The organism is Ekhidna sp., assembly GCF_965212185.1.
Lineage (GTDB): Bacteria > Bacteroidota > Bacteroidia > Cytophagales > Cyclobacteriaceae > Ekhidna.
This window is the reverse complement of record NZ_OZ243102.1, coordinates 3594905-3652575: the sequence shown is the minus strand read 5'-3', so window position 1 is coordinate 3652575 and position 57671 is coordinate 3594905. Positions and strand designations below refer to the sequence as shown.

Sequence of the window (57671 nt, the reverse complement as noted above, 5' to 3'; positions counted from 1 at the left end):
GTCTTCAATAAATCGAGCTTTTGCGCTATTGTATCGCTCTTGCTGAAATGTTTCAGAAGCTGTAAGCAATGACTTAGCGTAGCTATTTAGTTCGCTTTCAGGATAGTTTTTTATGAATTCCCCTAATTCAAACTGATATTTATGATCCTCTTCTGTTGAGCCAATTGCGAGCACTCTGAGCAAAGCAATGTTATCACCAAATTCATTTTCAGTGTGGATGGATAATATGCTATCTGCTGTTATTTTTACATTTTCATATTTTCCAGACTTATATTTTCCATACATGGATTTATATGATTTTTTCAATTGCTCACTTATTGCAAAACTCTCCTCTCTGTAGTTAGGGTTATCTACAAGTTTTGCAAAGATCGTTTCCGGGTATTTTTCTTTAAGAAGATCACCTCTCTTTGCCGATAATTCTAGATTTATCTCTTTATAAAGCAAATAAAGCTGATATAAAACTTCTGCTTCGTAAATAGTTTCAGGAAATCTATTAAGCAAACTTTCAAAGGATTCGGCTGCATTTTCATCCTCTTCTAAGCGCAAATTATAGATGTTACCCAAATTGTAAAGCGCGACTTCAATTTGGGATAGTAATTCCTCTTTTGATTCTTCAGAATAAGGAATATTAGCCATCATCATCCTCGCCTCATCCTCAATGCTTATCTCCTCTTCTTCTTCCCCGGTAGATTCAGAAATTTCATTCGAAATGATTTCTTCTTTAAGCTCATTAACCGGGGCTTTATTTTTTCTTCGCCAGTTGTCTTCAAGTGCCCTATCGCCCCATTTACGGATAAAGTCATTTCTTCCACGACTCAATGCATTAGAATTGTTGAAATACCACACTGAGCCAGCACTTGCTGTCGTGATGAGGTTGTCTCCTGCATTTTGTGAAATATTTCTTGCCCTGTTAACCGCTGCTTCTTTTTCCTTTTTCTTCCTCTCTTTTTCGGAGGCTCTTTTCATCTCAATTTGAGCACTAAACCTTGCTAAAATTGTATCTTCTGGTAAAGAAGCAAGATGCAATAAACTATCATTGGTTTGAATGGTAACTATTTGTTCAACAAAATCAACCAATATTTCTTGCCTCTGCTTTATCGATTCATAATTATCCTCATCTTTTGGCATTGAATTTACAGTACTGTCATAATAGCTCTTTGCCAGCACAAAATTTTTAATTGAGTCGTAATAGATTTTGCCTAAACTGAGATAAGAGTATGCTTTCTGGCGGTTATTATTTGTACTACTCCTGATGGAAGATTTATAGTTAGCAATGGCTTCATTGATGTTTCCATTTTTTAATTCAAAGCCAGCCAACTCATAGTAGATCTTGTCCTTATATTCCTTGTTCTTAGGATCTTTGATTAGATTTCTGAAATACTTTTGAATCTTTTTTAAGTCTCCCTGATCGGCAAGCTCAGTCACTTGAGCCATATAAAGTTTTGCATAGAATTCAAGTTCATAATTGGGATTGTTCTTAAGGACATTTTTATAGTATCTAAACGCCTCACTTTCAAAATCAAGATTGTGAAAAGTCTGACCGATAATAAAATTGATTCTTGCTTTGTCGGATGAGTTAAGTAATTCTTCAGCTTTGACTAAACTCCCAACCATTTTGTTTTCGTCTCCTTTCTTTTGATAGAGATAGGCAGTATTAAGATGTAATCTTCTTAGGTTTTCTCTGTTTAAATCCTCTTTTGCTAAATAATCCGTTACTGCTATTGCATTTTTATATTCTTCAAATTCAGTAAAACTTCGGATTAATTCAGTGAGTGCATAATGCCTTTCGTTATCATTTTCACTATGAGTGTTTACATATTTGAAGGTTTCAATTGCATCGGGAAATTCTGAAGCATAATGGCGTGCCTTTCCAACAAGAATGTAGCTATCATCTTCCCATTTACTATTCGGATGTCTTTGAATTGCAATGGATGCTTTTTGTATACAATCCTCAACTTGTGTTTTAAGAGATGCCGATTTTGTCGAATCAAACTGTGGATGAATTGGGAGAACTTTGTTATAATTCCATTCCTGGTCATCAAAAATTGATTTCTCAATCTCCTTGATTCTCTCATTTGCAATGAAATAAGCATTATAGTGAGCCGTTAGGTCATGAAATGAGTTACTTAGCGGATTATTTTTATATGGGGAACACCCTACGACTATAACAAGTAAACAAATGCAGACTATTTTTTTCAAAATTAATTTAGACTGGTTCGATAAATAACGATCTCAATTTCAATTTGGTGTAAAGATAAACAAGGGGTGTTTGCATACCTTTGTCGCCTTAAAATTGTAACCCATGGCTGCAAGAAAGACATTTAGTAATTGGCTTACGAATAAATACCTGCTCATTATCCGCAATGAAGAGAATTTTGCGGAAAAGACAACATTTAGTTTCAATTACGCAAGACTTTTTTTACTCCTTGCAGGAGTGGGTCTGGTGATTTTGGCTATTTCAGTATACCTGGTCACAGTGGCATTAGAGCAATGGCTTGATCCGCGTCATGCTCAAATGGTAGCAAATAGACAAGTTTTAGAATTATCAATGACCATAGATTCTCTTGAACAGGAAGTAAGTAATAAGGACATTTATATTGATAATATTAGAAGAATAATTGCAGGTGAAGAAATTGATCAAAATGTAGAAATTAGCCCTGAATCAAGCCTTCAACCAGCAGAATTGACAGAAACACTACAGCCTGTTGACTCTCAATTCAGAGCTGAATTCGAAGGGTCAGAACTGGCTGATCTCACCGCTCTACCAATTGCAGTTTCTGCAAATATTTATGAATTAAGGGATATTTATCTGTTTAGTCCCCTTGATGGAATTATCACAGATGGCTTTAATCCAAAGGATGATCACTATGGAATAGATATAGTAGCACAAGAAAACGAGCCAGTGCGCTCTGTTGCTGACGGTGTAGTCATTATGTCCTCCTGGACATTGGATGGAGGTTATATTTTAGCAATTCAACATCCAGGCAATTTAATTTCAGTATATAAGCACAATTCGGAATTATTTAAAAACGTTGGTAATTTTGTGGCTGCTGGGGAAGTAGTGGCCACTATCGGGAATACAGGCGAATTAACTTCGGGTCCTCATTTGCATTTAGAATTATGGCACAATGGGAATCCTGTGAACCCACAAGAGTATATTGCACTTTAAAGTCACGCTATGTTAAATAAGAATCAAAAAGAAGTAGAAGAGTTAAGCAACTCAAGCAACATTATTGGGAAAGGAACGATTGTGAATGGAAGTATTGAGACTTTTGGAAACATTCGCGTAGAGGGTAAGGTGGTTGGAGACATAAAAACCAAGAGCAAAGCCGCTTTTGGACATTCCTCTCAAGTAGATGGAAGTGTTTTGGCACAAAATGCTGAAGTAGCCGGTCACATTACTGGAACAATTGAAGTTACTGAACAACTTGTTTTGAAAGCTACGGCAACAATTGACGGTGATATCATTACCAATAAACTCCTTGTTGAATCAGGGGCGACATTCAATGGAAAATGTAAAATGGGCGTAAAGAGCAAAGAGATAAAAATTGGAAAGCCCGAAGAAAAAGAGCAACAAGCAATTAACGCCTGATTCAGAAAAAACATCTGAAGGTAAATCTTTTATGAGGTTCTATGCCCTGGCTTTTGAGCTGGTGGTTATGAACCTCGTTTTAATTTTGGCTGGTTTTTATCTTGATGATTATCTCAGCACAAGTCCCATATTTATACTGTTTGGAGTATTCCTTTCATTAGCGGGAACAATCTGGCTATTACTAAAATTCTCTAAATGAAAAAGTGGATATTACTTGGAATAATCACGGTTGCATTGCTAGCCTTAAACTTTTTACAAGAGAATTTAAACCTACATCCAGCATGGAATCTAATGGTGGTTTTTTTTTCAATTCAAGCCTTTGTACTTTTTAGAATAGATCAGTGGGTGCCTCAGGAATGGGCTGTTCAGATTTCTTTAGTAAAGGTTGTAATACGATTACTCTCTTCTATGGTCTTCATCCTAGTGCTGATGTTGACTAAGGAGGATCTTTTTTCTTTAGTTATTCAGTTCATTTGCATCTATTTGGTATACATGATCTTTGAAATAGTTGAGGCTTTGACTAACTTGCGCCGAAATTGAGGAACGAACGAAAATCTGATGAAAAAAGGCTCCATTTTGAAGCAATCTAACTTTCTGAAAATCAATAAGTTTTTAGCGATTTTATTACTTGTTTTACCAGGAATAGTATTCGCCGGTGGTGGTTCTAAAGATGGAGAAGAGGAGCAATTTGATCCAAGTGAATTAATCAACCATCACATTTCAGATTCTCATGTATGGGAGATCACCCATGGAGTGACCGTTCATCTTCCAGTAATTGTATATTCAGAGGAAAAAGGACTGGATGTTTTTTCATCAAAGAATTTCTTCAACGAGAAACATGAAACAGTACCCTATAGTGGATACGTGATGGATCATGATCACATTACGCTTGAAGGCGGTGGTCATGTGTTTGATATATCAATTACGAAAAATGTTTTATTCCTTTTCATAGACGCAGCGATTTTGATTTTGGTCTTTTCTGCTGTAGCGCGAGGATATAAAAAGAATGCGGGGAGGGCACCAAAGGGAATTCAATCCTTTTTCGAACCGATAATCATCTTTGTAAGAGACGATATTGCTAAGGATAACATCGGGCCTAAGTTTGAACGATTTATGCCATTCTTACTTACTGTTTTCTTTTTTATTTGGTTTGGTAACCTTTTAGGGCTTTTGCCAGGGGCTGCAAACATGACAGGTAATATCTCTGTGACTTTAACACTAGCGGTAATCACTCTGATCATCACCTTATTCTCCGGAAGAAAAACTTACTGGCTACACATTGTTGATCCTCTTGGGAAATCAATGCCATGGGCAGGAAAATTATTATTATATATAATTCTTTGGCCAGTAGAAATTATTGGAATTTTTACAAAGCCATTCTCGCTGATGATTCGTCTTTTTGCGAATATCACTGCGGGTCACATTTTGATCTTAAGTATCATCAGTTTGGCATTCATTTTTGAAAGCTTAACTATTGGAGTTGTTGGGGCATTATTTGCCACTGTGATGAATATGCTGGAGCTGTTTGTTGCAGTACTTCAGGCATATGTATTTACGCTTCTTTCAGCACTGTATTTTGGACAGGCAGTGGAAGAGCATCATTAATATTTTGGAACCAATTTTATAACTAATAAATAAATAATTATGGGAGCAATTGGAGCAGGTTTAGCAGTACTAGGAGCAGGACTTGGTATCGGTTTGATCGGTAAAGGAGCGACAGAAAGTATTGCAAGACAACCAGAAGCAGCTGGGAAAATCCAAACAGCGATGATTATTGCAGCAGCCCTTATTGAGGGTGCAGCTTTATTCGGTGTTGTAGTAGGACTATTGGCTGGATCAGGAAATTAATTTCCAAAACAAGTTTGGCTATGACCACATTAGGTGGCATGGCCAGACTTATTTAAAAGACATTCATTATTAAATAATATATATCGTGGCACTAGTTACACCAGACATAGGATTGATCATTTGGCAGTTGATCATTTTTTTGATCGTACTATTCATACTCCGTGCATTTGTTTGGAGGCCAATTCTTAGCGCGCTGAAAACTCGTGAGTTCCAAATTGAGGATTCTCTCAGAGCAGCAGAGCATGCTCAGGAAGAGATGAAACAAATTCAGGCGGATAACGAGTATTTGCTTCAGGAGGCTCGAATTGAAAGAGATGCCATTCTTAAGGAAGCTCGAGAGGAAGCTGGCCATATCATAGAAAAGGCAAAGTCTGAAACATCTGATATCACTTCGAAAATGATTGAAGATGCAAGAGATGCTATTCAGGTTGAGAAGAAGGCTGCACTTACCGAAGTGAAGAATTTGGTCTCTTCATTGTCATTGGAGATTGCAGAAAAAGTGCTTAGAGAAAAACTTTCTGATGATAAGTCTCAAAAAGCTCTAGTAGAGAAATTCATCAAAGAAGTTAAAGTTAATTAAGCTATGTCAGAAGGCAGAATAGCAATCAGATATGCAACGCCAATTCTTGAATTGGCTGAAGAGAAGAAAGTCTTGGATGCTGTTAAGGCTGACATGGAAGCTTTTATCACTGTTTGTGAAGAAAACCGTGATTTTGCATTGATGCTTAAGAGCCCCATCATTCCTCATCTCACCAAGGCTGAGATTCTAAAGAAAATCTTCACTGGAAAAGTGAATGATCTTACACTTCAAGCCTTTGATATTATAACTAGAAAGAGTAGAGAGAGGCTTCTGGAGAAAATAGCTGAGGAGTTTTTGCATTTATACAACATTAAAAAGGGATTGGCAGAAGTTTCTGTTACCACAAGTTTTGAGCTAGATGCTGAAATGAAAAAAGCATTTGAGAAACTTGCTAAAGAAGTAACTGGTAAAGAGCCTATTCTTAAAGGAAAAATTGATCCGGAAATTGTAGGAGGATATATATTGAAAGTGGGAGATCGTCAAATAGACGAGAGTGTAAGCGGACAATTAAAAGATTTAAAACTGAAGTTTTCAAAAAAATAAATTACATCCAATCCTGCATCTGCGGGATAAACAGATAAAATTATGGCACAAGTAAGACCTGATGAGGTTTCAGCAATTTTAAGAGAACAGCTCTCCGGACACAAGACGGAAGCTGAACTTGAAGAAGTAGGTACTGTTTTGCAGGTAGGTGATGGTGTAGCCAGAATCTACGGCTTAAGCAATGCTCAGGCAGGTGAGCTCCTGGAATTTGAAAATGGATTGAATGCACTTGTATTGAACCTTGAGGAGGACAATATTGGAGCAGTACTTCTTGGAGACTCTGCAGATGTAAATGAAGGCGATACAGTTAAAAGAACTGGAAGAATTGCTTCAATCCAGGTTGGTGACGGAATGTGCGGACGTGTGGTTGATACACTAGGTAACCCAATTGATGGTAAAGGAGCAATCGAAGGCGAAACTTTCGAGATGCCACTCGAAAGAAAAGCTCCAGGAGTTATTTACAGAGAGCCTGTAAGTGAGCCTCTTCAAACGGGTATTGTGTCTATTGACTCAATGATTCCAGTTGGAAGAGGCCAAAGAGAATTAGTGATTGGAGATAGACAGACTGGTAAGACTGCTGTTGTTATCGATACTATCATTAATCAAAAAGAATTCTACGATAAAGGAGAACCTGTATTCTGTATTTATGTGGCGATCGGTCAGAAAGCCTCTACCGTAGCAGGTATCGTGGCTCAGCTTGAAAAAGCAGGAGCAATGGCTTATACGGTTATTGTGAATGCTTCTGCATCTGATCCTGCTCCAATGCAGTTTTATGCTCCAATGACTGGTGCGGCTATTGGTGAGTACTTCAGAGATACTGGTCGTCCGGCACTTGTGGTATATGATGATCTTTCCAAGCAAGCAGTTTCTTATCGTGAGGTGTCTCTTCTACTTAGAAGACCTCCGGGGCGTGAAGCTTATCCAGGTGATGTATTCTACCTTCACTCAAGATTATTAGAGCGAGCTGCAAAAATAATTGGTGATGATTCAGTAGCTAAGCAAATGAACGACCTTCCCCCATCTTTAAAAGATAAAGTAAAAGGAGGCGGATCATTAACTGCACTCCCAATTATTGAAACACAAGCTGGTGACGTTTCAGCGTATATCCCTACGAACGTAATTTCGATTACTGATGGTCAGATATTCCTTGAAACAAACCTTTTCAACTCAGGTATCAGACCAGCGATTAACGTTGGAATTTCGGTATCACGAGTGGGTGGTAATGCTCAGATCAAGTCAATGAAAAAAGTAGCTGGTACACTTAAACTTGATCAGGCTCAGTTCCGTGAACTTGAAGCGTTCGCTAAATTTGGGTCTGACCTTGATGCAGCAACTCAGCGAACCATTGATAGAGGTAGAAAGAATCAGGAAATATTGAAGCAGCCGCAGTTCTCTCCAATTCCTGTTGAAGAGCAAGTTGCCATAATATATGCTTCTACAAAAGGATTCTTAGACCCTGTTCCTGTGAACAAGGCAAAAGAATTCCAAACTGAATTCATGAATGCAATGAGATCAACCGGTAAGGATGCGTTGGCAGACTTCAAGGCTGGTAAATTGAGCGAAGAGGCTGTTGCAAAAACAGAAGAAATCGCTAAAGACATTGCTTCCAGATATAAAAAATAAGAAAATAGATGGCCAATCTTAAAGAGGTAAAAGGTAGGATTCAATCAGTTGTTTCAACACAGCAGATCACAAAAGCCATGAAAATGGTTGCTGCTGCTAAGTTGAGAAGGGCACAGGATCGTATCATTCAAATGAGGCCATATTCGCAGAAGCTATCTGAAATTATTCAGAATGTGTCTGCTGGTCAATCTGATTCGACTGACAATCCATACTCCGAAGAACGATCAATAGAGAGAGTTCTGCTTGTAGTGGTTACATCGGATAGAGGATTGTGTGGTGCTTTTAACAGTAGTATTTTCAAAGGTACGAAAGCGCTCATTGCTGAAAAATATAGTCATGCAGAGGCTTCAGGTAATTTGGATATTCTTCCAATTGGAAAGAAGGCATTGGAGCATTTTACCAAGAGAAAGTACAGCGTAATCAACACTTATTCTCACTTAATTGAGAAGCTTAATTTTGCAGATGCAAAAGAGGCGGCTGAAATGGTGATGGCAGATTTCCTCGATGGTAAATATGATCGAGTGGATATTGTCTACAATGAGTTCAAAAACGTTGCTACTCAGATCGTAAAAAAAGAGCAATTCTTACCAATTCAGGAAATTGAAACGGAAGAATCAAATGGCGAGATAGATTATATCTATGAGCCATCTAAAGACTTTATTTTTGATGAGCTCGTTCCTAAGTCGCTTAAGATTCAATTCTATAAAACTTTATTAGAATCGAATGCTTCTGAGCATGGAGCACGGATGACAGCAATGGATAAGGCAACAGAAAATGCTGATGACCTATTGAAGGAGCTTCGATTGACTTACAACCGAACACGTCAGGCAGCCATCACCAAGGAGATTTTGGAAATCGTGGGTGGTGCCGAGGCATTAGCTCAGGGATAATGATCGGACGAGCATATCGTACCGCTCAAATTTTGTCCATAGATATTGTAATCGGAGTAGTTATACTGCTCCGATTTTTTTGTGCCCAATTCGGTGTAGCTCCCGGATGGGAAGCTTATGCGCTTCTGGGTGGAGTTGTCTGGCTTATCTATACCACTGATCATCTTAGAGATGCAGAGAATAAGATCAGATCATCCAGGGAACGATATCTATTTCATAAAAATCATCGAAAATCTTTACTGGTAGTTGCTGTTCTTGTTTTGATTGCATTGTGCATTCTGGTCTTATTCATTCCATTAGTGATCTTCCTTGGAGGATTGGCGCTGGCGATCTTCTCATTTGTTTACTTGATGATGCAGCACCGATTATCGCGATTTCTTTCAAAGGAGATTTATGTTGCGCTGGTCTATTCTGCCGGGATTTTGATGGTGCCTTTTTTACTTAGTCAGACCTATCGATGGGATGTTTTTTTATTATTGGTGCTACTAACCTTTGTGAACCTTAGTCTATTTAGCTTGTATGAAAAGGAGGACGATATAAGAGACAAGTTTCAATCGATTGCAACAGAACTTAATGGTAAGCAACTGGAAAAAATCATATTACTATTGATCTCAATAGGTCTTGCAATTGCCGTTCTTTCCATCAACGTAATCACAATTTATTTTATAGCAGGTTTTGTCATTTATGCATTGATGATCATTTTTTCCGATTGGTTTCGACTCAATCATCGCTACAGAGCAATAGGCGATGGAGTATTTTTATTGCCAATTCTTTTTGAATGGCTGTAAACGATTTTGACTCAGTTGCCCCTTATTATGATTGTCTTTCCAAACTAGTTTTTGGAGAATCACTACTAAAAGCACAAGCCTATCATCTGAAGGAAATAGGCGATAAAGATCGTGTACTTATCCTTGGTGGAGGGACAGGCAAATTACTAGAGTATATTCCAAAAAGTGGTGAGTTGGATTTTTTGGAAATGTCTCACAGAATGCTGAAAAGAGCTAAAAGAAGAAAATTCCATAGATCAATCAATTTCATTCATACGGATTTTCTTGAATTTAATACAGACAAAAGATATGAGGTGATCATCTGTCCGTTTTTTCTGGACTGTTTTGATGAGCAAAGTCTTCATACGGTGATTGTTAAAGCCAAGGAGCTACTCAGTCCTAATGGAAAACTGATTGTTACTGATTTTGATAGGAAAGGTACTAATTCACTCTTGTTACAATCAATGCTGATTTTCTTTAAATGGTTTGCCAATCTTGAAACAACCCAACTACTCGACTTAAAGTCTTTCTTAAAGAAAAATGATTTTCAGGAAAATGAAATCAAGATTTATAAGAAAGGGGTTTTTAGTGCACTTTACTACCAGGTAGGCAAAAGGAAACGGTAGTTCCCTGTTTGGCGCTAATTTCCAATTTACCCTGATTTTTTTCAATAAAGTCCTTACACATAAGAAGCCCGATTCCTGAACCTTTCTCCTGCTCTGTACCTGTTCGGGTAAAAGCTTCCTCCTTATCTAAAATCTTCTGTATCATTTCATTGGTCATCCCGATTCCGGTATCGATGATGGATACTCTGGTGAGATCACTATCGTGTTCTGCTACAATCTTTATCTTTCCATTTTTAGGAGTGAATTTGATCGAATTGTGAATAAGGTTCCTAACCACAAACTCAAGCATGTCTTTATCCGCATTCAATATGGTTTCATCCACCCCAGCTTCAATTTCAATTTTAATTTTCTTCTGCTCAAGGAGAGGTGTAAACAACTTCAATGACTTATCAAGTGCTTTTCTAAGGTCTACATTGGTAGGATTGAAAGTCAAACTATCCTGCTGCAGCTGCGACCAAAGGAGTAGGTTATCCATCAACAATATCAGATTTTGAAGAGAAAATCGCGTCTTATCACTGAGTTCAGAAATTTCATCTGGCGACAGCTTGTTGTAATGATTGATGAAAAGGTTGAGGTATGAATCGACCGTGGTTAGCGGGCTCTTGAGCTCATGTGAAATAATGGAGAAAAGCTTCGATTTGATTTGGTTTAGCTCTCGTAAATCACTCTCTGAAAGTTTGAGCTGGTTGAGGGTTTCTTCCAATTCCTTCGTTCGTTCTTTTACCTGTCGTTCAAGCTCATCTTTTTGTTTTTCAGCCAGCTGCTTTTTCTCCATTTCCTTTTCACGCGCAATTTTTTCTTTTTCAATCGTTTCCAGTGCCAACATCTTTCTTGTTCGGTTAAGTCTGTCCGAAAGACCCAGTGAAAACAAAACCACCTGAGCAACCGCACCAATCTGGATGATATACCGGGTCAAGAAGTTATCCGGTAAATAGTGAAGCTCCCTGAAAATGAACAGGATGCCACCAATATTGAATAGTGCAAAAGCAACCAAAAACCAAAGAGCTGGCTTATACCCCCTCAGGTAGACGATCACACTAGCGATGGTAATGGCTGACATGGTGACTGCTCCAAGAAACCCAATGACATGGTTGGTTTCCACGAGCCAGTCTTTTATTTCCAGCCAGCTTATTAGCCACATCACAATAGGTGTTAAATAGAGTAGAAGCAGGATTGTAAAGAACGTATTCCACTTTGGAACGTATTGACCAGTATGGAGATATGTCTTGGTAAATAATATTCTGCTGATGTTTGTGAGCGGTATGATCAAGGCAAAGACGTATGCATTCCAATGGGGTCTTGAGGGCCAAAAGTGCTCGAATGTAAACCCATAATAAAAGGCCATATACAAAGCAAAACCTACGATGGAAAGCACATACCACAGATAACTTTGATCCTTTACAGCCATATAGATCATGAGGTTGTAAAGTGCCATTACGATCAGAATGCCAAAAAACAAACCGTGTGCAATTAGTCTCTGACGTTCCTGAAACCTCCATTGGTCAGGTGTGAATTGATTAACAGAAGCCACTTCCAATTCAAAGAGCGGGTGATCGCCTTTGAGTTTTACCAATAAGGAATCACTTGTTGTATGGATGATATTCTTGAAAGAGAAATAGCTTTTTTTATCACCCGGAATCATTGTCCCCGTGTAGTGAATACCATCATCTCCATAAGCCACCACATGGCTCCAGTTTGGTAATTCTACGTATCGATTTTCAGGGTTTAGATCAATTTTTGTCCAATACCATTCTTCATTTGAAAACTCATTGGAGTCTGCTGACTGTTGCAATAGACTGTCGAGAAACAGGGCTTGGGCCCGGAGGGTAAAAACCCCAATAAATAGAAAAATGTACGTACAAGCTCTCCCCATCAGAATGAAATAATTGACTTGCAATATAATCGTGACTGATTTAGTTACGAATTTGCGTTTACTTTTGAAGAATGTCAGAGGGGAAAACCAAAGTACTCATCGCCGAAGATGATTTTGTTGTAGCAAAGAACTTGAGTATTACACTTGAGGAGCGCGGCTATGAGATATTAGGCATCAGTGAATCCGGTGAAGAATTGCTCCAGTCGCTGAGCAAGCAACCCACCGATATTGTAATCATGGATATTAATCTGGCAGGGTTGATGGATGGGATAGAAGTCACTTCCCTGATTAAAAGCAAAACGAATACTCCGGTATTATACCTCACTTCTGACAGAGACCATGCAACGTTGGAGCGAGCAAAACTGACCAATCCGGATGGGTACTTGATCAAACCTTTTGACGATGATGAGCTGGTTTCAGCCATTGAAATCGCCCTGCACCGACATCATTTGGCGGCAGGCAACCAAAAAGAGGACACAGTAGTCAGTGAGTCTCATCTTTTTGTGAAAGTGAAAAACCGATTGGAGAAGCTAAAGTTTGAGGATATCCGATACATAGAGGCCAACGATATTTACTCCATCCTGATGACCAGTCAAAATAGCTACATCCTGAGCTATTCATTAAAAACGCTTGAGGAGAAACTTCCGTCCTCTAGATTCATGCGCGTACATCGCTCCTACATTGTGAATGTAGAGCACATACAGGCAATTGAAGATAATTACATTCAAATTGCTGATAAGAGCATTCCTATTGGGAAAACCTACAGGGAGGACCTCATGAAGCGTCTTTCGATAATATGAAATTTTCAAATTCCACACTTTATAAGAAGTGTATATTGTCTTTTATTTAAAAATCCGACGATTTATTGCGGATTTTTCCTTCACCACGACAAAGGTTCTGTTCACCTTAAAAAAACCTTCCTTCACCTGAGTTCAGTTGCCAAAGCGCTTGAATAAGTAAAAATTGGTAGCTGGATTAAGTGAAAATATGGCTTCAGAGAGTTTTACTGAATATGTTTGGATAGCAGTCATCGCCTACATGGCGCTGATTCTCTTTTTTGTTATCAGAGGTGCTATTCAAACTAAAAACATTTCAGATTACGCACTAGGCAATATTGCTTTTTCCCCGATTGCAGTCGGGTTGGCTCTTGCGGCTTCTATGACCAGTGCAGCGACATTCATCATCAATCCAGGATTTATTGCTTATTACGGGATCAGCGGATTTCTTTCCTTCGGATTGGTTTTATCCATATCAGCACTGATATCATTGATAGTGATTACCAAAGGGTTTCGGAAGGTAGGAACTTCAGTAAAAGCGCTAACCATGGCACAGTGGATTGGTAGTAGATATGAGAACAAATGCTATTCCCTCTTTTTTGGTTTCGTATCGTTGCTACTCATCACATTTATTGTGCTGATATGTGTTGGCCTGAGTAAGCTCCTCTCAAAAGCATTGAATGTAGAAGAAATCTACATTTTGATTTCGGTAGTGGTATTCGTGTTTGGGTACATGATGTTTGGTGGAGCTAACTCCATGGTATACACCAATATGATTCAGGCTTCTCTGATGATAGTGGTTGCCATTATTTTGCTTACTTCTGGTTACGAACATTTCTCTGATGGCATCTCAGGATTTTTTGCAAAGCTTAAAGCAATTGACCCTGTTCTTGCAGAGGGTACAAATCCGCAAAGTCCATTATTCAGGGACTATTTTGAAATAATTTTTTGCCAGGTTGTGGTTGGGATAGCGATTGTGTGTCAGCCACATATCATCACTAAATCGCTTCTTTTAAAAAATGATAATCAGGTAAATACGTATCTGATTGCTGGTGTAATTGTTGAATTCCTCTTCTTCCTCGTGGTTTTTGCAGGTCTCTATGCCCGACTGGAGTTTCCGAATCTCACAGATGATGGCAGCCTGCTCAGCCTCGATGGGGTACTTTCAGCTTATGTTGTGAAAAAATTTACCGCCGGTATTGGAATCATTGTGGTTATGGGACTGATATCAGCGGGTCTTTCTACTTTAGAAGGCTTGATCCAAAGCCTAAGCACAACAATCACACAAGATGTTATTCGTCCCATATTTGGTGAGCCGAGAATTCAGCCGGTCATCCTGAATCGACTCACAATCATTTTTTTAGCAGCCGTTTCTTTTGCTTTCAGCTGGCAACAATTGGTTTCTCCTGATTTGAGTGTCGGGATTTTTGCGCAGAATGGTGTCTATGCTTATTTCTCTGCTGCTTTTGTGCCCGTTCTTTTTGGAACTTTTCTAAAGCAAGTGCCGGTACATGTGCCATTTGTGAGCTCAGTATCTGCCATCATTATTCATTTTTCAGTGTATTACGGCAGGCTTACGCCGTACATGCAGGAAGAAGTGAGAAACCCGGCCATCGCTTCCACACTTGCCATTTTAGGTTCGCTCGCCATAGGTCTGATATTGAATACTTATGCGAAATCAAGACGAGAAAAAGTTTCAATCGCATGAAGAACCTGATCACGATATTGACCCTGGTTTTTGCGCAATTCACTTTCGCTCAAAATGATGAATTCATGCCTACCTATAAATATGACATAAAGAAGGTCACCATTTTCGATGACATTGAGATCGCCTACCTGGAAGAAGGAGCAAAGGATGCACCTGTAATTGTGATGGTGCATGGGCTGGGTGGTTATATAAAAAATTGGTACCCAACCATCGAAGGGTTGAGTGATACATATCGATGTATAGCACTGGATCTACCCGGATATGGTCAGTCTACGTTGAGAGATTTTGATGCGGAGGATTACATGGACTTTTTCGCTCGCTCACTTGATGCATTTGTGAAAGCACTGGAGCTTGATAATGTAATTCTGCTTGGACATTCCATGGGTGGTCAGGTCAGTATTGTGACGGCACTAGAGAATCCGCAATGGCTGGGTCGATTGATATTAGCTGCTCCGGCAGGTTTTGAAACATTTACGGAAGAAGAAGCTTCAACGCTAACGCAATTTTCAAGCGCTGCGGTTTTGATGAGCCACACAGAAGATCAAATACGAGCTGCCTACAAGATCAACTTTGTGAATATGCCGCCTTTAGCTGAGGAAATGATCCAGGATCGGATCAAAGCCAAAGAAGCTCCGTGGTTTAAGGATTACGCTAAAGTGAGAGAGATGGGAGTCAAAGGGATGCTATCTCATCCCGTTTTTGAGGAGCTGGACCAGATCAAAGTTCCAACCTATGTACTCTTTGGCGAGAAAGATTTTTTGATTCCTAATAGATATCTGCATGCAGGGGTAACCACTCAGCAAGTAGCTGAAGTGGGAAATAAAATACCTAATGTGAAAATTAAAATGATTGAAGCTGCCGGACACATGTTACAAATGGATAATCCGGCGGGCTTCAATCGAGCTGTTAAACAAATGCTAACAAACTAAAGTTATGAAAAACCTGTACTTAACCCTCGTTTTAACGCTGCTTTCTGCGGGCATATTTGCTCAGGGAGGAAGCATTACCGGTACTGTCACTGACAGTGAGACTGGCGAAGCACTCATTGGTGCCAATGTGGTGATTAAAGGAACCACAAATGGCGATGTTACTGACCCAAACGGAAAGTTTGAGATAAAAGGATTGGCAAATGGCACGTATGTGGTGGTAGCCAGCTACGTCGGATTTCAGGCCATTGAACAGTCTGTATCGGTCAGCGGATCAGCTGTGACTATCGATTTTCAACTGGAAGAAGGAACCGTATTTGGTGAAGAAGTTGTGATTTCCGGAAGTCGTCAGCCGGAAAAAATTACTGAGACACCTGCTACTATCGAGATTATTTCTAGTAAAGACCTTGAAAATTGGGGTTCATTTAATACTGGCGAATTGCTATCACGATTGAAGGGAGTTGATTATATCCGTTCAGGTGTGGTTGGAACCGGGATTAATGTACGTGGTTTCAATAGCAACTTCAACGCTAAAAATGCTCAGGTGACCGATGGTCGATTCTCCAGTCTGGTAGCCACCGGACTTCCGTTTGGTCCATTAAGCCCTCAGATTAAAGAAGACATAGATCGAGTGGAGGTAATCCTGGGACCAAACTCGGCATTGTATGGTCCTAATGCTCACAATGGATTAGTGAACATCATCACTAAAGATCCTAGAGCCTCTGAGGGAACCACGGTTGTGCTTGGTGCAGGGAATCAGAATGTATTCACAAGTAGATTACGACACGCGCAGATTTTAAATGATAAATTCTCCTTCAAAGTCAACTTTGAATACACCCGAGGTGAGGAGTTTCAGTTTGCTGACTCTGTGTATATAGACAGAACTGATAATAGTGGAAATGGAGGTCCTGATGGCATCAAAGAAGGTTATGAGGAATATGATTTAGATAATGATTTCGAATTTATCAAAGGGGGCTTAGGTCTTTATTATACGCTGAATGATGATTCTGATCTGATCTTTTCATACGATGTAAGTAACAGCACATACCTTTCTCCAACCAATGTGGGGCGAAATGAAATTATCGACTGGAAAATTCAGACATTTCATCTACGGTATGTTTCACCGAGAATTTTTGCACAAGCATATTTAAGCTTGAGTGATACCAGAGATACTCATTCCCTGGATGACAGAACCAAGGCATACTGGGCATCACGAGATGGAGGGGCTTCAGAGGCAGAAGCAGCAGAAGCATCATTGCAATCAGGAGCTCGTTTTATAGATGATTCCAAAAGATGGAATGGCGAAGTACAGTATAACAATAACTGGGGAGCCTTCAACTTTGTGACTGGCGTTCAGTTTCAGCGGGACATGGCTAATTCACACGGAACCTATCTACTTGATGAAAATGAGGATGATTTTATAACTGTCGATCAAATCGGATGGTATGGCCAGGGTCAATACGCGTTTGGAAGCGGATTCAAAGGGACCGTTGCTTTGAGGGCAGATAATCATGATGTGTATGGTTTCAATTTTGTGCCTAAAGTAGGCTTGACTAAGACAGTTGAAAGTGGAACATTCCGTATCACTTACGGACAGGGAGTTGCCGCACCAACAATTCTGAACATGTATGGAGACCTATTTGGAGGCTTGATCCTTGGAAATGCCGAAGGATTTACTTTGACAGATGGATCAAAGGTTGAGAAACAAACCATTGAAAAGCTTCAAACCTATGAGATTGGCTATAAAGGGAATATTGGCTCAAAGAAGCTTTATGCTGATGTAAATGCCTATTACAATATTTCAGAAAATTTCCTGAGCCCTGTAACAGTTGTAGGAGTCACAACACATAGAGGAGATACACCAATTGAAGACGTTCAGTCTGCATATGGTGTATATGGTGGTTTGGTTGCTACCTATGTAAACTTTGGTAAGTTCAACACCTATGGTTTCGACATTGGCTTAAACTATTTGGTTAATCAGCGCATTACACTAGATTTCAATTACTCTTACTTCGATTATCCAATAGATGAAGATAAGCTTGAGAATGACTTCAATGGGGATGGAACCGTAAATAAACTGGATCTACTTGTGAATGCTCCAAAGAACAAGGCCAGCTTCGGAATCAACTACAATAAGGACAAGATCTTCGGAAATGTATTTGTAAGATGGGTAGAGGAATATGACTATTTCTCAAGTTTCCAAATTGCTGCTGCAACACAAGATTTAACCTACAGAGGTACACCTATTGTAGAAGACGCAAGAAGTACAGATTCGTATAATTACGGTCCTTTAGCAGGCTTTGTGAATGTTGATTTAGGATTCGGATATAGAATTACGGATACATTCACTAGTGCGATTGCTGTGACAAATCTTTTTGATAGCGAATACCGAGAGTTCACTGCATCACCATTTATTGGAAGACTATATAGCATAGAATTAAAACTAGACCTTCCGGGAAAATAAGTAGTAGAGTTGTGCAAAATAGAGGTCGGTAGCATCCAGTTATCGGCCTTTTAATACTGATATAAATGAAAAGACTAGAAAATAGAGTGGCCATCGTGACGGGCGGATCAAATGGAATTGGAAAATCGACCTGTCAAAAGTTCGCAGCTGAAGGAGCCAAAGTGATTATTTGGGACCTGAATGAAGAGGCGGGTAATCAGTTGGCCAGCGAGATTGACGGAGCGTTTCAAAAAGTGAATACCGTAGACTATGAAGCCGTAGGTAAGGCCACAGAAGCGGTCATTGAAAAACATGGCAAAATTGACATTCTCATTAACAATGCCGGAATTACACGAGATGCTACATTGAAAAAAATGACTCCTGACCAGTGGCAGCAGGTAATTGACGTGAACCTCACGGGTGTTTTCAATTGTGGAAAACACATTCAGGCACACATGACAGAAGCGGGCTATGGACGAATTGTAAATACATCATCCGTTGTAGGTATCTACGGAAATTTTGGTCAATCTAATTATGTAGCCACAAAGGCCGGAGTTATTGGATTAACGAAGGTGTGGGCGCGCGAGCTTGGCAGAAAAGGAGTTACAGCCAATGCTGTAGCGCCGGGGTTTATTGCCACAGATATGGTGATGGCCATGCCGGACAATGTCATTGACATGATGAAATCAAAAGTGCCAACCGGAACTTTAGGTAAGCCGGAAGATATAGCCAATGCGTATTGCTTTTTAGCATCAGAAGAGGCTGGCTATATCAATGGAGCAACAATTAGTGTGGATGGAGGAATGACAGTATAATATGAGAAACGCCAGAATCATTTCAACCGGGATGTATGTTCCAAAAAACATTATCCCCAACACCTATTTTGATGAAATTTTAGGAGAAAATGTTTCGGAATGGCTGGAAGCCAACGTGCATATTAGAAACCGCCGATGGTGCGATGAGGATGAGTCCACAGCCGATCTCTGCATCGAGGCTGCTAAGGTCAATTTAGACCGTGCAGGATTAAAACCGGAAGATATCGACTTGCTGATTGTTTGCACAGACACACCTGAATACATTTCTCCCTCAACTGCATCCAAAGTTCAGCACAAAATGGGTATGACAAATGCCGGAACTTTTGATCTCAATTCGGCTTGTGCGGGATTTGTTATCGGCCTGGATACGGCTGTCAAGTACATCAAAGCGGACGAGAACTACAATAAGGTGATGGTCATCGGGGCTTACGCGATGAGCAAGTATCTGAATAAGCTCGACAAGAAAACCTGCAATCTTTTTGCTGACGGAGCAGGGGCAGTGATACTATCAGCTACTGAAGAAACTGGAACTGGCTACCTGGCCAGCGAGCTACGAACCAAAGGAGAATATTGTGACTGGATGGGCATCTATGCAGGAGGCACTTTTCAACCAGTGACTCAGGAGGTGGTCGAAAATAAAGATCACCTCTTAAAATTCGTCAAGCGCTTTCCAAGTGAATTGAACCCTGATGTGTGGTCAGACATGGCCAATGAGCTGGCAAAAAGATCCGGAACAAACGTGGAAGATGTAGATCAATTCATGTTTACCCAGATCAATATCAATAGCATTTGGGCAACACTTGACAAGCTGGGGCTGGATAGAGATAAGGCACATACGGTGATGCACGAATATGGCTACACCGGATCAGCATGTATCCCAATGGCGTTGGATGAAGCTGTCCAACTTGGGAAAGTAAAAAAAGGAGATTTGATCTACTTTATTGGTTCTGGTGGTGGGCTAGCATTTGCCAGTGCTGCATTTAGATTTTAAATATCTATGAGCTTTCGAAAAGACTGGATAGAGCGATGGGCAGAATATGCTCCCATAAAAGTGGCAGTTTCTGATGCTGAAACCGGCAATTGTCTTACGTATCGTCAGCTCAACAATCTTTCCAACTTCCTGGCGAAACGATTACAGACTGAAGGTATCCAGCCAGGTGATCGGGTTGCGGTATTGTCTGAGTTTAGGTTGGAATACATTGTGCTTTTGGGTGCGGCCATGAAGTTGGGGTTTATCATAGTTCCGTTAAACTATCGACTGTCGCCAAGAGAGGTTTGCTACATGGTCAACAATTGTGAGCCAAAAATGGTGATCTCGGAAGAAAAGTTTAGCTCATTGATAGATTCGAATGAGTTGGAATATCAGCCATCCATAAGTTGGGACATGCAGGATCTCTTTTCTGAACTTTCTAAAGTTTTAGGTGATGAAGAGTTTAATGCTAATGACATTAAGGATGATGATCCACTTTTCATTATTTATACTTCGGGTACCACGGGCTTTCCAAAAGGAGCGATCTATTCCTATAAAATGGCTTTCTGGAATGCGATAAATACACAAATACGGCTGGATATAACCTCTCGGGATCATACAATTATTTGTATGCCACCTTTTCACACTGGAGGGTGGAACGTTTTGCTAATGCCATTTCTACTTCAGGGTGGATCATTCACCCTGTTACGAAAATTTGATGCGGCTACAGTGCTTAATTTACTAGAAGACGAGGAGGTCACATTATTTATGGGCGTTCCTACTATGCTCAAGATGATGGCTGATGATGGGTCGTTTGGAGAAGTGAGTCTGGAGTCTGTTCGCTATTTCATCGTGGGTGGAGAGGCAATGCCTTTACCACTGATTGAGTTGTGGGAGTCGAAGGGTGTCCCTATCCGTCAGGGTTTTGGACTGACAGAAGCCGGTCCGAATATTTATTCCCTTCATCATGATGATGCCATGAGAAAAATTGGATCTATTGGTACACCTAATTTTTTCGTGGGTGTGAAATTAATGAAGCAAGATGGCACGGAGGCGAAAGGTGAAGAAGAAGGCGAGCTCTGGCTCAACGGCCAGGTGGTGACTCCCGGGTATTGGAACAATGAGGAGGCAAGCAAAGAGGCCTTTACAGATGGATGGTTCCGAACTGGAGATATTCTCGTTCGGGATGAGGAAGGATATTTTTATGTAAAAGATCGAATAAAAAACATGTTTATCTCTGGTGGAGAAAATGTGTATCCGGCTGAGGTTGAGAAATTACTTCAGACACATCCATCGATTCAAGAAGTGGCCGTAATTGGGGTTCCCGATGAACGATGGGGTGAGGTAGGCAAGGCGATAGTTGTGGGGCGTTCAGCTACATTGACTAAGGACGATATACTTGATTTCTGTGCCGGGAAGCTGGCTAAATTCAAGATCCCTAAACATGTGGAGTTGGTGGATGAAATTGCCAAGACTGAAAGTGGGAAGATTGACAGGAAAAAGTTGAAATCATTTGTAAATACATAGCTTATGTCAACATCTTCTCTAAAATATGATAAAAGCCACTGCAAAATCTATCTTGAGCAGGATCTAAATTGTATTCGTCTGTTTTGGAATGGCTTTTCTAAACCAGAGGATTTTCAGGAGGCCTGCAATTTCGCTTTGGACTTATTGGTTGAGAATAATGCAAGCATGGTGATTGCTGATAATCGAAATGCATCTGTGGTTAGTAAAGAAAACCAGGCCTGGCTTGCCCAGGAGTGGTATCCAATGGCTTATGCGAAGGGCTTCCGGACATCTGCAGTTATTGTTGGAGATAATGCACTAAACAAGATTTCCATCAAAAAAATTGAAAACTCCCGAACCGGTGGTGAATTCACCACTCAGCACTTTGAAACCCTGGAAGAAGCCAAAGAGTGGCTCAAATCGATATAGGCTCTAACGAGTTAAATCAACCTTCTCATAGGTAAAGCGTATATCATCTAAGTTTGCAAGAAACCAATAATTTTTTTGTCATTGAGAAACCTTTGATAAAAGGTATTGTCTTTTAAGAGATCGTGAGCACCACACAGACCATTCATAAGCACCTGATTATACAGAGTCAGCAGGGAGACCAGGCGGCCATGTCGTCACTTTATGGTCATTATGCTAAGGCTATGTATAACATATGCCGACGGATGATGGGTGACGAGGAGGAGGCAAAAGATATGCTTCAAGAATCATTTATTGATGCATTCCAGAAGCTTCCTTCACTTAGAGAGGTGAATACGTTTAGCTCATGGATTAAAAGAATAGTAATTAACAATTGCATTAATGCTATTCGAAAAAGAAAGTTGGATACTTCTCAACTCGAGGAGAATACTGATTTTATTGAAGAAGAGGATGATGATTTTGAGTATACTCAATTCCAAGCCTCTAAAATTTTGCAGGTAATCGATTTATTGCCCAATGGATGCAAAACGGTATTAAACCTTTACTTGTTTGAGGGTTATGACCACAAAGAAATAGGTCATATACTGGGTGTATCAGAATCAGCTTCAAAAGCACAGTATTGTAAAGCTAAAGCGAGGATCAGGAAATTATTAGCAGAGGAAAGGAATCAAAATGCGGGATAGTCTAAAAGAACATATTGAAAACTCAAGAGAGGATTTTGAATTATATCCATTTGAAGGAGATAATGAGTGGAAGAACATTGCCAATAAAATTCAACCCTCTGACAAGCAGAGAAATCCCTGGAAAATCGTTGGTATTGCAGCATGTTTTGCATGTGTGTTAATGGGTTCTGTTTTTTTCGCAAATACAAGCTCTTCTCAACCCAATGAGTTAGTGGAGATGGAAAATTTCTATAACAGCGAGATCAATCATAAGATTAATTTGATAAAGAATCAATTGAACGATGATCGTATTTTGAAAGATGTAGAGGAGATGGATGTTGCCTTTGCTGAGCTAAAAGCGGATTTGAATGACAATGTAGACAATGAGGAAGTGATTACAGCAATGATGGAAAACTATCAGTTGAAACTCCAAATATTAGAAGAAATTTTATCAGAAATAGAGAAGGAGAAGAGTGAAGAAATGCTTTAACATATTACTGGCAATTTTTATTGCTGCACCACTTTTTGGTCAGGTAAGACAAGAACGTGATTTTAAAAGATCATTTTCCTCTACTGAGAACACAAAAGTGGAAGTTGTAAGTAAATACGGAGAAGTGATCGTACGAACATGGAATCTAGATTCTGTCAGATTTGAGGTTATTGTACGGGCTGAAGGTAAGAATTCATCAGCAGTTGCTAAATCTATGTCACGGGTAGAGGTTAAATTCAGAAAAGTCGGGAGTGTAATTTCTGCGATAACAGAAATAAGCAGTGGAAATGGATTCTTTGGTAACGTATTAAGCGAGGTTGAGGGAGTGATGGGTAACAATAAGTTGAAAGTTGATTACCAAGTTTGGATTCCAAAAGATGTGATGCTCAGTATAGAAAATAAATATGGAGACCTGTACATGGCCAATGTAGATGGCCGGGTTGATTTAAATATTTCTCATGGTGACATCAAAGCCAATGACCTATCAAAAACCCTTAATCTTAAACATAGCTTTGGTAAATCATCTTTTGGTATAATAAATGACGGGATTTTTACTCTTAGAGGAGCTGAGGTGAGAATTGATGAAGCAAATCAATTAAATGTAGAAAGTGGGAGTTCAGAAATTCGAGTGGATAAAATCGACAGAATTCAACTCAATTCAAGAAATGACAAAATTCATTTACTTGATGCAAGGGAAATTATGTGTGAAGGCTCATTTACTGACTTGACTTCTGACTTGTTGAGAGGTTCAGCACGACTAGACTTTAGTTACGGAGATATCTACTTAAGTCGGATAGAAAAAGATTTCAATAGTATTGATATAACGGGTAAGTCTACAGAAATCAATTTAGTATTGAATCAGGCTTCTTATATTAAAACCTACATAAAAGGCTCAGAAGATGGCATGATACTACCAAATAGTATGCTTACGATGCAGAAAGAACATTTTCCTGAAGAGGGTCAAATATCACTATCTGGATTTGTTGGTAATACAAATACACGACATAGTCAATTACTTATTGAAGCTGAAGGAGGAGAACTAATTGTAGCCATAAAAGAAACACCTATTTTCGTAGATAAAGACTAAGAGCAATCTTTTCATGCACCGTCACCACCGGAAACTCATGCACAAATTAATCTCTGGAATTATACTATTCATAATTTCATTTACGTCATCTGCTCAGCAGCTTTATGAAAAATCTTCCGGTATAAGAATTGGACATACTTCTGGTCTAACATTTAAGAAGTTTGTAACTGAAGATGAAGCTGTGGAACTATTGCTAAGTGGAAGGAATGAAGGGATGCATTTTGCAGTCCAATACCTCTTTCATGAACCGATGGAATTTTCATTTAATGATCGATTTTATCTTCATTATGGTATTGGAGGGCATGTAGGGTATGAGAAATTCGATGACCTATCCAAAACTTTGTCAAATGCTGCAGGAGATGAATTTATCTACGAGCCAAAGAGCTTTTTCATAATGGGTGTAGATGCTAGTTTAGGTATAGAGTATCGATGGCTTGAAGTTCCTGCGACCTTTGGGTTTGATATAAAACCATATTTCAATTTCATTGGCATGAGACATACGAAGGCTAAGTTCTGGGATGCTGCCATTTCATTTAAATATGTATTCTAGCCGATGAGAACCTCTATCCTAGTTATTCTATCATTATTAGCATTTTCATCATATGCTCAAAAGTATGTCGACACTTATGACCCAAAGAATGAAGAAATAAAGTCGCTGCTTAGCAAACAAAACGACTTGAATGCGTTTGGCGCAGCAGATTTAAAGGTTGGCGACCTGAAAGGTGAAAGAGCACTCTTAGTGGGTGCTTATGGAGGGTTTATTATTAATAGGAGATACCTTTTTGGAGTGGCTGGATATGGCATTGTCACGAATGTGGAGTTTGATGGCATGGTTCAGGGTCAAACTGAAATGAAAAAACTCAATCTCCACGGAGGCTATGGTGGCCTTTTAATAGGAGGCACAATTGCTCCCAAAGAGCTCATTCACATCAGTTTCCCAATTGTGTTAGGAGTAGGATCTTTAGAGGTAGTTGATAAAGATTTTTTTGTCAACAATCCTGCAGATTCAGAATTCACCATAGAGAATACCGTTTTCTTCGTTGCTGAACCTGGATTAGAAGTTGAATTTAATATCACAAAATACTTTAGACTAGGTGCTGGAATGACCTACAGATATGTTTCAGGATCAGAATTAGATAATATTAAAGACGAGGATTTAACAGGCACAACTGCCATGATCAGTTTCCGTTTTGGAAGATTCTGATTTACCTATTTTTGCTAAGTAACAAAAAGCTCTTATCTTCTCTCTGTGAAACTCACCATTCACTTTTTGGTCATATTACTTGTATGCTCCACGGGTACTCTACGAGCACAAGTTCCTAACCCTACAGCTGAAATTGCGGGGCTGATTAAACTATGTGATTCACTTATTTACGATCAACCTCAAAGTAGCCTTGAGTTGGCTGCTAAAGCACACGAGCTGGCATTAAATGCTAAGAACGATTCTCTTATTGCTATTGCACTGAATCGAATAGGAAGTGCACAATGGTCTTTGGGAAATCAGTTGGAGGCATTAGAAAAAATACAAGAATCATTGCAGATTTCAGAACTCAACAACTTTGAAGAGGTAATCGCTAAAAACTTAGGTAATATTGGAAATGTTTATGCTGCTTCAGGTCTGGACCTTGATGCCATCGGATACTATAAGTCAGAGTTATCCATTCAAAAATCCAAAAAAGACACGTTTAGATTATTCGCAATTAATAATAATATTGGAAAAGCATTTTTAGACCTTAGTTATTACGATTCAGCTAAATATTATTTAGAAGAAGCATCTAAGTATCTGGGATTAAAATTTGAGCACCTTCATTCTATCTATTATTTCAATCAGGCTGAGCTTCAATATAAAATGGGTAGCATGATTGAAGCAGATTCATTACTGCAATTGACTTTTAAAAATGCTAACGAGTATGACAGTAAAAGAGGTATCATTAGAGCAAATCAGCTTCAAGCAGAATTAGATAGAAACACGGGTAACTTCAAGAAGGCATTTAAACATGCAGATTTAGCCTTTGATATGGCAATGGAAAGTGGAGTGAAAGAGCTTATTTATATCACCAGCAAAACACTGTCAAGGTGTTATGGAGCATTGGGAAACTTTAAAGAAGCTTATGAAAAGGAACTACTTCATGAGCAATATTTGGACAGTGTCCAGAGTATATTTACGATAAATGAACTTGAGCTTTTATCCTACTACCAGCGTCTTTTTAGGATGAGAGTGCTGGAATCAAGGAATGAACTTAACAAACAACTGGCCGAGCAACAACAGCTAATAATAAAAGGCCTTGTTGTTGCTTTAGTAATAGCAGCGATTTTAATTGCAATCATTGTAATGGTTGTTAGAGAATTGGGTATCAGAAAAAGAAAACTTGAAGATCTAAACAAGTTCAAATCAAAAATCTTTGCAATAGTCTCCCACGATCTAAAGTCGCCGATTCAATCTGTTTCATCAGTTATTGAGATGTTTAACGAGAAACTCATTAGCAAAGAAGAGATTGAACCTCTTCTGCCTGTTGTGAAAGAAAAAACATCCAATCTTATGAACCTTTTGAATAACATATTTATGTGGGCGGAAGGTCAGATGGAGGGCGAGAATCTGGATAAGGAAAACCTGTCAGTTTATGAGGTAGTCGAAGGATTAAATAATGAATTAAGAGAACGATTGGTTGAAAAAAGCATAACTCTCAAATACGATTCCGCATTTGGATTTATCATATTATCTAATAAAGGAATTTTACGAATACTCTTAAGAAACCTGATTGTAAATGCAATAAAGTATTCAACCCCTAATTCAATAGTTGAAATTAACTGTGTAAATGGGCCAAAGACCAAAATAATTGAAGTTATAGATGAAGGCATTGGCATGTCAAAAGAAATGCAAGAGAAATTATTTACCGGAGGACTGGATAGTAAGGAAGGAACTGCTGGTGAACAAGGAAACGGTCTCGGTCTAGCACTATGTAGTGACTTTGTAAAAGGGCTTGGTGGAGATATCGAGGTGGAAAGCGTACTTAATAAGGGATCTGTGTTTAGAATTATTCTCAAAGATCAATCCGATTAGCTACGATTGTTTGTGGCTTTTCATCTTTATCTCTAAATGCTATTAAATAAAAATTTCCTCCATCATTGAGCTTCCATTTTTTCTTAATGTCATTTGCTTTCATTGGATAATTGCGAGAAATCACATTGATTTTATGATAAGGAGCATACTTAGAAATTGATTTTTTGGTTACATGCTCTATGACTTTAAATACCTTTCCTGGGAAGAAATCAAGGAGCTTTTCAGATGTATATAAATGAGTATTTCTATTTAATTTTTTCAGCTTGAAATCTGAGGATATTTTATCGAACGGGCCTGCTTTCATGATAGCAGTGTTAGGCTCGTAAAGAATGGATTCTAGACCGCCGCAAATTGTTTGAGATGAATGTTCTTCCTCATTAGTGAATGAATAGTCAAGCTGTGAAGTTTCTAGATTTGTGCAGTGAATAATTGGCTTTGATTTTACATTCTTGTTTATAAGAATAAGAACCTCTTTACAATCATTTTTCACAGACACGACGTGTACTTCTTTTATTTGAGAGATTTTGCTGAGAATGTCTTGAATATCAAGCAATGGAGAAAATTTTATGACTACAGCATTAGCCCTATCTAACCTGGGAAGCAATTCGATAAGATTAGGTGTACAATCCTCAATTCTAAACACCCGATTTTTTACATCATCCCTTCTTGCAGGGTCGAGATATATGGTTGTGTTTTCGTAATCTAGTTCGGTAGATTCTAAGAAGTCAGAAGCATACTTATTTACTATTGTAATATCTCTTTTGAGTATCGATACATTGTGAGCAAATACTTCACATAATTCTTTTTCCTTTTCAACATATATGGTGTTTTCAAAAGATTCACTTAATGCTAAACAATCAATCCCCATACCTCCTGTGAGATCGACGAGAGTGTGTCCTTTAACTAGTTTTTTCTTGTAACCACATGTTGCATCTGAGGAGGCTTGCTCAATTGAAAGGGGAGGAGGCATTATTAAATCAAAATTGCTGCACCATGAATCAAGTTTACCCTTTGCTTTTTGCCTAGCTAATATCTGATTAGCAACTATTCTGATCTGGTTTTTAAAATCGGATGGTGGATTCAAGATCAACTTACGTGGATCTGTGTATGTATTTTCTTGAATGAATTTTTTTACAAACTTTTGAGATAGAAAATCTATAGCTGAATTCATTTTGGATCAATAAACCAAACTATTCTCAATCATGTACTCAGCTATTTGAATAGCATTCGTTGCTGCTCCTTTTCTAAGATTATCAGAAACTACCCACATATTTAAGGTCTTAGGTTGAGTTTCATCTCTTCTGATTCGTCCAACAAAAACATCATCCTTATCATGCGCAGTTAATGGCATAGGGTACTCATTATTTGACGGATTGTCTACTATAGTTACCCCTGGGGCTTTTTCAAGAATGGAATAAACCTGCTCCAAAGAAAATTCAGTTTCAAATGCTACATTGATTGATTCTGAGTGTCCACCAACTGTAGGAATACGGACGCATGTAGCAGTCACTTTAATCGTGTCATCTCCCATAATCTTCATTGTCTCATTGATCATCTTCATTTCCTCTTTCGTATAGCCGTTTTCCTGAAATACGTCTATATGAGGTAATGCATTCATGTCAATTTTGTAAGGATAAACCATCTCTACATTGGTTCCTGATCGTTCTCCCTCCAACTGATCTACTGCGCCTTTACCTGAACCAGTGACAGATTGATAGGTGGAGACCACTACTCGATTGATTTTAAATGCATCATGCAAAGGCTTCAATGCAACAACCATTTGGATAGTAGAGCAATTAGGGTTGGCAATGATTCGATCATCGATTCGAAGAGTGTTCCCATTAACTTCAGGAACAATCAGCTTTTTACCAGCATCCATTCGCCAGGCCGAGGAATTATCAATAACTACCGTTCCAGCCTCTGCAAATTTTGGTGCATTTTCCAAAGAAACAGATCCCCCAGCAGAGAATAGAGCTATGTCTGGTTTAGCAGCAATGGCATCTTCCATGGATACGATTGTATACTGCTTATCAAGGTACGGAATCTGTTTGCCAATAGATCTTTCTGATGCAACAGGTATAAGCTCATCTATTGGGAAATTCCTTTCTGCCATGATTTGGAGCATTTTTTGCCCTACTAAACCGCTAGCTCCAACAACTGCTATTTTCATAATTCCTTAAACAATCAAAGTAATGTTTCTGAAGCAAAACTACTACATTTAACCTGTGAGTATTCGTTATTCTATACGAAGTGTTTTGATGGTTATCTTCATTGCTATTTCCATTGAATCTACCAGTCAAGTAATTGATGATTTTAGTGATGGAGATTTTACTGATGGCACCCCATTAGCTTGGACAGCTTCTCAAACTTCCGGTGGGGCTGATTTTATTATTGCAAGTGGAGAAGTACAATCAAATGGGCCTGCCGCAAGCGGCGATATTTATTTGGCTACCAACTTAGGGATTGATTTTGCTAATAATGATGTGATCTGGACTTTTAAAGCCCGATACACGGGAGGCGGTCCGAGTGGTAGCAATAGGATTGAAATATTCCTCATTAGTGATATTGAAGAAATATCAACAAGTCCATCCGGGTATTATTTAGGGATTGGTGAGTCTGGATCAACTGATGGCATTGACCTATTTAAAACTGGTAGTAGCACAGCAATTATTAATGATAACAATGATCTTGTTGGTTCCGGCATAGATATTCATGTTCGGGTGACAAGAACCGCTGTTGGAGGATGGACATTGGAAGCAGATCCTACTGGTGGGAATTCATTTGCTACAATAGGAAGTACTTCAGACACTGAATTTACTACTGGGAATTTTTTCGGGTTTTATGTACAGCACACGTCCACTCGTTTTGATGATTTCTTTTTTGATGATTTCTCGATAACTACTACCCCAATTGCAGATACGGAACCACCGGTAATACAATTGGTTACCCCTATTTCAAATACCCAGATAGATGTACAATTCAACGAAGATGTAGATCAGGTTACATCTGAATCCATATCAAATTATTCACTCGATGGTGGTATATCCATAATTGGCGCAAGTCGGGATGGAGCTGACAATTCACTGGTTCATTTGACTGTAGATCCATTGCCCAATGGCACATCCTATACTTTGACAATAAATGGTGTTGAGGATGTAAATGGAAATACCATCGTCGGCAATAGTCAGCAAAGCTTTGAATACCTGGTGCTGGAAAGCGCAATTCTCAATGATATTGTTATTAATGAATTCCTTGCTGCTCCAAATGCATTGGGTTTGCTCCCAAATGAGGAATTTGTTGAATTGTATAATCGATCTAACAAGTATATAAGCCTTGAAAACTGGCAAATAAGTGATCAGACTGGATCTTCCTCAACATTCAATTTAGATACATTACAACCTGGCGATTACCTAATTCTAACGGCTTCTGGAAATGGACCTTTATTCGAGACTTATGGAGATGTTTTAGAGGTAAGCAACTTCCCATCGTTAAACAACAGTGGTGACAGCATCATCCTGAAGAATGCAACATCGATTCTCATCCATGAGACGGCCTATATATCTTCATCAAGTGGCGTCTCAACAGAACTGATTAATCCGAATGGTCCTGATTACTCAGCCAACAATTACGGCACTAGTACGGATCCAGATGGAGGTACCCCTGGAGAACAAAACTCGATATTTGATGACACCCCAGATACAACTCCACCATCCATAAGTTCGATTAGTGTGATCTCCTCAACAGAACTGGATGTGACCTTTGATGAGCCATTGGAAGAGACTTCATCGGAAACCATAGGCAACTACAGTATTGATGGAGGGATAACGATAAGCACAGCTACATTAGATGCGAGCAACAATCAATTGGTGCACCTGACCGTGAGCACCCTTCCGTCAGGAGAAATCAGAACTTTAATAGTCAATGGCGTAGAAGATCTTTCTGGTAATGCAGTAAACAATGCGACAATAGATTTTGAATACATCGAGACAGAAACAGCAGAGTTGAATGATGTGGTAATCAACGAGTTTTTGGCAGCACCAAGTTCAACAGGCACAATACCCAATGCAGAGTATGTGGAGGTCTACAATCGTTCCAATAAGTTCATCGAACTGAATGGCTGGACGTTGAGTGATGCAGCGGGTAGCTCAGCTGCTTTTGGGAGTTACATCCTTCGTCCGGATTCCTTTTTGATCCTGACAGAAACAGACAATGGATCACTTTTTACTACCTATGGAGATGTGCTGGAAATCAACAACTTCCCATCGTTAAACAACAGTGGTGACAGCATCATCCTGAGCAATGCAACATCGATCCTTATCCATGAGACGGCCTACACATCTTTATTAAGTGGCGTCTCAACAGAACTTATTAATCCGAATGGTCCTGATTACTCTGCCAACAATTACGGCACTAGTACAGATCCAGACGGAGGCACTCCTGGAGAACAAAACTCGATATTTGATGACACCCCTGATACAACTCCACCATCGATAAGTTCGATTAGTGTGATCTCCTCAACAGAACTGGATGTGACCTTTGATGAGCCATTGGAAGAGACTTCATCGGAAACCATAGGCAACTACAGTATTGATGGAGGGATAACGATAAGCACAGCTACATTAGATGCGAGCAACAATCAATTGGTGCACCTGACCGTGAGCACCCTTCCTTCAGGGGAAATCAGAACTTTAACAGTCAATGGCGTAGAAGATCTATCTGGTAATGCAGCAAGCAATGCCACAATAGACTTTGAATACATCGATACAGAAACCGCAGAGTTGAATGATGTGGTGATCAATGAGTTTTTGGCAGCACCAAGTTCAACAGGCACAATACCCAATGCAGAGTATGTGGAGGTCTACAATCGTTCCGATAAGTTCATCGAACTGAGTGGTTGGACGTTGAGTGATGCAGCGGGTAGCTCAGCTGCTTTTGGGAGTTACATCCTTCGTCCGGATTCCTTTTTGATCCTGACAGAAACAGACAATGGATCACTGTTTACTACCTATGGAGATGTGCTGGAAATCAACAACTTCCCATCGTTAAACAACAGTGGTGACAGCATCATCCTGAGCAATGCAACATCGATCCTTATCCATGAGACGGCCTACACATCTTTATTAAGTGGCGTCTCAACAGAACTTATTAATCCGAATGGTCCTGATTACTCTGCCAACAATTACGGCACTAGTACAGATCCAGACGGAGGCACTCCTGGAGAACAAAACTCGATATTTGATGACACCCCTGATACAACTCCACCATCGATAAGTTCGATTAGTGTGATCTCCTCAACAGAACTGGATGTGACCTTTGATGAGCCATTGGAAGAGACTTCATCGGAAACCATAGGCAACTACAGTATTGATGGAGGGATAACGATAAGCACAGCTACATTAGATGCGAGCAACAATCAATTGGTGCACCTGACCGTGAGCACCCTTCCTTCAGGGGAAATCAGAACTTTAACAGTCAATGGCGTAGAAGATCTATCTGGTAATGCAGCCAGCAATGTGACGATAGACTTTGAATACATCGAGACAGAAACAGCCGATGTGAATGATGTGGTAATCAACGAGTTTTTGGCAGCACCAAGTTCAACAGGCACAATACCCAATGCAGAGTATGTGGAGGTCTACAATCGTTCCAATAAGTTCATCGAACTGAGTGGTTGGACGTTGAGTGATGCAGCGGGTAGCTCAGCTGCTTTTGGGAGTTACATCCTTCGTCCGGATTCCTTTTTGATCCTGACAGAAACAGACAATGGATCACTTTTTACTACCTATGGAGATGTGCTGGAAATCAACAACTTCCCATCGTTAAACAACAGTGGTGACAGCATCATCCTGAGCAATGCAACATCGATCCTTATCCATGAGACGGCCTACACATCTTTATTAAGTGGCGTCTCAACAGAACTTATTAATCCGAATGGTCCTGATTACTCTGCCAACAATTACGGCACTAGTACAGATCCAGACGGAGGCACTCCTGGAGAACAAAACTCGATATTTGATGACACCCCTGATACAACTCCACCATCGATAAGTTCGATTAGTGTGATCTCCTCAACAGAACTGGATGTGACCTTTGATGAGCCATTGGAAGAGACTTCATCGGAAACCATAGGCAACTACAGTATTGATGGAGGGATAACGATAAGCACAGCTACATTAGATGCGAGCAACAATCAATTGGTGCACCTGACCGTGAGCACCCTTCCTTCAGGGGAAATCAGAACTTTAACAGTCAATGGCGTAGAAGATCTATCTGGTAATGCAGCCAGCAATGTGACGATAGACTTTGAATACATCGAGACAGAAACAGCCGATGTGAATGATGTGGTAATCAATGAGTTTTTGGCAGATCCGATTCCCTCAGTTGGATTACCTGAGGGTGAGTTTATAGAACTATATAATCGATCATCTAAGAATATCGATTTACAAAAATGGACACTCGATGGAGCTGTCTTAAATCCGTATGTTCTGAAGCCTAACCAGTTTTTGCTATTGTTGGATGATTCCAACCTAGAAAAATATGCTACATACCAAAATGTGATTTCTGTCCCAAGCATGAATCTTTCGAATGATGAAGATCAAATTTTACTTCGCGACAGCACAGGGATGATCGTTTATTCAATATCTTATGAAGGAAGCGTTTCTGGAGTTTCTGCTGAGCTAATCAATCCAAACGATCCATGTTTATCATTTGATAGTTATTCAGAATCAATAGATCCTGCTGGTGGCACACCAGGAGAACAAAACTCAATTTTTGATAATTCAGTAGATGTGACTCCTCCATCGGTTCAATCTTATAATTTCGATTCAACCCTAGAGATACATTTTTCAGAGGTTATGGATTCATTGAGTTTGCTGAATGGATCATTCACTGTAAACAATGGATTGACAATCAATGATTTGGTTGTAGTAGATCGATTTTCAAAATCTGTAATGATTTCATTTACAAATTCACCTTCACCAGGAGTCATTTATGAATTAACAATATCAGATATAACCGACTGCTCCGGCAATCAAATACAGGAATCCACCATCATTTTTGGAACGGGTAGAACCCCTTCATTTAATGAATTAATTATAACTGAAATAATGTTTGATCCTGAACCACAAATTGTGCTTCCAAATAGAGAATTCATTGAAATCTACAACAACACTAATGATATACTTAGTACAGAAAGTTTGATCCTATCTGATGCAACAGAAAGTGCGAATGTTCCTGCAAGAACAATAAATCCAGGTGAATTTTACCTGCTCACAACGACTTCAGGAGCAGCTGATTTTGATGTAAATGTTATTGCAGTTCCTAATTTCCCATCATTAAATAATAGTGGTGAACAACTAGTTCTGACCACCTCTTCTAATCTGATTTTTTCAGTGACATACGACCCAGATTGGCACGATGAAAACAAAGCCTCTGGAGGGTACTCACTGGAAATGAAAGACCTTTCAAATCCATGTTTGGAAGAAAATAATTGGGGTAGTTCTCGAGATAGTTCAGGAGGTACTCCAGGGAAGGAAAATTCTATTTCAGATAGTTTTCCCGATAATTTTCCTCCTGAGATAAATGAGGTTTTTGTTCTTGATCCGGACGCTATTCTCATCAACTTTAATGAGAAGATAATTCCTTCAACTAATTCATCGGTAGAAATAGATTTTAGTCCTGATGCATCTCTAGAAAGTATTCAATTCGATTATTCTAAACCTAATTCAATAATTGTAAACTTTGCTGAAGCGTTAATTAAGAATACGCAATACACGATAGTTCTTTCAAATATTTCTGATTGCTCAGGCAATTCATCAATTGAAACAAGCTTCGATTTTACTATACCCGCTGAAGCTGGTGAAGGGGATATCAAATTAAGCGAGATATTGTTCAATCCACGCTCTAATGGAGTGGACTTTGTTGAAGTGTATAATTCTTCAGAAAAATTCATCAGTCTGAAAAATTGGTACTTGTCTAACCTAGATGATGAGGGAATAGCTGATAATCCGAAAGTGATTTCATTGGAGGAGCTTGTAATAGATCCTGGACAGTATATGGTATTCACAACAGATGCTGAACTATTGTTTAACAATTATCCTAAGAGTCAATTTTCGAATTTTATAGAAGTAATGTCACTTCCTTCTTTTCCAAATACTGAAGGAAGTGTTGCTATTTTGAACGAAGTGGAATCACTGGTTGAGTCATTCATTTATTCAGAAGACTATCATTATAACCTACTGGAAAGTGTAGATGGAGTTTCACTTGAAAGAATATCCTTTGATCAATCCAATGATGAGAATAATTGGAGATCAGCTGCAAGCACGGAAGGGTTCGCTACACCTGGATATGAAAACTCCCAGCAAAATGTAAACGAATCTCCGGCAGGAAAAATATCAGCAATTCCGGAGGTGTTTATTCCAGGCAATGCTGGGTCTGGAAGAGACTTCACAACCATTAATTATGAGCTCGAATCACCCGGTCAATTTGCAAATGTGACTATTTATGACCAGTCTGGAAGGCTAGTCAAGAACCTTGCTCAGGGTGTTTTACTATCAACAACCGGCTTTTTAAGGTGGGATGGAGATACCAATAATGGAAGCATGGCTCGCATGGGTTACTATCTTATCATTTTTGAGATATATGATAGTAGCGGCAATTCTGAGGTTATCAAGGAAACGGTGGTTGTAGGGCGAGATTTTTAATGTCAAATCCATTTTAGGATTTATCTCATTATTTTTTGTGCTGTAAGCTCAGTATTTTCGCTTGATTTTACGTTGTTATTACTTTAAAACTCACCTGTTATGAGCGAAAAAACTAGATATTCGGACGAGGAGCTTAAAGAGTTTGAAGAGCTAATTCTTCAAAAATTAGAAAAAGCTAAAGAAGAATTGAATACTTTGAAATCATCTCTCACCAGAGATTCGGATGATAGCGGAGATAATTTTTCTTCAGTGAAAACATTGGAAGATGGAGCCGATACTGCTGAAAAGGAACAGCTAAGCCAGTTAGCAGGAAGACAGCAAAAATTCATTAATAATCTTGAAAATGCACTCGTACGTATTAAAAATGGCACATATGGTATATGTGTTGATACAGGCAAGCTGATTTCAAAGGAACGTTTAATGGCTGTTCCGCATACTACGCAAAGTATCGATGCGAAGCTGAATAGACAGTCTTAATGGATTATCTAGCTAATCACATTCAAGCATTGGTTTTCTGTTCTCCAAAACCGATTACAGAAGATGATATACAGGATTGCCTTAAAGAGATGTTTGATGCTGATGTTCCACAAGATGACATTACAGCTGGTCTTCAGGTAATTGAAGAAAAGTTTAAAAGCGATGATTTTGCGATGGAATTGGTTAAATCAGGGGGTGGCTACCAGTTTCTAACCAAGCCATCCTATCAAGCCAGTATTGGAATTTTGCTTAAACAACAATCCAAAAAACGACTTTCTAATTCTGCATTAGAAACCCTCTCTATAATCGCTTATAAGCAACCTATTACGAAGAGCGAAGCAGAACAAATTAGAGGAGTTAATTGTGATTACTCCATTCAAAAACTTCTGGAAAAAGAATTAGTTGAGATCAAAGGTAAATCTGAAGGTGTAGGAAGGCCTATACTTTATGGGACCAGCCAAAAGTTCATGGATTATTTTGGTATCAATGACCTAAAAGAGCTCCCAACTCCCAAAGACTTTACGAGCGAAGAAGAGAATACAATTGGTGAAGAAAGAGAATAGAAGCAGCAAAGCGATAGCTGTATGAAAAGACCCAACAAGAAGGAGATACAAAAACCTGCTGAAATTCGGCTGAATCGATTTATAGCTAATGCAGGGGTGTGTTCAAGACGTGATGCAGATAATCTCATAGCTGAGGGGAGAATTAAAGTTAATGGCAAGGTAGTCTCTGAAATGGGCTATAAAGTCAAGAAAACCGACATTGTAGAGTATAAGGGAAAGAAACTTAAGTCTGAGACACACCAATACGTACTTCTTAATAAGCCTAGAGGCTTTGTTACAACCACGAAAGATCCACATGCTAAAAGGACTGTTATGGAACTTGTTGAAAAAGCATGTGAAGAAAGAATTTATCCTGTTGGGAGATTAGATAAAGAAACAACAGGCTTGCTATTGTTTACCAATGATGGAGAAACTGCAAAAAAGCTCACTCACCCTTCACATAAAGTAAAAAAAATCTATCAAGTAGAGCTGAACAAACCGATTACTAATTCGGATTTTGACTCGATATTAAATGGTGTTGAATTGGATGATGGTAAAGCGGAAGTTAATGAAATGGCAGTGCTTGGAGATGACAATAGAACACTTGGGCTTGAAATCCACATTGGTCGTAATCGAATAGTGAGAAGAATTTTTGAGAGTTTAGGTTACGAAGTAAAAAAACTTGATCGAGTCATGTTTGCTTCATTGACCAAAAAAAACCTACCCAGAGGTAAATTTCGTCATCTGAACCCCAGAGAAGTAATGGGTCTAAAAGGTATTAAATAGCCTTTTACTAAAAACCTTTGCGAAAATTTCAATATCGTTTATAAAAAGACACCACTTTTTGAAAAAGTGGATGGATTTTAATCCATCGAATGATCGATTTGCAAAAATTTGCTAAAAAAAGGATTAATTCATATCTGTATTTATAATTATTTCAGTAAATAGGTACTTTTATAGTTTAATTTTAATCCAGTTTTGCTATGAATTGCCAATTCAAGAAGAAATTACCAGCTTTTTTAATCATTCTTTTACTTCCAATGCTAAGTTTTGCCCAGGATGGGGCTGTTGATACAGGTAATACAGCCTGGATGTTAATGGCAACTGCATTGGTAATGTTGATGACACCAGCTGGACTGGCACTCTTCTACGGAGGGCTTACTCAACATAAAAGTGTGCTAAATACCGTGGGAATGAGCTATGTTTCCTTCCTGATCGGCACGCTGGTATGGGTGATCATTGGCTACTCACTCTCATTTGCCGATGGCAATGGTTTCATAGGTGGACTGGATTACGTTTTGCTTAAAAATATTGCTATAACAGATATTGTCGATGGAGCGAATATTCCAAAAATATTGGATGTGGCATTTCAGGGAACATTCGCGGCTATTGCGGTGGCGATTGTAAGTGGATCGGTCATTGAACGTATCCGGTTCTCGTCATGGATATGGTTTGCTATTTTATGGATAGTAGTAGTATATGCACCAATCTGCCATTGGGTGTGGGGTTCTGAAGGGTTTCTTCACGGAGACCTGGATTTTGCCGGGGGAGCGGTAATTCATATCAACGCAGGAGTCTCTGGATTGGTACTTGCACTTTTAGTTGGCAGAAGAATGAATCTGCATGAAGAACGGAAACCCTCTTCCATAAAATTTATGATTTTAGGATCAGCTCTTCTTTGGTTTGGTTGGTTCGGCTTTAACGGAGGCAGTGCTTATGGAGCAAATTTTCTAGCGGCAAATGCGCTCATGGTGACCAATATTGCTGCATGTACCGCTGGGGTTGTATGGCTGATTATAGAAATGGTAATTATCAAAAAACCAACCCTGATTGGTGTGGCATCCGGGGCTATATGCGGGTTGGTTGGTATTACACCAGCTGCAGGATTTGTAGGCGTTCCCGGTGCACTTGTGATAGGAATTATCAGCAGTGTTGTAGGCTACCTGGGAGTTGTAAAACTTAAAGCATATTTCGGTCATGATGATACGTTAGATGCATTTGGTATGCATGGTCTGGTAGGAATCGCTGGTGCATTACTCACAGGAGTATTGGCTAATCCGGCGATTGACCCTTCGGGAGTTGGTGCACTTTATGGTAATCCAGGTCAGCTATTGATACAATTAAAATCTGTAGGTGCTACCATCGTGTATTCCGCAGTTGGGACATTTGTTGTTTATAAAATTGTATCACTCTTTACAAAAGGTGCCAGGATCACAAAGGACCTTGAGTTGGAAGGAATGGATATTGGATATCATGGCGAACAGCATATCACCATAGAAAGAGAAATGGTTACTGACCTAACCTAAAAGAAACCCCGAAAGGGGTTTTTTTATGCATTTAAAAATTTGCACACCGCTTCTGCAGCCTTTCGCCCTTCGGCAATCGCCCAAACAACGAGTGATTGACCTCTGCGCATATCCCCGGCGGCAAATACTTTTTTGCTGCTGGATTGAAAGTTTTTGGTGGAGACATTTCCACGCGAGTCGAGCTCCAATTCAAGCTGAGAAAGTAAACCCTCCTTTTGCGGGTGAACAAATCCTGCCGCAATGAGTGCCAGCTGTGCCGGAATGATCTGTTCCGATCCTGGTCGCTCCTTCATTTTACCATTTTCAAAAGAGACCTCAACCACTTTTAGTCCCGTAAGCTGACCTTTCTTACCCACGAATTCCTTAGTCATGATCGCCCATTTGCGATCGCACCCTTCCTCATGGGATGTTGATGTCCGGAGCACCATAGGCCACTCAGGCCAGGGGTTGTCCTCCGGGCGTTCCAGCGGAGGTTTATCCATGATCTCTATTTGGGTAATGGATTTAGCCCCTTGTCGGTTGCTCGTGCCAACACAATCAGATCCTGTATCACCACCACCTATGACCACCACGTCTTTACCTTCAGCAGAAATTTTATTCTTCGTTGATTGACCGGTGGCTACCTCTCTGTTTTGTTGTGTGAGAAATTCCATCGCGAAATGAACCCCTTTAAGATTTCTTCCCGGGATACCTAAATCTCTGGGAATGGTGCTCCCACCACATAGTACGATCGCATCAAAAGACTTATCCAATTCTTTGGCGGTAATGACAAAACCAACATTCACCTTTGTTTTAAAGGTGATCCCTTCTTTTTCCAAAATAGATACCCGGCGTTCTACAACCTGCTTCTCCAACTTAAAATCCGGAATCCCATATCGCAACAATCCTCCAACATCCTCGTCCCGCTCGAAAACAGTGACTGAGTGTCCCGCTTGATTTAATTGATCGGCTGCTGCCAACCCGGCCGGGCCAGAACCTACTATCGCAACTTTCTTACCCGTGGAAGTAGATGGTTTTCTTACTTTTTCCAGACCCAATTCAAATCCTTTTTCAGCTATGGATTTTTCAATATGCTCGATGGTAACAGGGGGCTGATTAATTCCCAATACACAGGAGCCTTCACAGGGGGCTGGACAGATTCTTCCGGTAAACTCAGGAAAATTGTTTGTGGACTTGAGTATTTGCCATGCTTCTTCCCACTCCTGATTGTAGACAGCATCATTAAAGTCCGGTATTTTGTTACCAAGTGGGCAACCTGAATGGCAAAACGGCACACCACAATCCATGCAACGAGCGGCCTGTTCCTTGGTTTTATCCTCCGGAAAAGTGTGTTCGAATTCGGTGTAAGATTTTACCCGGGCTTGAACATCCTCCTTTGGAGGAAGCTCTCGGGTATATTCTAAAAATCCTGTTGGTTTTCCCATACTGCTTAATTAATAAACGGGTGTCATTGGAATTTTTGATTTCTCCTTATCCAAAATGTCCTTGTATTTCACAGGAATCACTTTAACAATGTGGTTGAGGTGACGCTCCCAATCCAGCAGGATTTCCTGTGCCAGGCTACTTGCTGTATGTCGGATGTGATTGATAATCAGCCATCGAATATGCTGAATATCCGACGGCTCCAGCGTGTCGAAAACCACCATTTCCATGTTGCAGCGCTCCCTTAGTTTGTTAGCTGTATCAAGTACATAAGCAATGCCACCACTCATGCCCGCAGCAAAATTCTTCCCTGTCTCACCAAGGATTAGCACTGTTCCTCCGGTCATGTATTCACATCCATGATCACCAACACCTTCTACCACAGCTCGTGCACCGGAATTTCGTACTGCGAATCGCTCACCGGCAATGCCATTGATGTAACACTCACCACTTGTAGCTCCATATAATGCTACGTTTCCTATGAGTGTGTTTTCTCTTGCGTGGAAGCGAACATTTCTTTGAGGGTGGATGATGATTCGTCCTCCGGAGAGACCTTTTCCTACGTAATCATTCGCATCTCCTTCCAGGGTAAACTTTAATCCTCTGGCAAGGAAAGCACCAAAACTCTGACCAGCAGATCCTTTGAACTTGGGTTTTACCAGGCTTTTTGAAAGCCCATGCTCACCATATTCTTTGGAAATGATGCTGGAAAGAATGGCACCCGTTGATCGATCCGTATTCTTGATCGGGTAATCATACGCAGCTACAAATGCACTTCTCACCTCATCTTTAATGTCATCCCAAACCTTATAATCCAGGGCATCTGATAGAAGATCTTGCTGTTTGCGTGAGTTGTAGCGGGTATCTCTTGTCTGCTCAAAGTGAAGCACTTTAGAGAGATCCAATCCATTTAAGTCCTGATCCTTAATAGCAAGTCTATTACTCTGGCCAACCATCTCATTAATGGTCTTAAATCCAAGCTCTGCCATGATTTCACGAAGTTCCTGAGCCATGAAGTGGAACAAGTTGATCACATGTTCCGGGTCACCGGAAAACAACTTTCGCAATTCTTCTTTCTGAGTGGCAATCCCTACAGGGCAAGTGTTAAGATGACATTTACGCATCATAATACATCCTTCTGCTATTAACGCCGCAGTGGAAACACCCCATTCCTCTGCACCAAGTAGGGTGGCAATAGCAATGTCCCGACCTGTCATCATTTTTCCATCTGATTGTAGTACCACCCGACTTCTGAGGCGATTTTTGACAAGCGTCTGCTGGGCTTCCGAAAGCCCCATTTCCCATGGTAGACCCGCATGCCGGATCGAACTCAAAGGAGATGCCCCTGTTCCTCCATCTGCTCCGGAAATGAGAATCGCATCAGCGAAACCCTTGGCTACACCCGCAGCTATAGTGCCTACTCCTGCTTGTGAAACAAGCTTCACATTAATACGGGCGTTTGGATTGGCATTTTTTAAATCGAAAATGAGCTGCGCCAGATCTTCAATGGAATAAATATCATGGTGTGGCGGAGGTGAGATCAGGTCTACTCCAGGAGTTGACATTCGCACTCTACCGATCCACTCATTTACTTTGTGACCGGGGAGCTGACCGCCTTCACCTGGCTTGGCACCCTGCGCGATTTTAATTTGAATTTCGTCCGCATTATTGAGGTAGTATGAGGTTACCCCAAATCGACCGGAGGCCACTTGCTTAATTCTTGATTTCTCCGAATCTCCATTCTCTTTTGGCTTAAACCGACTTACATCTTCTCCTCCTTCACCGCTGTTGCTTTTCCCTCCAATGCGGTTCATCGCAATGGCGAGTGTAGTATGTGCTTCATGAGAAATGGAGCCGAAGGACATGGCGCCTGTGGCAAATCGTTTAAGTATGTTTTCGACTGGCTCTACCGAATCGATTGGGATGGAATCCTTGAATTTAAAATCGAGCAAATGCCTGATGTAGAAAGGATCCTCAGGTTGATTGATTCGGGAAGCATAGGTTTTATAAAGCTCATAATTTTTCAGCTTTGTTGCTTTTTGTAGCAGATGAACTGTTTCCGGATCAATCAGGTGACGCTCCTCATCTCTTCGCCAACTATAAACTCCACCATGAGGCAGGTCAGAGTGTTGCTGAAAAGCTTTTGCATGATTATCTCGGATATTTTCTTCAAACTGAGCAAAGGAGCTCCCTCCAATTCGTGAGATGGTACCCTTGAAACATTTATTGATGACTTCATCTGACAAACCAATTGCCTCAAAGATCTGAGCTGCCTGGTAGGATTGTAGCGTTGAAATACCCATTTTGGACATGATTTTAAGCAATCCCTTACCTATGGCTTCCGCGTAATTGTCGGAAAGCGTGTCAAAATCAAGTTGTTTTTTTTCCGCCTGCTCTTTTATGAGGTTAAAACTGAGATAGGGCATTACCGCGCTGGCACCATATCCAATCAGTGTAGCAAAATGATGCACTTCTACAGCATCCGCTGCATGAACAATCAGACTGGTGTGCGATCGGAGTTTCTTATCAATTAAATGATGCTGGATAGCCCCGGTAGCCATCAATGACGGAATTGGCAATCGATCTTCTAAAATATTTTCATCAGAAATAATCAGAATCTTTATTTCTTCCCGGGCAGCTTCCTCAGCGGCTTGGCACAGCTTATTTATTCCATCTTCCAACGTTTCGGAAATAGAAAATGTGCAATCAAGAATCCGATGATTAAATCCCTGGTTTTCCAGTTCCAACACTTTTTGATAAGTCTGGGGCCGGAGGATTGGTCGTGTGATATGAATTTGATGACAATGCGAAGGCTCTTCAGTTAAAATGTTGTTGCCTTTTCCTAGTCTCGTAAAAAGGGACATGACCAGTCGCTCCCTGATCGGGTCTATTGGTGGGTTACTAACCTGGGCAAAAAACTGCTTCAAATAATTGGAAGGGTGTTGTGGAAGTTTGCTTAGAGCAGCAATTGGGATTTCCAAACCCATACTTCCGATGGGCTCTTTTCCTTCCTGGCACATGGGCATCAGAATGCGATCCACCAGCTCTTTGGTCCAGCCATTTCCCTGAAGATAGGATTGATATTTATTTGCCGGTAAAAAAGGAATGTCTGAAAATGGACCCGGTAGAAATCGCAATTTGATTCGATGCTTTTTGATCCAGTCAGTATATGGTTTAGATCTTGATATTTCTTCTTTGATCTCCTGATCAAACCGAACCTGCTGATTCTCAAGATCGGCGATGATCATTTTTCCGGGCTGTAGCCTTCCTTTTTGTTTGACCAACTTTTGGTCGATTGGGAGTGCACCTGTTTCGCTGGAAACAATGAGCCTGTTATCGTATGTGATTGTATACCTACATGGCCTTAAGCCGTTTCGATCGAGAGTGGCTCCTATTATTTCACCATCTGTGAAACACAATGCTGCCGGGCCATCCCAAGGCTCCATTATAGAAGCATTGTATTTGTAAAAAGCTTTGGTCTTTTCATCCATGCTTTGGTTGTACTGCCAGGTTTCCGGAACCAGCATCATTAAAGCATGAGGGAGAGACCTGCCTGCCATAACCAGGAGCTCAATCAACTCATCCAGATTGGCTGAATCTGAGAATGCTGGGTTACAAATGGGTAGCAAGTGTTCAATTTCTTCTTTTGTGAAATACGGAGATTCAAGCAATGCTTCTTTGCTTTTCATCTTATTTACATTCCCTCTGATGGTATTTATTTCTCCATTATGAGCTACGTACCTGAAAGGTTGAGCCAGACTCCATTTCGGAAAAGTATTGGTGGAGAACCTTGAATGGATGATTGCAAAGGATGACTTGAAATCTTCATTTTGAAGATCCAGATAGTATTTTTTTAGCTGGTCTGTTCTTAGCTGACCTTTGTAAACAATTTTGTAGCAGGAGAGAGAGGATATGTAAAACTCGTCGTAATTGGGAGTTAGTTGGTGAGTTGCATATTTGCTGAGCACGTAAAGTTTTCTCTCCAAATCTCGTTCAGCCAGCTCTCCGTGCTTCAAAAAAAGTTGAATAATGATGGGCTCATTGTCCCGCGCAGAAGGACCAACATGCATGCTATCAACCGGAACAGACCTCTTGGCAAAGACCTCAAAACCGAATGATTTGGCGACCGAATTGAATTCATCAAGGCACTCTTCCCATTGTGGTTTTGGCAGAAAGAGCATACCTACACCGTAAGATCTCGGGGTGAGTTTAGCTTTATGTCTGGATAGCTCCTGATCGAAGAGATCGTAAGGAATCTCAGTCATTATTCCGGCACCATCTCCGGTTTCAGGCTCGGCACCCACACCTCCCCGATGCTCCATATTTTCAAGCATCAGAATAGCATCATCTACTGTTTTGTAATCCCGATTACCCTTGATATTAGCGATGAATCCAATCCCGCATGCATCGTGTTCTAGTGAGCTGAGATACATTCCCTCCATGCATTTTCATTTTGAAATAAACTCCAAAATAACAAATAATGAATGGAAATTTTAAATATTAAAAGGCAATCATTCTGTAATTGGAATATTTATCAAAATATTATAAAATATTGAAATATTTGTAATTACAGCATCTTTATGAATGTCCTGATTGCAAATTTTAAAATGAGCGCTATCGCATGAATTTTTGAATGTAATCAATGATGGAATCATTGGCCATGATCCTGTAATGGCCCAATCCTTTAACATGAACGAATGATGCATGAGGCCATGCTGCTTCAAGCTCTTCTCCTTTACTAAAAGGAATTACCTGATCATCTTCGCAATAAAAAAGATGCGTATCGATGTTCTTTAAATCACTTGCTTTTATCCGCAAATCGAAATAGTCAATGGAGTGATGATATTTTTCTTTAACCAGGCCACACATCGCATGATAAACGGATTCATTGCAGCCCACATCTTTGACGATATCTTTAAAAAAGTATCTGATGAATGGAGGCGCTGATATAACGAAAAAGTGTTTCGGTTGAAAGGCTGAACCAAGTTCACTTAATGCAATTCCTGAGGCTAGTGCACCTATAGAGTGTCCAATGACTGTTTGGTAAGGTCCATTTTTAGCGATATGATTTTTTATGACATCTCTAAACTCGGGCATTGCAGTATGTCTTCCCTGGGAGTTTCCATGTGCTCGCATGTCGATTGCCTCAACCTGATATCCTTCTGCAACAAATTTCTTGATCATGCGCCTAAAATCAGCAGCTTTTGATCTCCACCCATGACAAAGCAAGACTTTTGGTCCGGAAGTGCCCCAACGATAATACTTAATCAGATCACCTTGATAGCTGGTTTGTGACACTTGGGCCTCACTAAGTATCTGCCTTTGTGGGTCAGTGTAACCAACTCTCCCTGGCATTGTGAAGTAATGCCATATTATAGAAGCTGATTTCTTCGGAGATGCATGCTGAAGAAGCCCGAGTCCTTTTTTAATTATTTCAATTTTCCAGTTCGTTTTTGGAGGTCGCTCGGCAGGCCGACTGATATCTTCTCCTTTTATTTCTATGTGAGTAACCATGATTTGAGATACCAATCGGTATTTTAATGAATAAATTTTTTTAAGTACTTATATTTTTGATCTGTTTTAGAACAAACCGCTTAACAAAATCAAATGATCTGCTATCCCCTTCAATTCTTGATACTGAGATGGCGCCTTCAATGGTTGCATAAAAGAAGTTGGTAAATTCCTCTGCGTCAACATCTCTTTTCACCTGTCCTTCCATTATGCCTCGATTAATGATCTTCATGATAGAATCTTTAAGTAAAGCAATAGATCTAATAACACGTGATCGAAGAAACGGCAGGTTATCATCCGCTTCGATAGATGAATTTAAAACAGGACAACCCCCAGGTATTGGTGGATCATTTAAATATTCTTCATAGAAATCCATAATTGCAATTAGTTTAGCTGGTGCGGTTTTCTCAGCTCTAACTCGTTTAGCCAATGCTCCGGCCACAATTTCTACACCCCTTTCAAATGCTGCTGTTGCTACCTCATCTTTATTTTTGAAATTTCCATAAATGGCTCCCTTGGTTATTCCGGTTGCAGCTGTAATGTCTGAAATAGATGCTGCATTATAGCCTTTCGTGTTGAAAATAGGCAATGCCTTTTCAATAATAAGCTCCTTCGTATGTTCAGGGTTTCTCGCCATAATGCAAATATACCGAACGGTATATAAATAACGAAAATTAATTTATAAAGTTTCTAAAATAGTATGCATGCATAATAAATTAGTTAATTGATTTTATCTTCGGGGTAAAATGAAATGACCACCGATAAAAATGGTAATTTTATAATAGATGAGTTTGCATTAGGTGTCTGATTGACAAAAGATTTTTAGTTGATCACTTGTCAGCATTTTCAGTTGAAAAATGAATGAGCAAAACGAAATAAGATCTAATAGAATGAATTGGCTGAGATTCGATAGGACTGGCGTCCATCGGAGTTGCGCTCAACCCATCGACTCACGGATTTTCAAAAATTCGGTTAAAGTAAGAGCACAAAAAAACCCAACTAAGGTTGGGTCTTTAAGTGGTGCTGAGTGGATTCGAACCACCGACTCACGGATTTTCAGTCCGATGCTCTACCAACTGAGCTACAGCACCAAAATTTCGGTTGGCAAAAGTAGGTATTTCTTTGAAAAGGCAAAATATAATTCGAAGTTCGTAGCAGGAATTTTTTAGTATTATGGAATATATCCCTCAAATAGCGTTTGTGTTGATAGCAGGATTCTTTGGATTCCTCATTTCAAAAAGAATATCACGCATCTCAAAAAATATCAAACTTGGAAAACCGGCTGAATTGTCGGGTAACAAAAGTGAGCGTTTTAAAACGATGCTCTTAGTAGCATTTGGACAAAAGAAGATGTTCAAACGTATTATCCCGGCACTTCTCCATTTATTGATTTATATCGGTTTTGTACTTATCAACATTGAAGTACTAGAGATTGTGATTGATGGGATTTTTGGTACCCATCGAGTGGCAGCACCAATTTTAGGTGACTTTTATTCATCCATGATAAATTTCTTTGAATTTCTGGCAGTCGGTGTGCTCTTCTCATGCATCGTTTTTCTTATTCGAAGAAACATTCTTCGAATCAATCGATTCAAAAAAATAGAGATGGTGGGTTGGCCTTCACTAGATGCTAATTTGATTCTGATCATAGAAATAGTTTTGATGGTTGCAATTCTAGCAATGAACGGGGCTGATCAGATCCTTCAAGATCGAGGGGCCGATCATTACGCTCAAACAGGCAATTTCTATTTCAGTGGATTGATGTTTGGATGGTTAGATCAGTTTGAAACATCTTCACTAATGCTCATTGAAAGAGTAGCCTGGTGGTTTCACATAGTAGGAATATTTGCTTTTGCACTTTATGTAACCTATTCAAAGCATCTGCATATTTTCATGGCGTTCCCAAATACGTATTACAGCCGATTGGTACCAAAAGGTCAGATGGACAATATGCCAGAGATTACCAATGAAGTAAAAATGATGCTTGGTATGCCGGTAGAAGGAGATAATGCACCACCCCCTGAAGGCATGCGGTTTGGAGCAAAGGATGTGAATGACCTAAGTTGGAAAAACCTAATGGATGCTTACGCTTGTACCGAATGTGGAAGGTGTACTTCTGAATGTCCTGCTAATCTAACTGGAAAGAAACTTTCGCCTCGAAAGATCATGATGGATACAAGGGATAGATTGGAGGATGTTGGTAAAAATGGGTTAGATGATGGAAAATCATTGCTTGGCGATTACATTTCCAAGGAAGAGATAAATGCATGTACCAATTGTAATGCCTGTGTTGAAGCCTGTCCTGTGAATATTAACCCTTTAGATATCATTCTTCAAACAAGAAGATATGTTGCGATGGAAGAGTCTGCAGCTCCTGACTCATGGAATGCGATGTTCCAAAATGTAGAGACAAATTTTGCACCATGGAAATTTGGTGTACAAGATCGATTTAACTGGTCACAAGAATTAAAAGACGGAAAATGAGTGAAATACAAATACCAACGGTAGCAGACCTTGTAGCTAAAGGTGAAAAACCTGAAATACTTTTTTGGGTAGGCTGTGCTGGATCTTATGATGATAGATATAAGAATGTAACTAAGGCATTCGTAAAAATTCTTAATAAGGTAGGAGTCAAGTTTGCTGTGCTGGGCCCAGAAGAAACCTGTACAGGTGATCCTGCCAGAAGGGCTGGGAACGAATTTTTGTTCCAAATGCAGGCAATGGCCAATATTCAGGTGCTTGATGGATATGAAATAAAAAAAATTGTCACAGCATGCCCTCATTGTTTCAATACGTTGAAAAATGAATACCCTGAACTAGGTGGTAACTATGATGTTATTCACCATTCTCAATTTCTTCAGGACTTAATAAATGAAGGCAAAGTTGAACTAAAAGGTGGAGGGGAATTCAAGGGAAGAAAAATCACTTATCATGACTCATGTTTTCTGGGTAGAGCAAATAATGTCTACTCAGCTCCAAGAGCTGTTCTTGAAGCATTAGACGCGGAGTTGGTAGAAATGAAAAGATGTCGCACCAAAGGGTTATGCTGTGGTGCGGGAGGTGCTCAGATGTTTAAAGATGCTGAACCTGGTAATAAGGAAATTAATATTGAGCGAACTGAAGAAGCACTCGAGACCAAGGCGGATACTATCGCAGTGGCATGCCCATTCTGTATGACGATGATGTCTGATGGGGTAAAAAACAAGGAGAAGGAAGATTCGGTAAAGGTGAAAGATTTGGCGGAACTCATTGCAGAATCTGAAGGTTTGGAATGATATGTTGATTCCTTTTGAAAAAATGCCGGATAATGCTCGTTTGTGGATATATCAAGCAGAGCGCAAATTGACTTACGAAGAGACTGATGTTGTAAAACATAATACAGAACATTTTCTTAGTGAATGGCAAGCTCACGGGCAGGATTTAAAAGCTTCCTTTGATATCAAATACAATCAGTTTTTAATAATTTCAGTTGACGAATCTTTTAGTCAGGCCAGCGGATGCAGCATTGATGCATCTGTTCATCTTATTAAAGCCCTGGAAAATGAATTAAAGCTGTCATTTATGACAACTAGTCAGGTAGCATTCATGGAAGGAGAAGAAGTCAATCTTTATCCGTTCAACCAATTGAAGAAACAAGCTCAGGAAGCCATTATTGGGCCAGACACTTTGGTTTTTGATAACACCGTGCAGAATATGGCGGAATTTAGGTCTAGATGGATCAAACCAAGTAGAGAAACCTGGGTTAAAAGGTTTTTTTAGTAGGGCTTTTTGGTTCGCTTCTTGTTAATGGTTTAACTAATTTCGGAGCAATCATCTGAACAGAATTTTCGTTAATAACCATATGCGAGTCTTTCATTACATTTTTTTATTGGTACTAATTGCTGGCTGCTCGGTAGAGAAAAGCATGAAAAATGCTGAATTTGATGCAGTTATTGCCAAGTTGGGAAATTCACCAGAAAAAAATTCTGCGGAAGAAAATTTGATGGTAGGCGAGGCTTTTAGAAAATCAAACCGACTGGTTGAGTCAGTGCCATTTTATGAAAAGGCCATCGAGCAGGGAGGAGCCGGTGAATCAGCGCATCTATATTTAGCGCAAGGATTGAAAGTAGAACAGAAATATGCAGAAGCTGAACGTGTTTTAACCAATTATTTACCTCGCGCGCTTGACGAGAAAACGAAAAAATTAGCGGGAAAGGAATTACATAATCTCAAGAAGATTGAAGAATTAAAGCAAAATGAAAGCTATTACCGGGTAAAAAACCTTGAGGATATCAATACCGAACGAGCAGAATATTCACCTTTTTTTAGTAGAAATTTCCTCTATTTCACTTCAAACAGAGATGGCGGCAAAATCTATCGTACAACAGGAACGCCATTTACAGATATATACAGGGTCGCAACTAAAGGTGCAAACGTAAATCTTGCTACGCTTCAAGCCCTCGATCCAATCATTAATCACATTGATACTAATGAAGGCTCGGTAGCAATTTCTCCAGATGGAAATTCGATGATTTTTGCAAAAGGGAATGACGGGAAAGCAAAGGGTTATAGTGAGGTAAATTTATTTTTTACCAGATATAGAAATGGTAAATGGTCTAATCCTGTCCCCCTATCTATCAATGTGGCGGATGCTTGGGATTCCACTCCAGCTTTTAGCCCAGATGGTACAACACTTTATTTCTCATCTACCAGAGAAGGTGGTTATGGTGGGGCAGATTTATATCAGGCAAAGGTGAACAGAAGGGGACGATGGGTGGATGTTCGAAACCTTGGGCCGGAAATTAACACCCCGGGTGATGATGTATTCCCATATATAAGTGAAGATGGAAGTCTGTATTTTGCTTCAGACGGTCATCCTGGTTTTGGAAAACTAGATATGTTTAAAGCAGTGCGAGAAGGAGGACATGTTCGAGTAGAAAATTTGGGTAAGCCAATGAATTCAGCCTCCGATGATTTTGGTTTTTTCCAGTTTAATCTAACACGAGGTTTTTTTACTTCAAATAGAAAAGGAGGAAAAGGAGATGATGACATTTACACATTTGTGAATGACGATCCAGATCTTAAAGTGGTTAATTATTTTCTTACGGGAATTACAGTAACTACAGATGATGCAGGGGATGAAATTATTCTGCCCAATACAAAAGTTTCTCTAACAGCAGACAATGGAGACGTGCTTGATGAGGCGTTCACAGGAGCAGATGGAAAATTTAACTTTAGAGTTTATCCTGAAGAACATTATGATTTGATAAGCGAAAAAACAGACTATTTCACAGTAAGAAAAGATTTTACAACCGTAGGAAAATCAGTTGATAAATCAACTTTAACTGAGCCAATCACTAATATCAATTTCGAAACCAAAATTATGATGGATCCGATCGTATTGGAAAAACCGATTGTGCTTGATAACATTTATTATGATCTGGACAAATTCAATATTCGACCTGATGCGGCCTTGGTGCTCGATTCATTGGTTCAAATTATGAATGATAATCCAGACATCTACATTGAGCTGGGATCTCATACTGACAGCAGAGCCCCAGATGATTATAATATGAGACTTTCTCGACAAAGAGCACAATCAGCAGTAAGCTATATCATCAATTCGGGCATTAAGTCTGAAAGAATTACTGCGAAGGGATATGGTGAGACACAATTGATCATAAGAAATGCTCAAACGGAAGAAGAACATCAAAAAAACCGAAGAACAGAATTCAAGGTACTCAGATATAATCCTAGAGACAGGGATGATGATTTACCACCAGATGAACCAGTCGATGAATACGATCGATTCTTCCAGGATTCGAGTGATGGAAACGGATAATCGTTTTTCTTTGCAAACAAAAACAGAAGTATGACTGATCGGTACGCACAAAGAGGCGTTTCAGCAGATAAAGAGGATGTTCACTCAGCCATCAAAAACATTGATAAAGGATTATTTCCGAAAGCATTTTGTAAAATAGTTGAGGACATTTCCGGAGATCCTGAATATTGTACCATCATGCACGCTGATGGTGCGGGGACTAAATCTTCCCTCGCATATCTCTATTGGAAAGAAACAGGTGATGTAAGTGTTTGGAAGGGCATAGCACAAGATGCGATCATTATGAATGTAGATGATCTTCTATGCGTAGGGTGTATCGATAATATTCTACTTTCTTCAACAATAGGACGAAACAAGAACCTCATTCCCGGTGAAGTAATTTCAGAAATAATCAACGGAACTGAAGAAGTACTACAAATGCTAAGAGACAATGGCATTGATATAAAATCAACAGGTGGTGAAACAGCAGATGTTGGCGACTTAGTTAAAACCATAATTGTAGATAGTACAGTAACTGCTCGAATGAAGCGATTGGATGTAATTGATAATGACAACATCCAAGCCGGTGACTTAATCATAGGTATTGCATCATATGGTCAAGCTTCCTATGAAAAAGAATACAATGGTGGAATGGGGAGTAATGGATTGACATCTGCTCGTCATGATGTTTTTGATAAAATTTATGCAGGCAAGTACCCAGAATCTTTCGATCAAAGTGTCCCTTCTGATTTGGTCTATAGTGGGTCAAAAAAGCTGACAGATCCGGTAGATGGTTCCCCACTTGATGCGGGTAAATTGGTACTTTCTCCAACGCGAACCTACGGCCCTATCATTCAATCGATTCTGAAAGAATTGAGATCTGAGATACACGGGATGGTGCACTGCAGCGGAGGGGCACAGACAAAAATTCTTCATTTCGTTGATAATGTTCGGGTAGTCAAAGACAACATGCTACCGATACCTCCTTTATTCCAGATGATCCATGAAGAAAGTGGGACTGACTGGAAGGAAATGTACAAGGTTTTTAACATGGGCCACCGAATGGAGATTTATGCAGCTGAGGAGTCTGCAGATGAAATAGTAGAGATCGCACGTTCATTCAATGTAGATGCTCAGGTCATTGGAAGAGTTGAGCCTTCTGATAAGAAAGAACTAATTATTCGATCAGAGCACGGTGTTTTTGAATACGAATGAAAAAGTATTACAAGGAGCTAAGCGATAAAAAAATCATGTTGATTCCACTTACTGCAGATCATATTCAAGAGATGCGTAAGCTTAGCAGTGATTCAGATATTTGGACGTGGTATACGGAAGATTTAACTCAACCTGATGCCTTGGAAAAGTGGATGACAAAGCGACTGGCTGAGTCAAAACTTGGTGATAAAATGTCTTATGCAGTTAGGCTGAATGAAACCGATGAAATCATTGGGTCTTCCAGCTATGGTCATATCAACTGGCAGGAAAACGGCATTGAGATCGGTTGGACCTGGCTGGGTAAAAAATTTATCGGATCGGGTATTAATAAACATTTGAAATTTTTGATGCTGAGTCATGCGTTTGATAAAATGGGGATAGAGCGTCTGGAACTAAGAACGGATGAGCTAAATGTACGCTCCAGAAAAGCCATGGAAAAAATAGGAGCAAAACATGACGGAACATTAAGAAGTCATCGGGCTACCCAAGGAGGAAAAAGAAGAAACACGGTTGTTTACAGCATTTTGAAATCTGAATGGCCTGATATCCGCAAAACGATTTTTAAAGAATTCTGATGGAGGCTTTCCTGATAATACTTGCAATCATTCTTATCGCCGGTGGAATTATATTTTCCATTCTTCCTCCATTGCCGGGTCCTCTGCTTACTTACGGAGCGATGATCTGCGCCCATACGGTTTCTAATGACACTGAGTTTAGTACTACTTCGTTTGTTGTTTGGGCAATCATTGGAATAATCATTTTAGTAGCAGATTATGTGCTTCCTGTTGCGGCAACTAAAAAATTTGGCGGAACGAAGGCAGGAGTGATCGGAGGAATGATAGGTATGGTTGCGGGGGTTATATTACCAATTCCATTTGGAATAATATTAGGACCACTTCTTGGTGCGATAATCGGTGATTTGTATGGAGGTAATCGAATAAGATCAGCATTTAAATCCGGATTTGGATCTTTCCTGGGATTCATTGCAGCAACGAGTTTGAAACTTCTTTATTCCATTATTCTCGGAGGAATAATTGTCTGGAAGGTAGGTGGTTTCACAATGAATGCCATTTCGGAGATGTTTTAGATGAGGATGACACTTAAAAGCCCGGCAATAATTACTACGTCAACATATTTCTTGATAGCTTGAAAATCTTTCATTCTATCCGCCTTGGCCAGTTTTAAAGCCATCCAAAAAATTATAATAAGCACACTGAAAAAGAAATACCTCACACTCCAATTGGGTATTGATAATAAATAGAATGTAAGCATTCCTACGCCTGCAATACCAGCTAAGTAAATGATGGTCTTTGCCCCCCTTATACCCCACACAATAGGGACAGACTGAAAGCCGAATTGACCTTCACCTTTAGCACTAACAATGTCTTTAATACTTTCTCGAATGAAAATGGTCACACAGCCAAACATCGCGTAAGCGACTACAAGTAGACTAAACTCACGGAAATAAATCATTACCAACAAAAGAGTTAGGCTTGTTAAAAAAGCTATAGTGAGGGTGCCCAATAAAATCCAACGTTTCAAAATGGCGCTGTAGGTCCAGAGAGCACCTGCAGAAAATATATGAATGGCTCCAATAAATGGATCTATCATAAAACCAATGCCAATGCCAGTTAGAGTTAGTATAAGGTGCGCAAAGAGAGCAAGACGTCTTCTAAATGTTGTACCAATTACGACGCTACCTGGCCTATTTACCATATCAATCTTTTGATCGAAATAGTCATTGATTATATAGCCAGCTGCACCAATCATGCCTGTACTCAGAATAAATAGGATGAACCTGGCCTTTAAGAGCATCCAAAGTGGCATATCAAGTAAAAAATATGCTGTTATGAACTGAGTAAGCCCAATAATTATCAGGTTAGGTATTCTGCTCGCTTTAAGAAAGCCAACTACATCATCTGTGGTGATTTTCACTTGTTTTGGCGGATACTATCTGTGATCATACGATACAAACTTTTCATTTGTTCATCCCTTAGCATCTCTAAGTGTCTGTTGATGGTTTCTTCATCATCACGTGCAGCAGGTCCAGTTTGAGATTTTGACGGATTTAATTCGATAGCTTTTCTAAAAGTTTCTTCTACTAATGGCTGAATGTCTTGAAAACTCATATCCAGATCAGCTAATAGCTTTTCTGAAAGGTGAAACATGTGATTGCTGAAATTACAAGCAAATACAGCGGCCAGGTGTAATTTAGATCGGTTTGTAGAGGTTAGTAACCTTACATCATTGCTAAAGCTTCTAACAAAGGTGAAGATATCTTTTTCCCCCTCATCAGACCCTTCCACAAAGACTGGAATTGAATTGAAATCAACTTCCTTGGTTTTACTAAAGGTCTGAAGCGGATATACAACTCCATGCTTGGAGTGTTTATTAAGGTCGGAGATGGCATTTGCTCCAGAGGTATGTAAAATGATTGCATCTGAAGTTTCCAGACTATCTGATACCTCTTTTATTTTATCATCAGGGACCGCTAAAATTATAAAATCAAAGGAATCAGATTCAAATTCATCCATCGAGAGAATAAAGTCTTCCTGTGGGATGCGGGAAAATATGGTCGCTTCATGTCTTTTGGAGGCGATCCTATTGGCCAGATGATAGCCAACATTTCCGTACCCAATGATTGCTACCTTGCTCATAGAGTAAAGTTAACGTTGTTAATGTAACAAGCCTAACACTGCATTATGCCTCTACTCCTTTATCTCGCATTTTTACAAATTCGGAATATCGACGATTGATGGCTACAATAAACCCAATCACAAGTAAAAATGTACCAATCCAGAGTAAGTTGATCCATGGTTTTTTTACTGCCTCCATGATTATCCAATCTTTCTGAGTAGTTTGAAATGCAAGAGCTACAGAATTGTCTTGTGGGATGATGTTTTGAATGGATATTCTAAATGCGAGATCATGAACTTGATCATCTATTCTACCTACATACTCCCTATTGCGGATTACAAATACAGGCTCTGCTATATAATTTTGATACTCACCTTGTACTTCAATTATAGCCTTCACAGCAACATCATTGCTTGAGAGCGGAGTTCCATCAATTTCAGAAATTGGTTCCATACGAGTGAGAGTAGCCACGTAATCATTGATGAAAAATTGATCTCCAATTTGAACGCTGATTTCTTGTGGATCACTCCAATCCGGTTCCTGTTCAGGATCAGGGAAGGTTCGTACATGTGTATACATGTCTGCACTTAGATTTCTTCTAATATCAGGTGAGTAAACAGCTCCCATATTTGGATTTAGTTGCACACGAGGGTATAAGGTAAATTGTTTACCCTCCTCTGAATGATACTCCACCTCGAAATAGCTATTTTCAGGATTTATTAATGTCAGTGTGTCTTTTTGATCACCAGTTATTCGAACCGTTTTAAGCGGATCAATGGTAGGTAACAGATTATTTTGATTCACATAACCTTCTTCTCTTGTCATCTTTCTTACTCCACGATAAATCATGGAGTACTCATTCATCTGTCGCGGCTCATTTATAAACAAAAGGAGATTGTCTCTATTCACTTCTTCCGGGAACTCTGTACTCCAAACCATGGAAGTATAATTGGTAGAAAGTATGGTTGAATAGCCACTTGAAAATAGAATTCCAACCAGCATAAGTGCTACTCCAATATGCGCAATTGAACCGCCGGAAAGCTTAATATTTGATTTAGCAACCCCAATAAAAATCTTTGAGTTTGCTACAATGGAATAGACACTTGCCACAAGTAGAATCAGATAATAAGGATCTGTTATTTTGGCCAACACTATGACTAAGCCTGAAATAATTAGTGAAACTATAAAGGGTGTGGTTAGCTCTGATTTAAGCTTTTTCCCGTCCATCTTTTTCCACCAAAAGAATTGACCGGTACCTGACAGAATAGCGAGGAAGATCGATAAAATCATTTGTGGCAAGGAGTATGCGTCGTAAATGTCTGTTGGTGGAGCAAGACTCAATTCGAACCCAAGAAGGGCCGCAATTTTATTGTAAACGGGCATTGAGGTATATACCAACACTTGAAATGCCATCAGGCATAAAATAGCAGAACCCATAAAAATCCAGAATTCTCTGGAGTATGTTGAAGTCTCCTCTTTTGTTGAAGGCACATCTTTCCATCGCTTGATGATAAAGAATATCGAAAGAGTAAGAAATACCAAAAGGTATATCAGAAGCTGACCGGAGAGCCCTAAGTCTGTAAAGGAATGAACAGAAGAATTTCCAAGAATCCCACTTCTTGTTAAGAAAGTAGCATATAGAACCAATATGAAGCTGGACACTACTAAGATCATAGAAAGCTTAAGCGCTGATCCGCTCTTCTTGTAAGCAATCATTACATGGATAGCAGCAACCAAAACAAGCCAAGGGATATAGATTGCATTTTCAACAGGATCCCAGTTCCAATATCCTCCGAAATTTAATGTCTCATATGCCCAGTAAGCACCCATTAGAATTCCTACTCCTA

49 protein-coding genes and 1 tRNA gene (2 of these 50 running past the window's edge) are annotated in these 57671 nt (G+C 39.7%); 38 read left to right on the top strand and 12 right to left on the bottom strand.

Going from position 1 to position 57671, the window contains the following annotated elements; all coding sequences use genetic code 11:
* Window positions 1-2199 carry the 5' portion of a tetratricopeptide repeat protein gene (locus tag ACOMC3_RS15970; protein ID WP_420316885.1) on the bottom strand. It extends 348 nt beyond the left edge of the window, so the window shows 2199 of its 2547 coding nt (coding positions 1-2199); it begins with the start codon at window positions 2197-2199; the stop codon falls past the left edge of the window.
* Between the two features lie 103 nt (window positions 2200-2302).
* On the opposite strand from ACOMC3_RS15970, the gene ACOMC3_RS15965 reads away from it, so the two are divergent.
* The 12 genes from ACOMC3_RS15965 (at window position 2303) to ACOMC3_RS15910 (ending at window position 10469) form a co-directional block, all read left to right on the top strand.
* Window positions 2303-3169: a M23 family metallopeptidase gene (locus ACOMC3_RS15965; RefSeq protein WP_420316884.1), complete on the top strand. Its 867-nt coding sequence runs from the start codon at window positions 2303-2305 to the stop codon at window positions 3167-3169.
* Between the two features lie 9 nt (window positions 3170-3178).
* Window positions 3179-3592, top strand: a complete 414-nt coding sequence (locus ACOMC3_RS15960; RefSeq protein ID WP_420316883.1) for a bactofilin family protein — start codon at window positions 3179-3181, stop codon at window positions 3590-3592.
* Window positions 3593-3623: 31 nt separating this feature from the next.
* On the top strand, window positions 3624-3791 hold the full coding sequence (locus ACOMC3_RS15955; RefSeq protein WP_420316882.1) for an AtpZ/AtpI family protein: 168 nt from the start codon (window positions 3624-3626) through the stop codon (window positions 3789-3791).
* A complete protein-coding gene (locus tag ACOMC3_RS15950) occupies window positions 3788-4132 on the top strand; it encodes a hypothetical protein (RefSeq protein WP_420316881.1) in 345 nt (114 codons plus the stop codon). The genes ACOMC3_RS15955 and ACOMC3_RS15950 overlap by 4 nt, the downstream gene beginning before the upstream one ends.
* Window positions 4133-4150: 18 nt before the next feature.
* Window positions 4151-5197: a F0F1 ATP synthase subunit A gene (gene atpB / locus ACOMC3_RS15945; protein ID WP_420316880.1), complete on the top strand. Its 1047-nt coding sequence runs from the start codon at window positions 4151-4153 to the stop codon at window positions 5195-5197.
* 39 nt (window positions 5198-5236) lie between these two features.
* Complete coding sequence (gene atpE, locus ACOMC3_RS15940; RefSeq protein WP_370088894.1) at window positions 5237-5440, top strand: ATP synthase F0 subunit C; 204 nt, start codon at window positions 5237-5239, stop codon at window positions 5438-5440.
* 85 nt (window positions 5441-5525) lie between these two features.
* Window positions 5526-6020: a F0F1 ATP synthase subunit B gene (locus ACOMC3_RS15935; RefSeq protein WP_420316879.1), complete on the top strand. Its 495-nt coding sequence runs from the start codon at window positions 5526-5528 to the stop codon at window positions 6018-6020.
* Between the two features lie 3 nt (window positions 6021-6023).
* The gene (gene atpH, locus ACOMC3_RS15930; protein ID WP_420316878.1) at window positions 6024-6563 is read left to right on the top strand and encodes an ATP synthase F1 subunit delta; all 540 of its coding nucleotides are present in this window, start codon (window positions 6024-6026) and stop codon (window positions 6561-6563) included.
* Between the two features lie 42 nt (window positions 6564-6605).
* A complete protein-coding gene (gene atpA / locus ACOMC3_RS15925; RefSeq protein WP_420316877.1) occupies window positions 6606-8186 on the top strand; it encodes a F0F1 ATP synthase subunit alpha in 1581 nt (526 codons plus the stop codon).
* An 8-nt stretch (window positions 8187-8194) separates the two neighbouring features.
* Window positions 8195-9076: an ATP synthase F1 subunit gamma gene (atpG, locus tag ACOMC3_RS15920; protein ID WP_420316876.1), complete on the top strand. Its 882-nt coding sequence runs from the start codon at window positions 8195-8197 to the stop codon at window positions 9074-9076.
* Window positions 9076-9864 carry a hypothetical protein gene (locus ACOMC3_RS15915; protein ID WP_420316875.1) on the top strand — a complete coding sequence of 263 codons (789 nt, stop codon included), beginning with the start codon at window positions 9076-9078 and terminating at the stop codon, window positions 9862-9864. Before atpG ends, ACOMC3_RS15915 begins: the two co-directional genes overlap by 1 nt.
* On the top strand, window positions 9855-10469 hold the full coding sequence (locus ACOMC3_RS15910) for a class I SAM-dependent methyltransferase (protein WP_420316874.1): 615 nt from the start codon (window positions 9855-9857) through the stop codon (window positions 10467-10469). Before ACOMC3_RS15915 ends, ACOMC3_RS15910 begins: the two co-directional genes overlap by 10 nt.
* Here the strand turns inward: ACOMC3_RS15910 and ACOMC3_RS15905 are convergent.
* The gene (locus tag ACOMC3_RS15905) at window positions 10429-12261 is read right to left on the bottom strand and encodes a 7TM diverse intracellular signaling domain-containing protein (RefSeq protein WP_420316873.1); all 1833 of its coding nucleotides are present in this window, start codon (window positions 12259-12261) and stop codon (window positions 10429-10431) included. The genes ACOMC3_RS15910 and ACOMC3_RS15905 overlap by 41 nt on opposite strands.
* Window positions 12262-12413: 152 nt before the next feature.
* Here ACOMC3_RS15905 and ACOMC3_RS15900 point away from each other — a divergent pair, with 152 nt between their 5' ends.
* From ACOMC3_RS15900 to ACOMC3_RS15835, 14 genes are all read left to right on the top strand, one after another.
* Window positions 12414-13142: a LytR/AlgR family response regulator transcription factor gene (locus ACOMC3_RS15900; protein WP_420316872.1), complete on the top strand. Its 729-nt coding sequence runs from the start codon at window positions 12414-12416 to the stop codon at window positions 13140-13142.
* A gap of 187 nt (window positions 13143-13329) precedes the next feature.
* The gene (locus ACOMC3_RS15895; RefSeq protein ID WP_420316871.1) at window positions 13330-14826 is read left to right on the top strand and encodes a sodium/pantothenate symporter; all 1497 of its coding nucleotides are present in this window, start codon (window positions 13330-13332) and stop codon (window positions 14824-14826) included.
* Window positions 14823-15755, top strand: coding sequence for an alpha/beta fold hydrolase (locus ACOMC3_RS15890; protein WP_420316870.1), 933 nt, complete (start codon window positions 14823-14825; stop codon window positions 15753-15755). The genes ACOMC3_RS15895 and ACOMC3_RS15890 overlap by 4 nt, the downstream gene beginning before the upstream one ends.
* 4 nt (window positions 15756-15759) lie before the next feature.
* Window positions 15760-18216 carry a TonB-dependent receptor gene (locus ACOMC3_RS15885; protein WP_420316869.1) on the top strand — a complete coding sequence of 819 codons (2457 nt, stop codon included), beginning with the start codon at window positions 15760-15762 and terminating at the stop codon, window positions 18214-18216.
* A gap of 65 nt (window positions 18217-18281) precedes the next feature.
* Complete coding sequence (locus ACOMC3_RS15880) at window positions 18282-19010, top strand: beta-ketoacyl-ACP reductase (RefSeq protein ID WP_420316868.1); 729 nt, start codon at window positions 18282-18284, stop codon at window positions 19008-19010.
* 1 nt (window position 19011) lies between these two features.
* The gene (locus ACOMC3_RS15875; protein ID WP_420316867.1) at window positions 19012-20001 is read left to right on the top strand and encodes a 3-oxoacyl-ACP synthase III family protein; all 990 of its coding nucleotides are present in this window, start codon (window positions 19012-19014) and stop codon (window positions 19999-20001) included.
* 6 nt (window positions 20002-20007) lie between these two features.
* Window positions 20008-21507 carry an o-succinylbenzoate--CoA ligase gene (gene menE, locus ACOMC3_RS15870; RefSeq protein ID WP_420316866.1) on the top strand — a complete coding sequence of 500 codons (1500 nt, stop codon included), beginning with the start codon at window positions 20008-20010 and terminating at the stop codon, window positions 21505-21507.
* 3 nt (window positions 21508-21510) lie between these two features.
* A complete protein-coding gene (locus ACOMC3_RS15865) occupies window positions 21511-21915 on the top strand; it encodes a hypothetical protein (RefSeq protein WP_420316865.1) in 405 nt (134 codons plus the stop codon).
* Between the two features lie 122 nt (window positions 21916-22037).
* Window positions 22038-22595, top strand: a complete 558-nt coding sequence (locus tag ACOMC3_RS15860; RefSeq protein WP_420316864.1) for an RNA polymerase sigma factor — start codon at window positions 22038-22040, stop codon at window positions 22593-22595.
* The gene (locus ACOMC3_RS15855; RefSeq protein ID WP_420316863.1) at window positions 22585-23064 is read left to right on the top strand and encodes a hypothetical protein; all 480 of its coding nucleotides are present in this window, start codon (window positions 22585-22587) and stop codon (window positions 23062-23064) included. The genes ACOMC3_RS15860 and ACOMC3_RS15855 overlap by 11 nt, the downstream gene beginning before the upstream one ends.
* A complete protein-coding gene (locus ACOMC3_RS15850) occupies window positions 23048-24151 on the top strand; it encodes a hypothetical protein (protein WP_420316862.1) in 1104 nt (367 codons plus the stop codon). Before ACOMC3_RS15855 ends, ACOMC3_RS15850 begins: the two co-directional genes overlap by 17 nt.
* A 37-nt stretch (window positions 24152-24188) precedes the next feature.
* Window positions 24189-24701: a hypothetical protein gene (locus tag ACOMC3_RS15845; protein WP_420316861.1), complete on the top strand. Its 513-nt coding sequence runs from the start codon at window positions 24189-24191 to the stop codon at window positions 24699-24701.
* A 3-nt stretch (window positions 24702-24704) separates the two neighbouring features.
* Window positions 24705-25355: a hypothetical protein gene (locus ACOMC3_RS15840; RefSeq protein WP_420316860.1), complete on the top strand. Its 651-nt coding sequence runs from the start codon at window positions 24705-24707 to the stop codon at window positions 25353-25355.
* Window positions 25356-25400: 45 nt separating this feature from the next.
* A complete protein-coding gene (locus ACOMC3_RS15835; protein WP_420316859.1) occupies window positions 25401-27212 on the top strand; it encodes a tetratricopeptide repeat-containing sensor histidine kinase in 1812 nt (603 codons plus the stop codon).
* Here the strand turns inward: ACOMC3_RS15835 and ACOMC3_RS15830 are convergent.
* Both ACOMC3_RS15830 and ACOMC3_RS15825 read right to left on the bottom strand, forming a co-directional pair.
* Window positions 27193-28383, bottom strand: coding sequence for a THUMP-like domain-containing protein (locus ACOMC3_RS15830; RefSeq protein WP_420316858.1), 1191 nt, complete (start codon window positions 28381-28383; stop codon window positions 27193-27195). The genes ACOMC3_RS15835 and ACOMC3_RS15830 overlap by 20 nt on opposite strands.
* 6 nt (window positions 28384-28389) lie before the next feature.
* Complete coding sequence (locus ACOMC3_RS15825; RefSeq protein ID WP_420316857.1) at window positions 28390-29382, bottom strand: aspartate-semialdehyde dehydrogenase; 993 nt, start codon at window positions 29380-29382, stop codon at window positions 28390-28392.
* An 88-nt stretch (window positions 29383-29470) separates the two neighbouring features.
* On the opposite strand from ACOMC3_RS15825, the gene ACOMC3_RS15820 reads away from it, so the two are divergent.
* The 5 genes from ACOMC3_RS15820 to ACOMC3_RS15800 all read left to right on the top strand — a co-directional run bounded on the left by ACOMC3_RS15820 (window position 29471) and on the right by ACOMC3_RS15800 (window position 39239).
* Window positions 29471-35914: a lamin tail domain-containing protein gene (locus ACOMC3_RS15820; RefSeq protein ID WP_420316856.1), complete on the top strand. Its 6444-nt coding sequence runs from the start codon at window positions 29471-29473 to the stop codon at window positions 35912-35914.
* A gap of 99 nt (window positions 35915-36013) precedes the next feature.
* The gene (locus ACOMC3_RS15815; RefSeq protein WP_420316855.1) at window positions 36014-36391 is read left to right on the top strand and encodes a TraR/DksA family transcriptional regulator; all 378 of its coding nucleotides are present in this window, start codon (window positions 36014-36016) and stop codon (window positions 36389-36391) included.
* A complete protein-coding gene (gene scpB / locus ACOMC3_RS15810; protein ID WP_420316854.1) occupies window positions 36391-36954 on the top strand; it encodes an SMC-Scp complex subunit ScpB in 564 nt (187 codons plus the stop codon). Before ACOMC3_RS15815 ends, scpB begins: the two co-directional genes overlap by 1 nt.
* Before the next feature lie 21 nt (window positions 36955-36975).
* On the top strand, window positions 36976-37719 hold the full coding sequence (locus tag ACOMC3_RS15805) for a pseudouridine synthase (RefSeq protein WP_420316853.1): 744 nt from the start codon (window positions 36976-36978) through the stop codon (window positions 37717-37719).
* A gap of 197 nt (window positions 37720-37916) precedes the next feature.
* Window positions 37917-39239 (top strand): ammonium transporter, encoded by a 1323-nt coding sequence (locus tag ACOMC3_RS15800; RefSeq protein WP_420316852.1) that lies wholly within the window; start codon window positions 37917-37919, stop codon window positions 39237-39239.
* 23 nt (window positions 39240-39262) lie between these two features.
* Here the strand turns inward: ACOMC3_RS15800 and ACOMC3_RS15795 are convergent, their stop codons facing one another.
* The 5 genes from ACOMC3_RS15795 to ACOMC3_RS15775 form a co-directional block, all read right to left on the bottom strand.
* Complete coding sequence (locus ACOMC3_RS15795; RefSeq protein ID WP_420316851.1) at window positions 39263-40663, bottom strand: glutamate synthase subunit beta; 1401 nt, start codon at window positions 40661-40663, stop codon at window positions 39263-39265.
* A 9-nt stretch (window positions 40664-40672) separates the two neighbouring features.
* Complete coding sequence (gene gltB / locus ACOMC3_RS15790) at window positions 40673-45103, bottom strand: glutamate synthase large subunit (protein WP_420316850.1); 4431 nt, start codon at window positions 45101-45103, stop codon at window positions 40673-40675.
* 172 nt (window positions 45104-45275) lie between these two features.
* The gene (locus ACOMC3_RS15785; RefSeq protein ID WP_420316849.1) at window positions 45276-46175 is read right to left on the bottom strand and encodes an alpha/beta fold hydrolase; all 900 of its coding nucleotides are present in this window, start codon (window positions 46173-46175) and stop codon (window positions 45276-45278) included.
* Between the two features lie 40 nt (window positions 46176-46215).
* On the bottom strand, window positions 46216-46809 hold the full coding sequence (locus tag ACOMC3_RS15780; RefSeq protein ID WP_420316848.1) for a TetR/AcrR family transcriptional regulator: 594 nt from the start codon (window positions 46807-46809) through the stop codon (window positions 46216-46218).
* A 381-nt stretch (window positions 46810-47190) separates the two neighbouring features.
* Window positions 47191-47263, bottom strand: a tRNA-Phe gene (locus tag ACOMC3_RS15775).
* A gap of 82 nt (window positions 47264-47345) precedes the next feature.
* On the opposite strand from ACOMC3_RS15775, the gene ACOMC3_RS15770 reads away from it, so the two are divergent.
* The 7 genes from ACOMC3_RS15770 (at window position 47346) to ACOMC3_RS15740 (ending at window position 54274) form a co-directional block, all read left to right on the top strand.
* Window positions 47346-48656, top strand: a complete 1311-nt coding sequence (locus tag ACOMC3_RS15770; RefSeq protein ID WP_420316847.1) for a 4Fe-4S dicluster domain-containing protein — start codon at window positions 47346-47348, stop codon at window positions 48654-48656.
* The gene (locus ACOMC3_RS15765) at window positions 48653-49447 is read left to right on the top strand and encodes a (Fe-S)-binding protein (RefSeq protein ID WP_420316846.1); all 795 of its coding nucleotides are present in this window, start codon (window positions 48653-48655) and stop codon (window positions 49445-49447) included. The genes ACOMC3_RS15770 and ACOMC3_RS15765 overlap by 4 nt, the downstream gene beginning before the upstream one ends.
* Window positions 49422-49931 (top strand): hypothetical protein, encoded by a 510-nt coding sequence (locus tag ACOMC3_RS15760; protein ID WP_420316845.1) that lies wholly within the window; start codon window positions 49422-49424, stop codon window positions 49929-49931. Before ACOMC3_RS15765 ends, ACOMC3_RS15760 begins: the two co-directional genes overlap by 26 nt.
* A 145-nt stretch (window positions 49932-50076) precedes the next feature.
* A complete protein-coding gene (locus ACOMC3_RS15755; protein ID WP_420316844.1) occupies window positions 50077-51993 on the top strand; it encodes an OmpA family protein in 1917 nt (638 codons plus the stop codon).
* Window positions 51994-52023: 30 nt separating this feature from the next.
* Window positions 52024-53187, top strand: a complete 1164-nt coding sequence (locus ACOMC3_RS15750; protein WP_420316843.1) for an AIR synthase related protein — start codon at window positions 52024-52026, stop codon at window positions 53185-53187.
* The gene (locus tag ACOMC3_RS15745) at window positions 53184-53762 is read left to right on the top strand and encodes a GNAT family N-acetyltransferase (protein WP_420316842.1); all 579 of its coding nucleotides are present in this window, start codon (window positions 53184-53186) and stop codon (window positions 53760-53762) included. Before ACOMC3_RS15750 ends, ACOMC3_RS15745 begins: the two co-directional genes overlap by 4 nt.
* Window positions 53762-54274: a DUF456 domain-containing protein gene (locus ACOMC3_RS15740; RefSeq protein ID WP_420316841.1), complete on the top strand. Its 513-nt coding sequence runs from the start codon at window positions 53762-53764 to the stop codon at window positions 54272-54274. The genes ACOMC3_RS15745 and ACOMC3_RS15740 overlap by 1 nt, the downstream gene beginning before the upstream one ends.
* Here ACOMC3_RS15740 and ACOMC3_RS15735 read toward each other — a convergent pair.
* The 3 genes in view from ACOMC3_RS15735 to ACOMC3_RS15725 are tightly spaced (at most 43 nt apart) and all read right to left on the bottom strand, a layout consistent with a single transcriptional unit that may run on beyond the window.
* Window positions 54271-55122 (bottom strand): geranylgeranylglycerol-phosphate geranylgeranyltransferase, encoded by an 852-nt coding sequence (locus tag ACOMC3_RS15735; RefSeq protein WP_420316840.1) that lies wholly within the window; start codon window positions 55120-55122, stop codon window positions 54271-54273. The two genes, ACOMC3_RS15740 and ACOMC3_RS15735, sit on opposite strands and share 4 nt — an antisense overlap.
* Window positions 55119-55844, bottom strand: coding sequence for a Rossmann-like and DUF2520 domain-containing protein (locus ACOMC3_RS15730; protein ID WP_420316839.1), 726 nt, complete (start codon window positions 55842-55844; stop codon window positions 55119-55121). Before ACOMC3_RS15730 ends, ACOMC3_RS15735 begins: the two co-directional genes overlap by 4 nt.
* Window positions 55845-55887: 43 nt before the next feature.
* A protein-coding gene (locus ACOMC3_RS15725; protein ID WP_420316838.1) for a heme lyase CcmF/NrfE family subunit crosses the window boundary here: on the bottom strand, window positions 55888-57671 show its 3' portion. It continues 709 nt past the right edge of the window; 1784 of the gene's 2493 nt are visible here — the last part of the coding sequence; its start codon lies beyond the right edge, outside the window — the gene reads right to left on this strand; its stop codon occupies window positions 55888-55890.

What these genes read in the sequence shown, in the direction of transcription:
- ACOMC3_RS15965 (WP_420316884.1), top strand. Translation starts at nt 2,303, where the DNA reads ATGGCTGCAAGAAAGACATTTAGTAATTGGCTTACGAATAAATACCTG.
- ACOMC3_RS15960 (WP_420316883.1), top strand. Translation starts at nt 3,179, where the DNA reads ATGTTAAATAAGAATCAAAAAGAAGTAGAAGAGTTAAGCAACTCAAGC.
- ACOMC3_RS15955 (WP_420316882.1), top strand. Translation starts at nt 3,624, where the DNA reads ATGAGGTTCTATGCCCTGGCTTTTGAGCTGGTGGTTATGAACCTCGTT.
- ACOMC3_RS15950 (WP_420316881.1), top strand. Translation starts at nt 3,788, where the DNA reads ATGAAAAAGTGGATATTACTTGGAATAATCACGGTTGCATTGCTAGCC.
- atpB (WP_420316880.1), top strand. Translation starts at nt 4,151, where the DNA reads ATGAAAAAAGGCTCCATTTTGAAGCAATCTAACTTTCTGAAAATCAAT.
- atpE (WP_370088894.1), top strand. Translation starts at nt 5,237, where the DNA reads ATGGGAGCAATTGGAGCAGGTTTAGCAGTACTAGGAGCAGGACTTGGT.
- atpH (WP_420316878.1), top strand. Translation starts at nt 6,024, where the DNA reads ATGTCAGAAGGCAGAATAGCAATCAGATATGCAACGCCAATTCTTGAA.
- atpA (WP_420316877.1), top strand. Translation starts at nt 6,606, where the DNA reads ATGGCACAAGTAAGACCTGATGAGGTTTCAGCAATTTTAAGAGAACAG.
- atpG (WP_420316876.1), top strand. Translation starts at nt 8,195, where the DNA reads ATGGCCAATCTTAAAGAGGTAAAAGGTAGGATTCAATCAGTTGTTTCA.
- ACOMC3_RS15915 (WP_420316875.1), top strand. Translation starts at nt 9,076, where the DNA reads ATGATCGGACGAGCATATCGTACCGCTCAAATTTTGTCCATAGATATT.
- ACOMC3_RS15910 (WP_420316874.1), top strand. Translation starts at nt 9,855, where the DNA reads ATGGCTGTAAACGATTTTGACTCAGTTGCCCCTTATTATGATTGTCTT.
- ACOMC3_RS15900 (WP_420316872.1), top strand. Translation starts at nt 12,414, where the DNA reads ATGTCAGAGGGGAAAACCAAAGTACTCATCGCCGAAGATGATTTTGTT.
- ACOMC3_RS15895 (WP_420316871.1), top strand. Translation starts at nt 13,330, where the DNA reads ATGGCTTCAGAGAGTTTTACTGAATATGTTTGGATAGCAGTCATCGCC.
- ACOMC3_RS15890 (WP_420316870.1), top strand. Translation starts at nt 14,823, where the DNA reads ATGAAGAACCTGATCACGATATTGACCCTGGTTTTTGCGCAATTCACT.
- ACOMC3_RS15885 (WP_420316869.1), top strand. Translation starts at nt 15,760, where the DNA reads ATGAAAAACCTGTACTTAACCCTCGTTTTAACGCTGCTTTCTGCGGGC.
- ACOMC3_RS15880 (WP_420316868.1), top strand. Translation starts at nt 18,282, where the DNA reads ATGAAAAGACTAGAAAATAGAGTGGCCATCGTGACGGGCGGATCAAAT.
- ACOMC3_RS15875 (WP_420316867.1), top strand. Translation starts at nt 19,012, where the DNA reads ATGAGAAACGCCAGAATCATTTCAACCGGGATGTATGTTCCAAAAAAC.
- menE (WP_420316866.1), top strand. Translation starts at nt 20,008, where the DNA reads ATGAGCTTTCGAAAAGACTGGATAGAGCGATGGGCAGAATATGCTCCC.
- ACOMC3_RS15865 (WP_420316865.1), top strand. Translation starts at nt 21,511, where the DNA reads ATGTCAACATCTTCTCTAAAATATGATAAAAGCCACTGCAAAATCTAT.
- ACOMC3_RS15855 (WP_420316863.1), top strand. Translation starts at nt 22,585, where the DNA reads ATGCGGGATAGTCTAAAAGAACATATTGAAAACTCAAGAGAGGATTTT.
- ACOMC3_RS15845 (WP_420316861.1), top strand. Translation starts at nt 24,189, where the DNA reads ATGCACAAATTAATCTCTGGAATTATACTATTCATAATTTCATTTACG.
- ACOMC3_RS15840 (WP_420316860.1), top strand. Translation starts at nt 24,705, where the DNA reads ATGAGAACCTCTATCCTAGTTATTCTATCATTATTAGCATTTTCATCA.
- ACOMC3_RS15830 (WP_420316858.1), bottom strand. Translation starts at nt 28,383, where the DNA reads ATGAATTCAGCTATAGATTTTCTATCTCAAAAGTTTGTAAAAAAATTC.
- ACOMC3_RS15825 (WP_420316857.1), bottom strand. Translation starts at nt 29,382, where the DNA reads ATGAAAATAGCAGTTGTTGGAGCTAGCGGTTTAGTAGGGCAAAAAATG.
- ACOMC3_RS15820 (WP_420316856.1), top strand. Translation starts at nt 29,471, where the DNA reads ATGGTTATCTTCATTGCTATTTCCATTGAATCTACCAGTCAAGTAATT.
- ACOMC3_RS15815 (WP_420316855.1), top strand. Translation starts at nt 36,014, where the DNA reads ATGAGCGAAAAAACTAGATATTCGGACGAGGAGCTTAAAGAGTTTGAA.
- scpB (WP_420316854.1), top strand. Translation starts at nt 36,391, where the DNA reads ATGGATTATCTAGCTAATCACATTCAAGCATTGGTTTTCTGTTCTCCA.
- ACOMC3_RS15805 (WP_420316853.1), top strand. Translation starts at nt 36,976, where the DNA reads ATGAAAAGACCCAACAAGAAGGAGATACAAAAACCTGCTGAAATTCGG.
- ACOMC3_RS15800 (WP_420316852.1), top strand. Translation starts at nt 37,917, where the DNA reads ATGAATTGCCAATTCAAGAAGAAATTACCAGCTTTTTTAATCATTCTT.
- ACOMC3_RS15795 (WP_420316851.1), bottom strand. Translation starts at nt 40,663, where the DNA reads ATGGGAAAACCAACAGGATTTTTAGAATATACCCGAGAGCTTCCTCCA.
- gltB (WP_420316850.1), bottom strand. Translation starts at nt 45,103, where the DNA reads ATGGAGGGAATGTATCTCAGCTCACTAGAACACGATGCATGCGGGATT.
- ACOMC3_RS15785 (WP_420316849.1), bottom strand. Translation starts at nt 46,175, where the DNA reads ATGGTTACTCACATAGAAATAAAAGGAGAAGATATCAGTCGGCCTGCC.
- ACOMC3_RS15780 (WP_420316848.1), bottom strand. Translation starts at nt 46,809, where the DNA reads ATGGCGAGAAACCCTGAACATACGAAGGAGCTTATTATTGAAAAGGCA.
- ACOMC3_RS15770 (WP_420316847.1), top strand. Translation starts at nt 47,346, where the DNA reads ATGGAATATATCCCTCAAATAGCGTTTGTGTTGATAGCAGGATTCTTT.
- ACOMC3_RS15765 (WP_420316846.1), top strand. Translation starts at nt 48,653, where the DNA reads ATGAGTGAAATACAAATACCAACGGTAGCAGACCTTGTAGCTAAAGGT.
- ACOMC3_RS15755 (WP_420316844.1), top strand. Translation starts at nt 50,077, where the DNA reads ATGAAAAATGCTGAATTTGATGCAGTTATTGCCAAGTTGGGAAATTCA.
- ACOMC3_RS15750 (WP_420316843.1), top strand. Translation starts at nt 52,024, where the DNA reads ATGACTGATCGGTACGCACAAAGAGGCGTTTCAGCAGATAAAGAGGAT.
- ACOMC3_RS15745 (WP_420316842.1), top strand. Translation starts at nt 53,184, where the DNA reads ATGAAAAAGTATTACAAGGAGCTAAGCGATAAAAAAATCATGTTGATT.
- ACOMC3_RS15740 (WP_420316841.1), top strand. Translation starts at nt 53,762, where the DNA reads ATGGAGGCTTTCCTGATAATACTTGCAATCATTCTTATCGCCGGTGGA.
- ACOMC3_RS15730 (WP_420316839.1), bottom strand. Translation starts at nt 55,844, where the DNA reads ATGAGCAAGGTAGCAATCATTGGGTACGGAAATGTTGGCTATCATCTG.